Below are 57671 nucleotides of genomic sequence, written 5' to 3'. Positions count from 1 at the left end.
TTAGATCCCACGGCGGTGTTGCCAGAAACACCGTTAACGTTTTTCGCTGTCGGTACTCAAGAGTCGGTAGATTATTTCGCTGCGGATTATCATAGCGACTACCACGTAACGACTGACTTTCGGCAACCTCGCCCGCAGAAAGTTGTTTTTTGAGCGGGACACCAAAGCGGTAGTTAAGATTCAGCCCGAGGTTATTTTGATTCTCGCCACTTTCACCCTGTTTATGCTGGGCCGTCACCGTGACTAAGGGCACAGGGGTGTAATTTAATCCCAGACTCAATGCGACGGGATTGTGATAACCCGTACCAGAGTTAAACAAATCAACACGATCACCAAAATACTGTTCTACGCTGACACTGGTATTGAGGTGTTGATAGAACGGCATGCGCATCCGGGCTGTCAGGTCGTACCCGCGCGCCATCCGTTGTTCCTGCGTGGCTGTCTGTTCATGCCATGCAGCAAACGGCTGGTAAAAGTTTGCCGATAGTCGCAAATATTCGCCCCACGCTTCGGCACCAAAGCCCGCTCGCTGAAGATTTTCGTCCAGCAAGTTGTCATAAAAAGTATTATAACCCACCAGCCAGCTGCCGCGCGCCCAGCGTTGCCCAACGCCCACATTGCTCACCAGCCCATCATCCTGCTGAGTAAGACCCAGCTGGCTCCAGGTGAGATAACGCTCATTATCCTGTAAAGGCACAAACCAGCTTCCGCGACTGCCTGTGAGATGTCCTTCGTTATCCACTTTGACGTCAACACTGGCATTTCCCCACGGTGATAGCCAGGACTCTACGTGCTGATTAACCTGTTGACTAAGCGCGTCGCGGACTTTTCCCAATGCGAAAGCTTTTGCCTGCTCGCCAGTATCCAGCCCGTTATCATTCATACTGGTTTCGCCGAAATCTTTCACAATTTCAGCAAAGTGTTTTTCCCCATCATGATTTTCGGGAGCCATGCCTAAATCCGGCAGACCATCATTGTTATTATCAAAGGGATTTGCCGCTTTTTGCTCGAAGGTAGATTGTGCGTTAGCTGTACCGCCTGCCGCCAGCAAGAGTAAATAAAACGGAATAATGCGAGGAACGAAACGGCTCAAAACGTCGGTAACTTCCGGTAAAAAATGAAAAACCATAGCCTTAAAGAATAACGATTACTGGCAACTTTTGTCGTATTTTCTCGCGCTTTCAGGAAAATCCTTAAAAATGTGACCGATTGGTCAGACGCTGCAGAAGCAGTAAGATAGAAGATAAGTGTCTAATTCCCTGAATACAGGAGTAAATAATGCAAAAAATCGTGATCGTTGCCAATGGCGCACCTTACGGGAGCGAATCCTTGTTTAACAGCTTGCGGCTGGCCATTGCGTTACGAGAGCAGGAGAACAATCTGGATCTGCGTCTGTTCCTGATGTCTGATGCGGTCACAGCCGGGTTGCGCGGGCAAAAACCAGGGGAAGGCTACAACATTCAGCAAATGCTGGAGATCCTTACCGCTCAGAATGTACCGGTGAAATTGTGCAAAACCTGTACCGACGGGCGCGGGATTAGTACACTTCCTCTGATTGATGGGGTGGAAATCGGTACTCTTGTGGAACTGGCGCAATGGACGCTGTCAGCCGATAAAGTGCTCACATTTTAATGTTTGAGGGGGCGTCTGACGCCCCACTATGAGGGAAGTTTACTCAGGCGAATCCCGGCCGTAACACACCATCCGGATAATTCTCCGCCAGCAGTTTTTTTACCGAAACCAGCAAATCATTCAGCCCATCGTCCTGCATTCCCAGTTTGATAAGCTCCTGTTCCAGTGAAAACAGGTATTGTGCGTTGGTTCCCAGTGGACCGCTCGCCGCCGCAATCAACGGCGCGATGACCTGAGCGCGAGTGTCAGATTCATATTCTGGATGTCGCGGGTCCATAATAAACACAATGGCGTTTACTGTGCGTCCATCATCAAGATCAAGCTGACACCAGGTTGGCAGATAACAGCCGGTAATCATCTCGCGCTTCCACAACAGGGTTAGTTCCTGCTCCAGCGTCTCTTCTGGCAGTCGATAGGCGACGCCTGTGGTGCGTCCGCCCTCTTTCAGTGCAAGCATCCGTCCCGGCTGGTGCGCAGTCCCGCGCCCGGCGGTCAGGCGCAGGCAAAACGCGCGATGCCATCCAACCAGTGTACCGGTGCACGACTCGGTAAACTCCAGTGCCGGATTCCACATCAACGATCCATAACCGAAGATCCACACCGGTCCCTCATCAGGTCGACAAGCCAGCGTCGCCGCCAGCGAAGCCGCCCGTTGCTCTGCTGACCATAAGAGTGATTCTTCAATGGCACCAAATGCCGTTTTACAATCGGCATTCATCAAGAAATCACGCGTTATCACCTTACACCTCCGCCACTGCATACTTCCCTGCGACAACTTTTTGGTGTCTTCCGGACATTTTACTGCTCATTTTGAAACCATTAACGGGACAATATGCAATCCACGGACCACTTGCAAGACAACACCGCACGAATAGCTTTAACTAAGCTACCGGTTTTACGATTTTTTATGCCATTTATCATCATCCCCTTTGGCATATTCATGCTTCACAGCAGCCCAGGCCACTTTATGCGCGGTTTCTTCGCGACTGGCGTCATCACGCCGATCTTCTTTATCTTTATATTGATCCCATGCGCTGTTGAACGCTTCTTTATAGATATCCTGAGCATGAGACGGTAGCACGTGCTTTACGCTTTCCGGCAGATCGCTTTTCGTTTTATACGGCATCGTTGACTCCTTTTACAAAGTTGAACATTAAGTGTGGTCAACAATATCCACTCTTGCCAAAACATAAGAATTTTCATGTCAGACTCTTCTTAAGAAACGCTAAAACAAACATTGTCTAAACGCATTGCTTATTTTTATGGCCCGATGAGTAAAAAATCGACAGCGGGGTAAAATTTCGTAAAATGTTACCGATATCCAGACACTTTCTGTTATTTTTCCTACCTATTTTTTACATTTTCGATAAATTCATCTGCAAAGGGATAACCATAATGTCAAATGCTCAAGAGGCGGTAAAAACCCGCCACAAGGAGACTTCGCTTATTTTCCCGGTTCTGGCGCTGGTAGTGCTGTTCCTGTGGGGAAGCAGCCAGACACTACCAGTGGTCATTGCCATCAATCTTCTTGCTCTTATTGGTATTTTAAGTAGCGCCTTTAGTGTTGTCCGTCATGCGGACGTATTAGCCCATCGCCTGGGAGAACCTTACGGTTCGCTTATTCTTAGCCTTTCAGTGGTTATTCTTGAAGTCAGTTTGATTTCAGCTTTAATGGCAACCGGCGACGCCGCGCCAACGCTAATGCGTGATACGCTCTATTCAATCATTATGATTGTTACCGGTGGGCTGGTTGGCTTTTCATTATTGTTGGGCGGACGCAAGTTTGCCACTCAATATATGAATCTGTTTGGTATCAAGCAGTATTTAATTGCGCTGTTCCCCCTGGCGATAATCGTACTGGTATTTCCAATGGCTCTGCCTGTGGCGAATTTTTCAACCGGTCAGGCGTTACTGGTAGCATTAATTTCTGCGGCAATGTATGGCGTATTTTTGCTGATCCAGACCAAAACGCATCAAAGTTTATTTGTCTACGAGCACGAAGATGACAGTGATGACGACGACCCGCACCACGGTAAACCGTCTGCCCATAGCAGCCTGTGGCATGCTATCTGGTTGATTGTCCATCTGATTGCCGTTATTGCAGTCACCAAAATGAACGCCAGCCCGCTGGAGACATTGCTCGACAGCATGAATGCCCCTGTCGCCTTTACTGGCTTCCTGGTGGCTCTGTTGATTCTGTCGCCGGAAGGTTTAGGTGCGTTAAAAGCAGTGTTGAACAACCAGGTCCAGCGCGCGATGAATCTGTTCTTTGGTTCAGTGTTAGCAACCATTTCGCTTACCGTACCTGTCGTCACGCTAATTGCCTTTATGACGGGTAACGAATTGCAGTTTGCACTTGGTGCGCCAGAAATGGTGGTGATGGTGGCCTCTTTAGTGCTGTGCCATATCTCCTTCTCCACCGGACGTACTAACGTGCTCAATGGCGCAGCGCATCTGGCACTGTTTGCCGCCTATTTGATGACGATATTTGCCTGACAGTTATATCTCCTCCGATGACAGAAATCGGGGGAGATAATATAAATTCCTGCTTATTGTATTTCTTCATACTACCTGAACAGGTCGTTAATCAGAATTGCGAGCCTGTACCACAACCTGCACGAAACCACTGCAACAGCTGGTGAAAAGCCGGAATGTACTCTTTATTGCAAACATTTCAGGGATGAAGTGAAGATGAATTGAGACGTAATATCCACACCAAGCCGGCGTTATCCGGTGAGGCGCAATGTTGCGGGTGCTTTATCCCTGGTGGCATTGGTTGCTGGAAAGAGAAAACCCCCGCACGTTGAGAGGTAAAACCTGACAACAGAACGGGGGCTAATCTTGAACCATCAACAATTCAAGAATAGCCGCAAAATGTTGTCATTACAACAAGGCGGCTATATGACGCTCGCGCAGTTTGCCATGATTTTCTGGCACGACCTGGCGGCACCGATCCTGGCGGGGATTATTACCGCAGTGATTGTCAGCTGGTGGCGTAACCGGAAGTAAGGTGAAAACGGGCGTCAGGCTGCCGTGATGGCAATATGCGCCCGAAACCGGCCGCAGGGGTAACAGCCTGCGGCCCTTTTTGTCTTTATCTCTTCTGCAAGTAAATATTGGCAACCCGAGCTGGAAGCATCATCCAGAGCACTCATGAAACGACTGTAACAGCTGTTGAAAAACCGGAATGCACTCTTCATTGCAAACATTTCAGGGATGAAGTGAAGATGAATTGAGACGTAGTATCCACACCAAGCCGGAGCTATCCGGTGAGGCACAATGTTGCGGGGGCTCTATCCCTGGTGGCATTGGTTGCTGGAAAGAGAAAACCCCCGCACGTTGAGAGGTACAACCTGACAACAGAACGGGGGCTAATCTTGAAACCAGACACTTCAAGAATAGCCGCAAAATGTTGTCATTACAACAAGGCGGCTATATGAAGCTCGCGCAGTTTGCCATGACTTTCTGGCACGACCTGGCAGCACCGATCCTGGCGGGAATTATTACCGCAGCGATTGTCAGCTGGTGGCGTAACCGGAAGTAAGGTGAAAACGGGCGTCAGGCTGCCGTGATGGCAATATGCGCCCGAAACCGGCCGCAGGGGTAACAGCCTGCGGCCTTTTTTGTATCCGGCCCCATGAAAAAAGCCTTAACGCAGAACGCTAAGGCTTTAGTTTTCAGGCAAAAAAGATTACTTACTGGTATCCAGTTCTTCGAAACCTTTCACCAGGTCATCAATCGCTTTCATCTGCTTGAGGAACGGTTCCAGTTTAGCCAGCGGCAGCGCGGATGGACCATCACATTTCGCATGTTCCGGATCCGGATGCGCTTCAATAAACAGCCCCGCCAGACCTACCGCCATACCGGCACGTGCCAGCTCAGCCACCTGAGCACGACGACCGCCGGAAGCTGCGCCAAACGGATCGCGGCATTGCAGTGCGTGGGTCACGTCGAAAATCACCGGTGAATTACCAGACACTTTCTTCATGATGCTGAAGCCCAGCATATCAACAACCAGGTTGTCATAGCCGAAGTTAGCACCGCGATCGCAAAGAATCACTTTATCGTTGCCGCCTTCTTTGAATTTATCAACGATATTACCCATTTGGCCTGGGCTGACGAACTGTGGTTTCTTGACGTTAATTACCGCACCGGTTTTCGCCATTGCCTCCACCAGGTCAGTCTGGCGAGCAAGAAACGCCGGCAACTGAATCACATCCACAACATCAGCAACGGGCTGTGCCTGGCTTGGCTCGTGAACGTCAGTGATAATTTTTACGCCAAATGTCTGTTTCAGTTCCTGGAAGATTTTCATCCCTTCTTCCAGACCTGGTCCACGATAAGAGTGGATGGAGGAGCGGTTGGCTTTGTCAAAAGAGGCTTTGAACACGTAAGGGATACCCAGTTTCTGGGTCACGGTTACGTAGTGCTCGCAAATGCGCATCGCCAGATCGCGAGATTCCAGCACGTTCATACCGCCAAACAGCACGAACGGCAGATCATTTGCTACGTTGATGTCGCCAATGCTAACCACTTTTTGTTTCATAGGATCGCCTTAATCTTGAGTAAAATGTCGATTAATTAATGCAGCACAATATGTTTATGCGCGATGTTATTTATTTGCGCACGGATCATTTCGCTGATCGGGTCTTCCGGACACTGTTCAACGAAATAACTTAAATCGTTCAACGCAACGTGTTCGCAATCCAGTTGCGCATAAATCAACCCGCGATCGCGAATTTCATAGGGATCTTCCGGGTTAAATTGTAATAAAGCTTCGCTGGTGCGTAATGCCAGCTCCATCTGATTTTCTTCCATCAACGAGGCTTTGAGTGTGTCCAGCAATTTGCGGATTACCTCAATGTTATCAGCTTCATCAAGATCTTCATAAAACAGCTCCGCCGACGGGCTGATATTTCCCTTTAACCAAACGTCCAGCATATGTTCGCTTAACGATTCACCGTTAAAAGGATTAATCAGCCAAATTTCGCCATCCGGACATTCAATGCGCAGTATCAGCTGCGTAGGGAAAATCACCGGCAGCAGCGGCAAATCAAGACGATTAGCGACCCACAATAAAACGGCGCCTAATGATACCGCACTGCCCTGCCGATTCTTTAATACCTGGTCCAGCCATAATGCATCGGAAAGACGATAAACGCCGCGTGAGGCTTTAAATCCCCAGTCGCCGTAAAACAGCGCGATCAGTTTTTCCAGCTGCTCTTCTAAAGGCAGAAGCTGGCTGATTTCTTCCTTCGCCAGAGTAACGAGACGCTCCAGTTCGTCGTAAACATCTTGCGAGGGAAAATCGCGACGGATTGCTTCGCAAGCCAGGATCATGCCTTCGCACAATGGCGCTTTATTAAATTCGAAATCAGCTAACGATCTCATGACTTACCCCAGTAACGGTACTTTTGTGGTGGCGAGTTTAATGATGATGTACAGCACCACCAACGCCAGCGGGAAGGCAATAATGCGCGCCTGCTGACTGTGCATACGACGATAATCGAGTGCAATAAAACCCAAAACGATATAAATGATAACTCCAAACAGCTTTTCAGTCAGCCACTGTGCCTGCCCGGAAAATGGCAGGATGTGCGCTTTAGCCATCAACGCAATGCCGCTTAACAATAACACCGTATCGACAACCGGCGGCACAATGCGCGTCCAACGAGCAAATGCCTGTGGATGCTTCTGATAACGTAGCCAGAAACGTAAGGTTAATAGCCCTACAGAAAGCGCAATGCTAATGAGATGAACGCTAAGCAGTGTAGAAAAACTTGTCATTGATAATAGCGGCCGAGCGTTACGCGCTCGTTATCACCATAGTCCCGACAGGTTTCGACGTCATGATATCCCGCGTGGATAAATGCCTGTCGCACCGCTTCGCCCTGCTGCCAGCCATGTTCCAGAAGCAGAAAGCCGCCGGATACCAGCGCGTTACGCGACTGTTCGATGATATGCACGATGTCTGCCATTCCACTGTCTGCCGCAACCAGCGCAGTGAGCGGCTCAAAGCGGACATCGCCTTGTTGAAGATGCGGGTCCTGCTCGTCGATATACGGTGGGTTACTGACAATCATCGCAAACTGCTGCCCGGCTAGCGCGCTAAACCAGTCGCTTTGCAGAATATGGATATTTTTGATCGCCAGATGCTGGGCATTACGTTGTGCCAGAGAGACAGCATCTGGCATACGATCTACAGCGGTAATTTCACAGTCCGGGCGCTCGCTAGCCAGCGCCAGCGCAATCGCCCCGGTACCCGTCCCGAGATCGAGAATACGGCAAGGCTGTTCAGGCAACCGCGCCAGTGCCTGCTCCACCAGACACTCCGTATCCGGGCGCGGAATTAAAGTCGCTGGCGAAACAAATAACGGCAGCGACCAGAATTCTCGCACCCCGGTTAAATGAGCAATAGGTTCACCATCGCGACGACGCGTCAGTAGCGCATCAAGTTGCTGACATTGTTCGTCAGTCAGCTGCGTTTCACCAAAGGCGAGAATAAAAGTACGCCCTTTGCCGGTAACATGCTCCAGCAGGATTTCAGCATCACGCCGCGGGCTTTCGCTCGCCTGAAGTTGGCTTATTGCTTCACGTAACCAGTGTTGATATTCCATTATTCCTGCTCGGACAACGCCGCCAGTTGGTCGGCCTGATGTTCCTGGATAATCGGTTCAATCAGCATATCCAGCTTACCTTCCATCACTTCATCCAGACGGTAGAGCGTCAGGTTGATGCGGTGATCGGTAACGCGCCCCTGCGGGAAGTTGTAAGTACGGTTACGGTCGCTGCGATCGCCACTCCCCAGCAGGTTACGGCGAGTAGACGCTTCGGCCTGTTGGCGTTTTGCCATTTCTGCTGCGTGGATGCGAGCACCGAGTACTGAAAGTGCTTTAGCTTTGTTTTTATGCTGCGAACGTTCGTCCTGACATTCAACAACAATCCCGGTCGGCAAGTGAGTAATACGAATTGCCGAATCGGTGGTGTTAACGTGCTGACCACCCGCCCCTGACGAGCGGAAAGTATCAATGCGCAAATCTGCTGGGTTGATGTCCGGCAGTTCTGCGTCAGGCAGTTCTGGCATTACCGCAACGGTACAAGCAGAAGTATGAATTCGACCCTGCGATTCCGTAGCAGGCACACGCTGCACGCGATGACCGCCAGATTCGAATTTCAAACGACCATATACACCATCACCGCTAATTTTGGCGATGATCTCTTTATAGCCACCATGTTCACCCTCGCTGGCGCTCATGATTTCTACACGCCAGCGGCGGGCTTCGGCGTAACGGCTGTACATACGGAACAGATCGCCAGCGAAGAGCGCCGCTTCGTCGCCGCCGGTTCCGGCACGGACTTCGAGGAAGGCGTTACGTTCGTCATCAGGATCTTTTGGTAGTAACAGAACCTGTAATTGCTGTTCCAGTTGCTCGCTTTTTTCTTTAGCTTCGCGCAGTTCATCCTGCGCCATCTCACGCATTTCAGGATCGTCGAGCATCATCTGTGCGGTTTCGATATCTTCCTGAACCTGTTGCCAGTCGGTAAAACAGCGCGAAACATCACTTAACTGCGCATATTCGCGTGATAATGCGCGAAAACGTTCCTGGTCGGCGATAGTTTGCGCGTCACCCAGCAACGCCTGAACTTCTTCATGGCGTTCATGCAGGGCTTCCAGTTTGGCAACGATAGAAGGCTTCATAGGCGTAAATGCACCCTGTAAAAAAGAAAATGATGTACTGCTACTCCAGCCCGAGGCTGTCGCGCAGAATATTCAGGCGTTCGTTATCCCCGTCACGGGCAGCCTGTTGAAGTGATTTCGTTGGCGCATGGATCAGGCGGTTAGTCAGTTTCCATGCCAGATCCTGCATAATGGCTTGCGCGTCGCCGCCCTGCTCAAGGGCTGCTAACGCTTTGGCGGTTAACTCATCGCGAACTTGCTCTGCCTGGCTGCGATACTCGCGAATGGTTTCGCTGGCACTTTGTGCACGCAGCCAGGCCATAAATTCGCTGGTTTCCTGAGCGACGATAGTCTCCGCCTCAACTGCGGCAGCTTTACGTTGCGCCAGGTTGTGCGAAATAATGCTTTGTAGATCGTCAACACTATAAAGGTAAGCATTCGCCAGTTTGCCAACTTCCGGCTCAACATCGCGCGGAACGGCAATATCTACCAACAGCATCGGTTGGTTGCGACGGCTTTTTAATGCGCGCTCCACCATGCCTTTACCGATAATCGGCAACGGACTGGCGGTAGAACTAATGATGATATCGGCTTCGCGCAGACGTTCGTCAATATCGCTCAAGGCAATCACTTCTGCGCCGACTTCATCTGCCAGAATTTGGGCGCGTTCGCGAGTACGGTTGGCGATAATCATCTTCTGTACTTTGTGTTCACGTAGATGACGCGCCACCAGCTCGATAGTCTCCCCCGCGCCAACCAGCAATACTGTTACCGTAGAGAGCGATTCAAAGATCTGCCGCGCCAGCGTGCAAGCCGCAAAAGCGACAGACACAGCGCTGGCACCGATATCGGTTTCAGTGCGAACGCGTTTCGCTACAGAGAAAGATTTCTGGAACATGCGTTCCAGTTCGCTGGCCTTCATATGACCTTTTTGCGAATCAGCAAAGGCTTTTTTTACCTGACCGAGGATCTGCGGCTCCCCCAGAACCAGTGAATCCAGGCCGCTGGCAACACGCATTAAATGGCTAACCGCGTCGTTATCCTGATGCCAGTAGAGGCTTTTACGCAGGTCTTCTTCATTAAGATTGTGATAATCGCAAAGCCAGCGGATTAACGCCTCTTGCAGGTTATCCTGCTCTTCAACGCTAAGATAAAGTTCCGTGCGATTGCACGTCGACAGCACCACGCCGCCCTGCACCATCGGCTGCGCAAGCAGGCTGTCAAGCGCCTGATCGAGCTTATCCGGCGAAAACGATACACGTTCTCGCAGCGATACAGGTGCCGTTTTATGGTTGATACCGAGTGCTAAAAGGGTCATGTCTGCGGGAAATAATACCAACGTTGATAGGGTTAGTCTGCTTGCATCATACAGGATGCGTAAGATCAATAAAAGAGAGCGCCCCCTTTTGGAGTAATTGCCGAAAGCCGTTAGATTCTGGCAATTAAGACAACTTGAACATAGACGATAGCGGGCGGTAACGCTAGCATTAAGGGTTATAACTGCAACGTATCTCAAGGACTTGTCATCACTATGCCCCTGCCCGATTTTCGTCTTATCCGCCTGCTACCGCTGGCTGCTCTTGTGCTCACTGCCTGTTCCGTTACCACGCCCAAAGGTCCTGGCAAAAGCCCGGATTCGCCACAATGGCGTCAGCATCAGCAAGACGTGCGCAATCTTAATCAGTATCAAACTCGCGGCGCGTTCGCTTATATTTCTGACCAACAAAAAGTGTACGCCCGTTTCTTCTGGCAGCAAACTGGCCAGGAGCGCTACCGTCTGCTGCTGACTAACCCATTGGGCAGCACGGAACTGGAGCTGAATGCTCAACCGGGTAACGTGCAGTTAGTCGACAATAAAGGTCAGCGTTATACCGCCGATGACGCTGAAGAGATGATTGGCAAATTGACCGGAATGCCGATTCCGCTCAACAGTTTGCGTCAGTGGATTTTAGGTTTACCGGGTGATGCAACCGACTACAAACTGGACGATCAATATCGCCTCAGCGAAATCACCTACAGCCAAAACGGCAAAAACTGGAAAGTTGTTTACGGTGGTTATGACACCAAAACGCAACCTGCGATGCCAGCCAATATGGAACTCACCGATGGTGGTCAGCGCATCAAGTTAAAAATGGATAACTGGATAGTGAAATAATGCGGACACAGTGGCCCTCTCCGGCAAAACTTAATCTGTTTTTATACATTACCGGTCAGCGTGCGGACGGTTACCACACGCTGCAAACGCTGTTTCAGTTCCTGGATTACGGCGACACCATCAGCATTGAGCTTCGTGACGATGGGGATATTCGTCTGTTAACACCCGTTGAAGGCGTGGAACATGAAGATAACCTGATCGTTCGCGCAGCACGGTTGCTGATGAAAACAGCAGCCGCCAGCGGGCGTCTTCCTACGGGAAGCGGTGCAGAAATCAGTATTGACAAGCGTTTGCCGATGGGCGGCGGTCTGGGTGGTGGTTCATCCAATGCCGCGACGGTGCTGGTGGCATTAAACCATCTCTGGCAATGCGGGCTAAGCATTGATGAACTGGCGGAAATGGGGCTGACGCTGGGCGCAGATGTTCCTGTCTTTGTTCGGGGGCATGCCGCGTTTGCCGAAGGCGTTGGTGAAATACTAACGCCGGTGGATCCGCCAGAGAAGTGGTACTTGGTGGCGCACCCTGGTGTAAGTATTCCGACTCCGGTGATTTTTAAAGATCCTGAACTCCCGCGCAATACGCCAAAAAGGTCAATAGAAACGTTGCTAAAATGTGAATTCAGCAATGATTGCGAGGTTATCGCAAGAAAACGTTTTCGCGAGGTTGATGCGGTGCTTTCCTGGCTGTTAGAATACGCCCCGTCGCGCCTGACTGGGACAGGGGCCTGTGTCTTTGCTGAATTTGATACAGAGTCTGAAGCCCGCCAGGTGCTAGAGCAAGCCCCGGAATGGCTCAATGGCTTTGTGGCGAAAGGCGTTAATCTTTCCCCATTGCACAGAGCCATGCTTTAAGCCGGGCAAGCTGAGTTTCGGTGACAACGTCACCTTGTTCCAGACGTTGCATCGCGCTCTTTAATACACCGCCTGGAAAGAATCATGCCTGGCCCGCACAGTTTTCGGCAGATTCTTTCCACCAATGGACGCATGCCTGAGGTTCTTCTCGTGCCTGATATGAAGCTTTTTGCTGGTAACGCCACCCCGGAACTAGCACAACGTATTGCCAACCGCCTGTACACTTCACTCGGCGACGCCGCTGTAGGTCGCTTTAGCGACGGCGAAGTCAGTGTACAAATCAACGAAAATGTACGCGGTGGTGATATTTTCATCATCCAGTCCACTTGTGCCCCTACTAACGACAACCTGATGGAATTAGTCGTTATGGTTGATGCCCTGCGTCGTGCTTCCGCAGGTCGTATCACCGCTGTTATCCCCTACTTTGGCTATGCGCGCCAGGACCGTCGCGTCCGTTCCGCTCGTGTACCAATCACTGCGAAAGTGGTTGCAGACTTCCTCTCCAGCGTCGGTGTTGACCGTGTGCTGACAGTGGATCTGCACGCTGAACAGATTCAGGGTTTCTTCGACGTTCCGGTTGATAACGTATTTGGTAGCCCGATCCTGCTGGAAGACATGCTGCAGCTGAATCTGGATAACCCAATTGTGGTTTCTCCGGACATCGGCGGCGTTGTGCGTGCCCGCGCTATCGCTAAGCTGCTGAACGATACCGATATGGCAATCATCGACAAACGTCGTCCGCGTGCGAACGTTTCCCAGGTGATGCATATCATCGGTGACGTTGCAGGTCGTGACTGCGTACTGGTCGATGATATGATCGACACTGGCGGTACGCTGTGTAAAGCTGCTGAAGCGCTGAAAGAACGTGGTGCTAAACGTGTATTTGCGTACGCGACTCACCCGATCTTCTCTGGCAACGCGGCGAACAACCTGCGTAACTCTGTAATTGATGAAGTCGTTGTCTGCGATACCATTCCGCTGAGCGATGAAATCAAATCACTGCCGAACGTGCGTACTCTGACCCTGTCAGGTATGCTGGCCGAAGCGATTCGTCGTATCAGCAACGAAGAATCGATCTCTGCCATGTTCGAACACTAATCGAACCCGGCTCAAAGACCCGCTGCGGCGGGTTTTTTTGTCTGTAATATCCATTTGTATGACCTATGCCTCCTTCACCTGCCATTTAGTTGACAGATGATGCGCTCACGGATGAAACATTATTGTGAACAAAATATTTTCCTCACATGTGATGCCTTTCCGCGCTCTGATCGACGCTTGCTGGAAAGAAAAATATACTGCCGCACGGTTTACCCGTGACCTGATTGCCGGGATAACCGTCGGGATTATTGCTATCCCGCTGGCGATGGCGTTGGCTATTGGTAGTGGTGTGGCACCCCAGTACGGTTTATATACCGCAGCTGTTGCGGGGATTGTCATTGCTCTGACGGGGGGGTCACGCTTTAGCGTTTCCGGTCCGACTGCGGCATTTGTGGTAATTCTCTATCCCGTTTCGCAACAGTTTGGACTGGCAGGACTGCTGGTCGCGACACTCATGTCAGGTGTCTTTTTGATCCTGATGGGGCTGGCACGCTTTGGTCGCCTGATTGAGTATATTCCGGTTTCCGTCACCTTAGGTTTCACCTCGGGTATCGGGATCACCATCGGTACCATGCAGATTAAAGATTTTCTCGGTCTGCAAATGGCCCATGTCCCGGAGCATTATCTACAAAAAGTCGGCGCATTATTTATGGCGCTGCCGACCATTAATGTGGGTGATGCTGCCATTGGCATTGTGACGCTTGGCATTCTGGTTTTCTGGCCGCGTCTGGGCATTCGTTTACCCGGTCACCTTCCGGCCTTGCTGGCTGGTTGCGCGGTGATGGGAATTGTTAACCTGCTCGGCGGACATGTTGCTACCATCGGTTCGCAATTCCACTACGTCCTAGCCGATGGTACTCAGGGTAACGGTATTCCGCAACTGCTGCCACAGCTGGTACTGCCGTGGGACCTGCCTAATTCAGAATTCACGCTAACCTGGGATTCTATTCGCACACTGCTGCCTGCGGCATTCTCAATGGCAATGCTCGGCGCAATCGAATCTCTGCTCTGTGCCGTGGTGCTGGATGGCATGACCGGGACTAAGCACAAAGCGAACAGTGAACTGGTTGGACAGGGGCTGGGGAATATTATCGCTCCGTTCTTTGGTGGTATTACCGCTACAGCTGCCATCGCGCGTTCTGCCGCTAACGTCCGTGCCGGGGCTACTTCCCCTATCTCGGCGGTGATCCACTCTATTCTGGTTATTCTTGCCCTGCTGGTACTGGCACCGCTGCTCTCCTGGCTGCCGCTTTCCGCCATGGCTGCCCTGTTGTTGATGGTGGCGTGGAACATGAGTGAAGCGCACAAAGTGGTCGACTTGCTGCGTCATGCGCCGAAAGATGACATCATCGTCATGCTGCTGTGCATGTCGCTGACCGTGCTATTTGATATGGTTATTGCCATCAGCGTGGGGATCGTGCTGGCATCGCTACTGTTTATGCGTCGTATCGCACGTATGACTCGCCTGGCACCGGTAGTCGTAGACGTTCCAGACGATGTTCTGGTTCTGCGCGTTATTGGCCCGCTGTTCTTTGCTGCCGCTGAAGGCTTGTTCACGGACCTCGAGTCACGTCTTGAAGGCAAACGGATTGTGATTCTGAAGTGGGATGCCGTTCCGGTACTTGATGCTGGTGGTCTTGATGCGTTCCAGCGTTTTGTGAAGCGTCTACCCGAAGGATGTGAACTGCGCGTGTGCAACGTGGAATTCCAGCCACTGCGCACTATGGCTCGCGCAGGCATTCAACCGATCCCGGGCCGCCTTGCTTTCTTCCCGAATCGTCGCGCGGCGATGGCGGATTTATAAGTACGCGATTGACCAGTCAGCGCAAACTGACTGGTCAGCAAACGGCATTATTTGTTAGCTATGACGGCGATTATCGCTACGGCGGCAACGTTTGTCATAGTGGCGAACCCACCAGTAACGGTCGCACACCTGTTCATGCCCGCCAACACGGGCACCCGCCAGCCAGAGAATGGCACCGACGAAAATACTTAGCACTGCACCATGTGCGAAATACTGGGGCATATTAAACTGTGGTAACTGGTTGAGGATTGAATACCCCACGCCGACCACCATTACCACCAGACCCAACCCCATGAGCACGTTACCGAGTAACGAAGCGTTTTTGCGTTTCATATGTCACCTCCGGAACTTTCTGGGTTGTAACAGGGAATACCCCTCTTCCTTATGTGTAAAGTATAGACAACACCCTGTGGGTTATGTGCGGGCGTGATCACAATTACAACCCTTATTTCAACAAAACTTTACAAATAAACGCCTGAACACCTTGACTTTCTAATAGTCCACTTAGGCAATTATTGCGTTATCTGCATTTGATACGCAGTTTTTTGTCAAGCGGGGCCGCAACCAGTAAACTACGCGCCAGTTATGTACACACTCAGGACAAAAAAACGTGACGATTAAATTGATTGTCGGCCTGGCGAACCCCGGCGCTGAATACGCCGCAACGCGACATAATGCTGGTGCCTGGTTCGTTGACTTACTGGCAGAGCGTTTGCGCGCTCCGCTGCGCGAAGAGGCTAAATTCTTTGGTTATACTTCGCGAGTCACCCTTGGAGGCGAAGATGTCCGCCTGTTAGTCCCGACTACATTTATGAATCTCAGCGGCAAAGCCGTTGCGGCGATGGCCAGTTTTTTCCGCATTAATCCGGACGAAATTCTGGTTGCCCACGACGAACTGGATCTGCCACCTGGCGTCGCCAAATTTAAGTTGGGCGGTGGCCATGGTGGTCACAATGGACTGAAAGACATCATCAGTAAATTGGGTAATAACCCTAACTTTCACCGTTTACGCATCGGAATCGGTCATCCGGGCGATAAAAATAAAGTTGTCGGTTTTGTGTTAGGCAAACCGCCTGTTAGTGAACAGAAGTTAATTGATGAAGCCATCGACGAAGCGGCACGTTGTACTGAAATGTGGTTTACAGAGGGCTTGACCAAAGCAACGAACCGATTGCACGCCTTTAAAGCGCAATAAGTCGTTGTCTGCGGCATTTTTGCCGAGTGCCGTGTATAATAGGCAAAGTTATTTCCATTTCTGCAATCTGTTAGCAATAACAGGTTGATTATTAAGATATTAAGGTGATTTAAATCATGGGATTCAAATGCGGTATCGTCGGTTTGCCCAACGTCGGGAAATCTACCCTGTTCAACGCGCTGACCAAAGCCGGTATTGAAGCGGCCAACTTTCCATTCTGTACCATTGAGCCGAACACAGGCGTCGTACCAATGCCTGACCCTCGCCTGGATCAACTGGCTGAAATCGTAAAACCGCAGCGTACGCTTCCCACGACCATGGAATTTGTCGATATCGCCGGTCTGGTAAAAGGCGCATCGAAAGGCGAAGGTCTGGGTAACCAGTTCCTGACCAACATCCGTGAAACCGAAGCGATCGGTCACGTTGTTCGCTGCTTTGAAAACGACAACATCATTCACGTTTCCGGCAAAGTTAACCCGGCGGATGATATTGAAGTTATCAACACAGAACTGGCGCTGGCAGACCTCGACACCTGCGAACGTGCGATTCATCGCGTACAGAAGAAAGCCAAAGGCGGCGATAAAGACGCGAAAGCCGAGCTGGCGGTACTGGAAAAATGCCTGCCACAGCTGGAAAACGCAGGTATGCTGCGCGCGCTGGATTTAAGCGCTGAAGAGAAAGCGGCTATTCGTTACCTGAGCTTCCTGACGCTGAAACCAACAATGTACATCGCCAACGTCAACGAAGACGGTTTTGAAAACAACCCGTATCTTGACCAGGTGCGTGAAATCGCGGCGAAAGAAGGTTCTGTTGTGGTTCCGGTTTGTGCTGCTGTTGAAGCAGACATTGCCGAACTGGACGACGAAGAACGTGACGAGTTTATGCAGGAGCTTGGGCTGGAAGAGCCGGGTCTGAACCGCGTGATCCGTGCCGGTTATAAGCTGCTGAACCTGCAAACTTACTTCACCGCTGGGGTGAAAGAAGTGCGTGCATGGACCATTCCGGTTGGTGCAACCGCGCCGCAGGCCGCTGGCAAAATCCATACTGATTTTGAAAAAGGCTTTATCCGCGCACAAACTATTTCGTTCGAAGATTTCATCACTTACAAAGGTGAACAAGGCGCGAAAGAAGCAGGCAAAATGCGTGCAGAAGGTAAAGATTACATCGTTAAAGATGGCGATGTAATGAACTTCCTGTTCAATGTCTAATTAATTTGTTGTCTCATGAGGTTTCGCTAAATCTCATGAAGAGCGCAAAAGTATATAAAATCCACGCAATTGCGTGGATTTTTCATTTCACCGAGTCCTAACCATTCTTATAACATCCTACACTTTTGTGCTTATTGCCTATAGTGAACCACGAGAATAATTAAAGACATAAGTGTTCAGATGAGGGATATCTCATTAGCAATGAGATCACGTAAGTTTCTGTTCCACTGCACATCAGACACCTTTTACAGCTGATCAATATTGATCACGCTCCAATATGCTGGCGAGAAAAGGACTTGCCTGAAGGGCAATATCCAGCAGATAAAGCCCCCGAATAACGTGATTACGTGCGATCCTGGTAAGATGAAAATGATAACCAGTATCACGATAATAACGATATGCCAGAAAATCCATTGATCAAAAATGAATATCGATGTTTTTTGCTTTTTCTTATTAGTAATGCAAAAATGGCTCATATTGTTTTTGTTATGCAGTTACATCAAGCGAAAATCCCATAACTAATTAGGATTATTACCAAAAATATTCACCAAATTATTTAACCGCTGTTTGTTGTAATGTTTTTGTCATATTCATAGTAACGAATTGGAATAAGTAACGACAGCTTAGGGAATAACTCGATCTAAACTCACCTTTGTAAAGGGGATGTTAAATATATATTAATTCCTGTGTTCCTGATTTTGCCCGGTAATAGAGAATTATTCTCAGAGCAGCTCATCATGATTGCACCATACAAATATCATGATGATAAGAGGATATTATTCATTGACTTAAACAAAATGACAAAATCCATAGACCCATAGCTTGGGTACTATATAGGAGTGGTATGGGCATCAAACAACACAATGGGAATACCAAAGCCGATCGTCTCGCTGAATTAAAAATCCGTTCGCCCTCCATTCAACTGATAAAATATGGCGCTATTGGTTTGAATGCAATTATCTTTTCCCCCCTGCTGATAGCTGCTGATTTAGGAAGTCAAAATGGCACCAATATTACTATTAATGATGGTGACAGAATTACAGGAGATACCGCCGATCCATCAGGAAACCTCTATGGTGTAATGACCCCAGCAGGAAACACGCCTGGCAATATCAACCTGGGTGATGATGTCACCGTCAATGTCAACGACGCCTCTGGATATGCAAAGGGAATCATTATTCAGGGCAAGAACAGCTCTCTGACAGCTAACCGACTTACAGTAGATGTTGTTGGTCAAACCTCTGCCATCGGCATTAATTTAATTGGTGACTATACACATGCTGACTTAGGCACAGGCAGCACCATTAAGAGTAACGATGACGGCATCATTATTGGGCATAGCTCAACACTAACAGCCTCTCAAATCACCATTGAAAACTCGAACGGTATAGGCCTAACCATCAATGACTATGGCACCAGTGTCGATCTTGGTAGCGGTAGTAAAATCAAGACCGATGGAAGTACAGGTGTTTATATCGGTGGTCTCAACGGCAATAACGCCAACGGTGCTGCGCGTTTTACGGCGACAGACCTGACAATCGATGTTCAGGGCTACAGCGCCATGGGAATAAACGTACAGAAAAACTCTGTTGTCGATCTCGGAACAAACAGTACCATTAAAACCAATGGCGATAATGCACACGGCCTCTGGAGCTTTGGCCAGGTGAGCGCGAATGCACTCACTGTTGATGTAACTGGAGCCGCTGCCAATGGCGTCGAAGTTCGTGGTGGTACAACCACTATCGGTGCTGATAGCCATATTTCTTCCGCGCAGGGCGGTGGCCTCGTAACCAGTGGTTCAGACGCGACAATCAATTTTTCTGGCACGGCAGCGCAACGAAACAGCATCTTTTCCAGCGGTTCTTATGGTGCCTCAGCCCAGACGGCAACGGCTGTTATCAACATGCAAAATACCAATATTACGGTTGATCGTAATGGCAGTCTGGCGCTGGGTTTGTGGGCGCTCAGCGGCGGTAGAATAACCGGAGACAGTTTGGCTATCACCGGCGCGGCAGGAGCCAGGGGGATTTATGCCATGACCAACAGCCAGATCGATCTCACGAGCGATCTGGTCATTGATATGAGTACACCCGACCAGATGGCCATCGCAACGCAACATGACGATGGTTATGCCGCCAGCCGCATCAACGCCTCGGGTCGTATGCTTATCAACGGTAGCGTTCTTTCTAAAGGTGGGCTAATCAATCTGGATATGCACCCTGGGTCGGTTTGGACAGGTTCTTCCCTCAGCGATAATGTCAATGGCGGGAAACTGGACGTTGCAATGAATAACAGCGTCTGGAAAGTAACAAGTAATTCTAATCTCGACACGCTGGCGCTGAGCCATTCAACTGTCGATTTTGCCAGCCACGCGTCAACTGCCGGCACATTTACCACATTAAACGTAGAGAACCTGAGCGGTAACAGTACCTTTATTATGCGTGCTGATGTTGTTGGCGAGGGTAATGGCGTTAATAATAAAGGGGATTTATTGAATATCAGCGGGAGTAGTGCTGGTAATCACGTATTGGCTATCCGTAACCAGGGCAGCGAGGCCACAACGGGAAATGAAGTTCTGACAGTGGTAAAAACCACTGACGGCGCGGCCTCGTTCAGCGCGTCTTCTCAGGTTGAGTTGGGGGGATATCTGTATGATGTGCGTAAAAATGGCACTAACTGGGAGCTTTATGCTTCCGGGACAATTCCGGAGCCGACTCCTAATCCAGAGCCCACACCAGCTCCCGCTCAGCCCCCCATAGTCAACCCCGATCCTACGCCTGCCCCCGCTCCCACGCCTAAACCCACCACGACCGCAGATGCTGGCGGCAATTATCTCAATGTCGGTTACTTATTGAACTATGTTGAAAACCGTACGCTGATGCAACGGATGGGTGACCTGCGAAATCAGGGTAAAGACGGTAATATCTGGTTGCGCAGTTATGGGGGAAGCCTGGACTCCTTTGCCAGTGGCAAACTGAGCGGCTTTGACATGGGTTACAGCGGTATCCAGTTTGGTGGGGATAAACGTCTCTCTGATGAAATGCCGTTGTATGTCGGTCTGTATATTGGCTCAACACATGCATCGCCGGACTATAGCGGAGGCGACGGTACCGCACGTTCAGACTACATGGGAATGTACGCCAGTTACATGGCACACAACGGTTTTTACAGCGATCTCGTTGTAAAAGCATCGCACCAGAAAAATAGTTTCCACGTACTGGACAGTCAGAACAACGGCGTTAACGCCAACGGCACTGCGAATGGATTGAGCATCTCCCTGGAAGCCGGGCAGAGATTCAACCTGACCCCTACTGGTTATGGGTTCTATATAGAGCCGCAAACCCAGCTCACATACAGCCACCAGAATGGGATGGCTATGAAGGCGAGTAATGGTCTCAATATACATCTGAATCACTACGAATCGCTGCTGGGACGTGCCAGCATGATACTGGGATATGACATCACCGCAGGCAACAGCCAGCTGAATGTCTATGTGAAGACTGGCGCTATCCGCGAGTTTTCAGGGGATACCGAATATCTGTTGAACAACTCCCGGGAGAAGGACAGTTTCAAAGGTAATGGCTGGAATAACGGCGTGGGAGTCAGTGCACAGTATAACAAACAGCACACATTCTATCTCGAAGCGGATTACACGCAGGGTAACCTCTTTGATCAGAAGCAAGTCAACGGAGGATATCGCTTCAGCTTTTAAGTGCGGGATAGACAAGCCCTTAAACGATGCTGAAAATTTTTAGCGTGCGCCGGAATGAAATACAGATCACTCTGATGTATCAGAAATCGTCTCTGTCTTTCATACCCGGCGCTTAAACTGCCCTGCATCAATGCCATGTTGCTTCATTTTCCGCCACAGCGTAGTGCGGCCGATTCCAAGTAAAGCCGACATTTCCTGAATGCGACCGCCTGTGACCTGGGCTGCGTTAATAATTGCCTCTTTTTCAACTTCCGCAAATGACAGACTGGTGGAAAGGCGAGTGGCGCTGACATCATCTGTCGCCTGCTCGGTAAACAGATGTTCAGGTAAATCACTGACGCGAATGCGCCCGTTATCACTACTCAGAGCAAGATTCTCGATGACGCTGTAAAGTTCAAAATCGTTGCCTGGCCATGCACAAGAAACCAGGCGAGCGAGGGCATCGTCATCAATTTTCAGACGCGTAGAGAAGCGTTTTTCAAGACTGCGTAATTTGTTATTCACCAGCGCCGGAATGCTGCCACGCCGCATACGCAGAGGCGGGATGGTAATTTCAAATGCATGCAGCGCGTAATACAGCTGGCGACTAAAGCGATTTTGTTCCACCAGCATTGCCAGGTCCGCGGTCGTTGTGGCAATCACTTTGACATCAATTGGTATTAAACGCCGCGCATCCAGTCGCGTGATAACACCCTGCTTGATAACCTGAAGCAAAGCAGACTGTAACTCCACCGCCAGATATTCAATCTTTTCAAGAAACAGCGTGCCGCCGTGCGCCAGTTCCAGTCGACTCAGACGACCATTTTCATTGTCCGTGCGATCGCCGCCAATAAATTCTTCCGCCAGCGCCGCATCACCATATAACTCACAATTGACGGCGATATAAGGCCCCGCTGCACGCTCACTTTCATTATGAATTGCCTGACTTAGCAGTGCCTTGCCCACGCCCTCTTCTCCACAAAGCAGGACAGGAAAGCTACTGCGCGCCGCCTGGCGACCAAAATGAATCAAGCGGCGGGTTTGCGGATCGTCCTGTGGCATATGAGCGAAAGTATGGCTGACTTTTCCTAATTGACTGGTCATTAACTGCCGCATCTGTTCCACAGGATGGAGCAACAAAATAAAGCTGGTTCCCTGCGTTTCTATTATCGGTTTAAGGGTTATCACCGCATCAATAAACTGGTGCTGACTTTCAAAGGTTGCTTCTACGTGTTTGAGCGGATGTGCCTGTTTTATTGCTTGTTGCAATACAGCGGGTAACGTTAAGAGTTCAGTGATCGCCCTTCCCTGACTTGCCGTCGCGTCAAGGCGCAAGACCCGCGCCGCCTGGGCATTGATAAATTGCAAATTACCCTGCTCGTCCCAGCTAATCACGCCATCGTCCATACTTTCCAGCAAGGCGTTAAGCTGATTTAAATGTCGGTTTGTTTCAGCCAGTAAATTGTCGGTCAGCAGTAAGTTTCCTACCTCGCGTGCAATTGCCAGCGTCAACGGCAAATCAGCTGCGGTGGTTTGCTTAACCGGACACGCCAAAGCTATCGTTCCCGTTAATCGGCCCTTGCTGTCAAACAGTGGCGTTGCACAAAATGCCCAATCCCAGAGCGCCTGTTTGAAATGTTGATCGGCCATCGTTTTCACTGCCTGACCAGAAATAGCCGCTAACGATAGCGCACAGGTACCAATAATTCCTTCTGCGCAATACGTGCCGTCATTGAATCCCAGGACACTAAGCTGGTGCAGCGTTTGTGGATCACCAAAACGACTAAGGATGCAAGCGGTTTCATCAAGGATGAACAGTCCACACGCCCGCGATTCCATATATTCCCAGGCATCTTCCAGCGCAGCCTGCCCGAGCGTCAGCATCGCTTTCTTACGCCGATAGATAGAAGCAAATGTCACGCCCTGGGCCTGGTGCGGTACGCTCCATGTCTCCCGTTTCATCAGTTTATTGCATCGCTCCCAGGAGGCTGCAATTAAGGGAGATATGCCCCGTTCATCGTTGTTAAAAGCGCCACTCATATCCCGCATCCTTTGTGACAAAAGGTGTTCCGGCTCGCAATTTTTAGTATTAAAACGCGTAAAAGTTTCAATATGGAACATTCATTAAAACATATGTTTCACCATGAAACATAATTTGGGCTAATTTTCTTTTCCCTTACCTGATGCACAATGGATTTATCGGCAGTCAGTGGTCGCCGTGTCGTTGAACATCATCCATGCCCTACCGTAATTGCTGGAGCAAGATAATGAAAAAATTGATCAATGATGTGCAAGACGTTCTGGACGAACAACTGGCGGGTCTGGCGAAAGCGCATTCATCGCTGACACTGCATCAGGATCCGGTGTATGTCACCCGAGCTGATGCCCCCGTTGCAGGAAAAGTCGCCCTGCTGTCGGGCGGCGGCAGCGGACACGAACCGATGCACTGCGGTTATATCGGTCAAGGGATGCTTTCGGGAGCCTGTCCGGGCGAAATATTCACCTCACCGACGCCCGATAAAATTTTTGAATGCGCCATGCAAATTGATGGCGGCGAAGGTGTACTGCTGATTATCAAAAATTACACCGGCGATATTCTTAACTTCGAAACAGCAACAGAATTACTGCACGATAGCGGCGTAAAAGTGACCACCGTGGTCATTGATGACGACGTTGCAGTAAAAGACAGTCTTTATACCGCTGGGCGGCGCGGCGTTGCCAACACCGTATTAATCGAAAAACTCGTAGGCGCAGCGGCAGAACGTGGCGACTCGCTGGAGGCTTGTGCACAACTGGGGCGTAAGTTGAACAATCAGGGCCATTCTATTGGTATCGCCCTCAATGCCTGTACCGTTCCTGCCGCGGGAAAACCTTCTTTTACGCTGGCAGATAATGAGATGGAGTTTGGCGTCGGCATTCATGGTGAGCCGGGTATTGACCGCCGCCCCTTCTCCTCCCTTGACCAAACAGTTGATCAAATGTTCGACACCCTGCTGGAAAATGGCACATACCACCGCACGCTCCGCTTCTGGGATTATCGACAAGGTAGCTGGCAGGAAGAGACGCAAACTAAACAACCGCTTCAGCCTGGCGATCGAGTAATTGCACTCGTCAACAATCTTGGTGCAACTCCGCTTTCTGAACTGTATGGCGTCTATAACCGCCTGGCCACGCGTTGCCAGCAAGCGGGCTTGACTATCGAGCGCAATTTAATCGGCGCGTATTGTACCTCACTGGACATGACCGGTTTTTCCATCACCTTACTGAAAGTTGATGACGAAACGCTGGCGTTATGGGACGCCCCGGTCCACACCCCGGCGCTTAACTGGGGTAAATAAGGAGATAACCATGTCACTGAGCAGAACTCAAATTGTTAACTGGCTCACTCGCTGTGGAGAAATTTTCAGCAAAGAGAGCGAGTATCTTACCGGACTGGATCGCGAAATTGGCGACGCTGACCACGGGCTAAATATGAACCGTGGCTTTAGCAAGGTGGTAGAAAAACTCCCTGCTATCGCAGATAAAGATATCGGTTTCATTCTCAAGAATACCGGCATGACGCTGCTTTCCAGCGTCGGTGGTGCCAGTGGTCCGCTGTTCGGTACTTTCTTTATCCGCGCCGCACAGGCGACACAGGCACGGCAAAGCCTGACGCTGGAAGAACTGTATCAGATGTTCCGCGATGGTGTAGACGGCGTAATCAGTCGCGGGAAAGCCGAACCTGGCGATAAAACTATGTGTGATGTCTGGGTGCCGGTGGTGGAATCGTTACGTCAGTCCAGCGAGCAAAATCTCTCTGTTCCGGTGGCGCTCGAAGCCGCCAGTAGCGTCGCTGAATCCGCTGCACAAAGTACGATTACGATGCAAGCCCGCAAAGGCCGCGCCAGTTATCTCGGTGAACGCAGTATTGGTCACCAGGATCCCGGCGCGACCTCCGTGATGTTTATGATGCAAATGCTGGCGTTAGCCGCAAAAGAGTAAGGAAATGGTGATGGTAAACCTGGTCATAGTTTCACATAGCGCCCGACTGGGAGAAGGTGTCGGTGAATTAGCCCGTCAGATGTTAATGAGTGATAGCTGTAAAATCGCCATTGCCGCGGGAATTGACGATCCCCAAAATCCCATTGGTACCGATGCCGTCAAAGTGATGGAGGCCATCGAGTCCGTTGCCGATGCCGACCATGTGCTGGTGATGATGGATATGGGTAGCGCATTATTGAGTGCTGAAACTGCACTGGAGTTGCTGGCCCCCGAGATCGCCGCAAAAGTACGTTTGTGTGCGGCACCGTTAGTCGAAGGTACACTGGCAGCAACAGTCAGCGCGGCCTCGGGAGCAGATATCGACAAAGTTATCTATGACGCCATGCATGCGCTGGAAGCCAAACGTGAACAACTGGGTTTACCGTCCTCCGACACCGAAATCGCTGACACATGTCCTCCGTACGATGAAGAAGCCCATTCTCTGGCCGTGGTTATTAAAAACCGTAACGGCCTGCATGTACGTCCGGCCTCCCGGCTGGTTTATACCTTATCGACATTTAATGCCGATATGTTGCTGGAGAAAAACGGCAAATGCGTCACACCGGAGAGTATTAACCAGATCGCGCTACTACAAGTCCGCTATAACGATACGCTGCGCCTGATTGCGAAAGGGCCAGAAGCTGAAGAGGCGCTGGTTGCTTTCCGTCAGCTGGCTGAAGATAACTTTGGTGAAACGGAGGAAGTTGCTCCACCTACTCTGCGTCCCGTTCCGCCTGTTTCGGGTAAAGCCTTTTATTATCAACCGGTTTTATGTACGGTACAGGCAAAATCAACCCTGACCGTGGATGAAGAACAAGAACGATTACGCCAGGCCATTGACTTCACGTTATTAGATCTGATGACGTTAACAGCGAAAGCAGAAGCGAGCGGGCTTGATGATATTGCCGCAATCTTTTCTGGTCACCATACACTGTTAGATGATCCAGAACTGCTGGCGGCGGCAAACGAATTTCTTCAGCATGAGTATTGCACAGCAGAATATGCCTGGCAGCACGTTCTTAAAGAACTAAGTCAGCAATACCAACAACTGGATGATGAATATTTACAGGCTCGCTATATCGATGTGGACGATCTTCTACATCGCACCCTAATCCACCTGACGCAAACGAAAGAAGAACTCCCGCAATTTAACTCGCCAACCATTTTACTGGCGGAGAACATTTATCCGTCCACGGTTCTGCAACTGGATCCGGCGGTTGTAAAAGGGATCTGCCTTAGCGCCGGAAGTCTGGTATCCCACAGTGCCCTAATCGCCCACGAACTGGGGATTGGCTGGATTTGCCAGCAGGGTGAGAAACTGTATGCGATACAACCTGAAGAAACGTTAACGCTGGACGTTAAAACGCAACGTTTCAGCCATCAGGGATAAACCACCGTTCGGATGGCATCGTTCTGATGCCATCCGGCAATTTACTCTGCTCTGATATTTTTTAACTACCTGTTATATTTTTTACCAAATCATGATGATTTTTTCTGCGCTAATCGCAAACCAAACGTCGCTGGCTGGCTAATAAACAGACGTTATTTAATTACTCTATTTCACCCTTATTTATCCCTTTAATCTCCTTTTCCAAAATGCCTGACAGTTCGCAGAATGAGATTTCGATCATGCAGTTAGTGCGATCCTGAACTAAGGTTTTCTGATACTTGAATACCGTTTTGTTCGGTTTCGCCCAAGGAGAATGATTGATGAAAGCCACCGCCCCTCCTCGCCCGCAAAAAATAGCGTTAATTCCCGCCTGCGTTTTGTTGTGTTTCGCTGCGCTAGCGGTGCAGGCAGAAGAAACGCCAGTAACGCCACAGCCGCCTGATATTTTGTTAGGGCCGCTGTTTAACGATGTGCAAAACGCCAAACTTTTTCCGGACCAAAAGACCTTTGCTGATGCCGTGCCGAACAGCGATCCGCTAATGATCCTTGCAGATTATCGAATGCAGCAAAACCAGAGCGGCTTTGATCTGCGCCATTTCGTTAACGTCAATTTCACTCTGCCGAAAGAGGGAGAGAAATATGTTCCGCCAGAAGGGCAGTCGATGCGCGAACATATTGACGGACTTTGGCCTGTATTAACGCGTTCTACCGAAAACACCGAAAAATGGGATTCTCTGTTACCGCTGCCGGAACCTTATGTCGTGCCGGGCGGACGTTTTCGCGAGGTATATTACTGGGACAGCTACTTCACCATGTTAGGACTTGCCGAAAGCGGTCACTGGGATAAAGTTGCGGATATGGTGGCCAATTTTGCTCATGAAATAGACACTTACGGTCATATTCCCAACGGCAACCGCAGTTACTATTTAAGCCGCTCGCAACCGCCCTTCTTTGCCCTGATGGTAGAGTTACTGGCGCAACATGACGGTGATGTCGCATTGAAGCAATACCTGCCGCAAATGCAAAAAGAATATGCTTACTGGATGGACGGTGTTGAAAACCTGCAAGCCGGACAACAGGAAAAACGCGTTGTCAAACTTCAGGATGGTACCCTTCTCAACCGCTACTGGGACGATCGCGATACGCCACGACCAGAGTCATGGGTGGAAGATATTGCCACCGCCAAAAGCAACCCGAACCGGCCTGCCACTGAAATTTACCGCGACCTGCGCTCTGCCGCTGCGTCTGGCTGGGATTTCAGCTCGCGCTGGATGGACAATCCGCAGCAGTTAAATACCTTACGCACCACCAGCATCGTACCGGTCGATCTGAATAGCCTGATGTTCAAAATGGAAAAAATCCTTGCCCGCGCCAGTAAAGTCGCCGGGGATAACGCGATGGCAAACCAGTACGAAACGCTGGCGAATGTCCGTCAAAAAGGGATCGAAAAATACCTGTGGAACGATCAACAATGCTGGTATGCCGATTACGACCTGAAAAGTCATAAAGTGCGCAATCAGTTAACCGCTGCCGCCCTGTTCCCGCTGTACGTCAATGCGGCAGCGAAAGATCGCGCCAACAAAATGGCAACGGCAACGAAAACACATCTGCTGCAACCAGGCGGCCTGAACACCACGTCGGTGAAAAGTGGGCAACAATGGGATGCGCCAAATGGCTGGGCACCGTTGCAGTGGGTCGCGACAGAGGGATTACAAAACTACGGGCAAAAAGAGGTGGCGATGGACATTAGCTGGCACTTCCTTACCAATGTTCAGCACACCTATGACCGGGCGAAAAAGCTGGTGGAAAAATATGATGTCAGCACCACCGGAACAGGGGGCGGCGGTGGCGAATATCCATTACAGGATGGCTTTGGCTGGACCAATGGTGTGACGCTAAAAATGCTGGATTTGATCTGCCCGAAAGAGCAACCATGTGACAATGTTCCGGCGACGCGTCCACTCAGTGAATCAACAACACAGCCGGTAAAACAAAAAGAGGCGGAACCTACGCCTTAACTTTACTGTATATCGAGCAATGCCATTACGTGCATAAAATTGGCATTGCTCTTTCTTCATCACGAAATACCACTCTTTCTACAGTCTATGCCTTTATTTTTTTTATTAGGGAAGATTTTAATTTTATTTTATCAACTTGTTAATCATTACACCTCTATTTATATTTTCCCCCACTCCCCATTCTCCCTGACAATTTTCTTGTGGAACAAAGTGTTATTTAAGAAACAAGCAAATCATTCTGTCTCTTTAGACAAATTTTGACATCAAACATGATCTTTTTCGTTATATGTGTAAGTATATATCGGTTTTAATTATCAGGATATTACTTATGTCACTAACCAGACGGAGGTTTACACAGATTCTTGCGTCGACATTGTTCCTGCATCATCTGCCGTCCTTTGCACAATCAGTCAAATTCTGGGCCTCACTGACGCTTCCCGAAGCCCAAAACATTACACGCATCGTCAGCGCAGGCGCGCCCGCCGATTTACTATTGCTGGCTGTCGCGCCAGAAAAAATGGTCGGTTTTTCCTCTTTTGATTTTGCCCGTCAGGCATTAATTCCATTGCCAGAGCACATTCGCCAGTTCCCCTGGCTGGGACGACTCGCCGGGCGCGCCAGCACACTCTCGCTGGAAGGGCTTATGGCATTACATCCCGATTTGGTCGTTGATTGCGGCAATACGGATGAAACCTGGATCTCCCAGGCACGGCAGGTTAGCGAACAGACACAAATACCCTGGTTATTGCTTAACGGGAAACTGGAACAATCAGCAGAACAGTTAACAACGCTTGGCAAAACGTTAGGCGAAGAGCACCGCGCCGCAGAACAAGCCAATCTCGCCAGCCGCTTCGTTGGTGAAGCTCAGGCATTCGCCACCTCACCCGCCGCTAACCTCAGCTTTTATGCTGCGCGCGGTCCTCGAGGGCTGGAAACGGGCTTACAGGGTTCGTTGCATACCGAGGCGGCGGAATTATTAGGTTTGCACAACGTCGCGCAAATAGCCGATCGCCACGGTCTGACACAGGTTTCCATGGAAAATCTCCTGCGCTGGCAGCCGGATATTATTCTGGTTCAGGAGGCCGTTACTGCAGATTTTATTCGTCGTGATCCTCTCTGGCAGGGCGTGAAAGCGGTTGCGGAACAACGCATCTTATTTTTAAGTGGCCTGCCCTTTGGCTGGCTGGATGCCCCGCCGGGAATCAACCGTCTTCTGGGATTACGCAGACTTCACGCCTGGCTGGATCCCGCCATCAATCGCCAGTTTAAAAGTGACATGCAGCATTACGCCCAACTGTTCTGGCATTGCCCATTAAGTGACGCCGACTATCAAAAATTGGTGGCGAGCTAATGAGAACCGTAAACGGATGTATTTTGCTGCTGGCAGCTATCAGTATCACTTTTGCCGCCGTTAGTGGGGCTTATCATCTCGATATACAGCAACTGCTGGCGCTCATTCTTCGTCAAGAAAATGTTCCTGTGCAGGAACAAATTGTCTTCTGGCAAATCCGCGTGCCGCGTATTCTTGCTGCGCTGTTTCTGGGCGCGGCGCTGGCAGGGGCCGGAACCACCTATCAGGGAATGTTCCGTAATCCCTTAGTGTCACCGGATATTTTAGGCGTCTCCGCCGGTGCCGGACTTGGTGCCTGCGCGGCAATCCTGTGGGGATTATCCATTGTTTACATCCAGCTGTACGCATTTTGCGGCGGGCTGATGGTGGTCGCGGGCGTCTGGTTGATTACGCGTCGGGTGACCCGCCACGATCCGATCTTAACCCTGGTGCTGGTAGGCATTGCGTTAGGAACGTTGTGCGGAGCGGGGATATCGCTAATAAAAACGCTGGCCGATCCTTACACCCAGTTACCGTCAATTACCTTCTGGTTGCTGGGGGGGCTGTCCACCGTGACCTTACGCGATCTCTGCTATGCTGCACCGATCATTCTCATAGGCTCCTTGCCCCTGTTTTTTCTCCGCTGGCGCATGAATTTACTCACGCTTTCCGACGACGAAGCCCGTTCGCTGGGACTGAACGTGACACGTCTGCGCTTTGGATTGATTGTCTGCGCCACACTCATCACCGCCAGCACGGTAGCAATAGCGGGCATAATTGGTTGGGTCGGCCTGGTCGTTCCGCACATTGCCCGCTTGTTGACCGGTCATAACCATCAGCAGCTGTTGCCCATGGCAATGTGTACTGGCGCGATTCTGCTCCTGCTTACCGATACGCTGGCACGCAGCATTGGAACAACAGAAATCCCACTTGGCATTCTGACCGCTTTTGTTGGTGCACCGTTTTTCCTGTTTTTGTTGTTACGCGGAGGTCGCCAGTGACTTTGCTTGCCGTCCGTCATGCGTCTCTGGGTTACTCCCGCCATCCGGTGCTACGCGACGTGTCCTTCACCCTGTCGCAAGGAACAATTTGTTGTCTGTTAGGAGCCAATGGTTACGGCAAAACCACACTCATGCGCTCCATTCTTGGCGTTATACCGTTATTAAAAGGCGAGATCTTACTGGATAGCCTCCCTGTGCAGACACTCAGCCATCGCCAGCGCGCGCAGGCCATTGCCTGGGTGCCGCAGGCGCACGACGGCATTTTTGCTTTTAGTGTGCTGGATATGGTGTTGATGGGCCTGGCCCCCACCATAGGCGCTTTTTCCGTTCCCGGTAAGCAAGAACGCCTGAAAGCAACGGAGCAACTGGAAAAGCTGGGCATTTTGCATCTGGCGACACGACGCTGGAATACACTTAGCGGCGGTGAACGTCAGCTGGCTTTAATCGCCCGTGCACTCGTCCAGCAACCGCGCTTGTTATTACTGGATGAGCCTGCCTCCAGCCTCGATTTCGGTCATCAGATCCAACTACTGGACACGCTGGCGCAGCTCAAAAATAACGGCATGACAATGCTAATGTCGACTCATCATCCGCTCCATGCCAACGCCATTGCCGACAGCATTATCCAGGTAGAGCCAGATGGACGAGTAACACAAGGCTTACCGACCGAACAGTTAACAACGAACAAACTGGCTGCCCTGTATCGGGTTTCTGCCGACCAGATTCATCATCACCTCTCTGCAATTAGCCACTAAGGAACAATCATGCTCATTGATGATATTGATTTTGCGGACCTTTACCTGCAGCAACTCAAGCTGGCCCACCGCACAGAAAAAACGCCGGATCACTGGGATCAACGGGCGGAAAAAATGGCGGAAAATTGCGCCTCGCCTACGGACAGCTACCTGCAACAACTGACCGCTAAAATTGATCTGCAAGGCGCGCAGACCTTATTCGATATGGGCTGCGGACCGGGTACCGTATCGCTGGCGCTGGCTGACAAACTCACGACGATTTATGGCGTTGATTACAGTCAGGGGATGCTGAAGGTTGCCGCCCGTCGCGCCGCCGCGCTAAAGGCAGACAATGTCCACTGGATCCAGCGCGCCTGGGAAGAGGACTGGAGTGACCTGCCACGCTGCGATATTGCCGTGGCTTCCCGCTCCACTCTGGTGGCTGATATGCGCCAGGCAATGAGCAAACTGAATAATCAGGCACGGCTTCGCGTCTATACGACTCATCTGGTCAGCACCTCGTTCGTCTCTCCAGCCATTCAGCGGGCGGCTGGTCGGGAAGTGATCGAATTACCCAACTATATCTTTGCGCTCAATGTCCTGTATCAGATGGGAATTTATGCTCACGTTGATTTTATCCGTGGACAAAATTGCCAACAGGATAACAGCACCTGGGAACGTTTTGAGCAGAACGTCAGCTGGAGTCTGGGCGCGCTTAACGACGATGAGCGTGAGCGGTTATATCGCTGGTATCAACAACAAGATGCTCGTGCCCTCGCCCCTGCCAGCCGCGACTGGGCGCTCATCTGGTGGGATAGCGTACCGCAAGAGGCACTGCGATGATTTTCCTTTCTCAGGCACAAATCGATGCGTTACTGCTGGAAGATATCCAGGGCGGTGACCTGACCACGCGAGCATTAAATATTGGACACCAGCATGGCTATATAGAGTTTTTTCTCCGTCAGGGCGGCTGCGTCAGCGGCATTTCTGTCGCGTGTAAGATGTTAACTACGCTGGGATTAACTATTGATGACGCGGTCAGCGACGGTTCACAAGCGAACGCGGGTCAGCGGCTAATCCGTGCGCAAGGTAATGCCGCAGCACTTCATCAGGGATGGAAGGCAGTCCAGAATGTGCTGGAGTGGAGTTGCGGTGTTTCTGATTATCTCGCTCAAATGCTGGCGTTACTTCGTGAACGTTACCCTGATGGCAATATCGCCTGCACCCGAAAAGCAATTCCGGGTACCCGCTTACTGGCCTCGCAGGCAATTCTGGCTGCCGGAGGACTGATTCATCGTGCCGGATGTGCGGAAACCATATTATTGTTTGCCAACCACCGCCATTTTCTTCATGACAATCAGGACTGGTCAGGCGCAATCAATCAGTTACGTCGCCACGCACCCGAGAAGAAAATAGTTGTTGAAGCCGACACGCCGAAAGAGGCAATCGCCGCGTTACGCGCGCAACCAGACGTACTTCAGCTCGACAAATTTAATCCGCAACAGGCAACTGAAATTGCGCAAATAGCACCGTCGCTGGCTCCCCACTGCACGCTGGCTCTGACCGGCGGAATTAATCTGACAACACTCAAAAATTACCTCGACTGCGGCATTCGCCTTTTTATTACCTCCGCGCCTTACTACGCGGCACCTGCTGACATTAAAGTCAGTCTGCAACCCGCAGCCTCTATTTAATTCTTTGTTAAACGGAATTTATTCTATGAGACTCAAAAAACGTTATCTCTGCACAGCATTATCACTTGCCTTTACCCAGCAGGCCGTAGCGGCTCAGGAGAGCGACACGCTGACCGTATGGTCCAGTCCGGTATCATCAACGACGACCACCGTTCTCGATCAACCCACCATGAAGGCCCTGGATAAACAGAATGTCGCTCAGGCATTAAGTGTCGTCCCCGGCGTGGTACTGCAAAAGTCAGGTAGCCGCAACGAAGAACAGGTCAAAGTTCGTGGCTTTGATAGTCGTCAGGTGCCGGTCTATTTCGACGGTGTGCCCATTTATGTTCCCTATGACGGCAACCTCGATCTGGCGCGGATTCTGACCAACAATTTGGGGGCAGTTGAAGTTTCCAAAGGGTATTCGTCGCTGCTTCAGGGGCCTAATCAGATGGGCGGAGCCATTAATATCACCACCCAGAAGCCAACAAAACCTCTGGAAGCAAGTCTGGGATATCGCCAGGGATGGAGCCGTAGCCAGGACAATGCCTACGATATGCATGCTTCTGGCACAATATCGATGCCGATACCATTCAAAATCAGAACAGCGGCACGGTGGATTACAGCGGTCTGGATGCCGGTATTAAGGGGAAAATCAGCAATATACTGGATGTAGGATTGAGCTACGCCCTGATCCACGCTGATACCAAACGTAAAGACATCGGCAAGATAACCGATCTGCCAACGCAGACAATGACCGCATGGATGACTCTCAAACCGTGGGAGCCGTTAAGCGTAACGCTGTCGGAAGAGGCGCGTTCCTCCAGCTACAGCAACAGTGACGGTTCACAAAAAGCCGCCGGTTTTGCGGTGACCCACATTCGAGCCGATTACACCTTAGGTCATGGCTTCAGCGTTAATGCGTCGGTCAATAACCTGTTTGATACCAAATATGCCTACAGTGAAGGGTTTATTGAAGAAGGTCGCAATTTCTGGGCAGGTGTCGAATATACGTTCTGATGTGAAAGCGGATAGCAACATCTGTATCGCTATCCGCCTTATGAAAATCTTATTCTCTTCGCAGGAGGCGGAAAACACCCAGCACCAGGATAGCGCCCACTACCGCCACCAGGAAGCTGTGCAGATTAAAACCACTGATGGAGCCGCCAATGCCAAACATGGTCGCCAGCCAGTCGCCAGCCAGCCGCCAACCACCGCACCGATTATCCCGAGAATACAGGTCAGGAAAAATCCACCACCATCACGCCCCGGCATGATTAGCTTGGCGATAATGCCGGCTATCAGGCCAAAAATAATCCAGGCAATAATTCCCATGTTCAGGCCCTCGTTTCGATGAATCGGACGCAAGAAATGCTTACGTCAACGCTCTAAGTATAGGCAAGGGCGGGATCGATGCTGGGCGTTTGTCGGCTGATTTAAGAACAACATGTAAAAAATATTCACGCATTTGTATTAAGTTTTGTTAACTGTGACCGATAAACCAAAGACAGTTTGTCAGTCAGGAGTTTTTCCGCGTGAGTCATTACCATGAGCAGTTCCTGAAACAAAATCCGTTAGCCGTCCTGGGCGTGTTACGCGATTTGCACAAAGCCGCAATTCCTTTGCGTATCAGCTGGAATGGCGGGCAGCTGATCAGCAAAATACTGGCAATAACCCCGGATAAACTGGTGCTGGATTTCGGCAGTCAAGCCGAAGATAACAACGCTGTGTTAAAGGCGCAGCACATTACCATTACCGCCGAAACCCAGGGCGCGAAAGTCGAATTTACTGTTGAACAACTACAGCAGAGTGAATACTTGCAGCTTCCGGCATTTATTACCGTACCGCCTCCCACCTTGTGGTTTGTACAACGACGCCGATATTTCCGCATCTCCGCCCCACTCCATCCGCCTTATTTTTGCCAGACCAAACTGGCGGATAACAGTACGTTACGTTTCCGCCTGTATGATTTGTCGTTAGGCGGCATGGGCGCATTACTGGAAACGGCAAAGCCTGCCGGATTGCACGAAGGCATGCGCTTCGCTCAGATTGAAGTCAACATGGGGCAATGGGGTGTTTTTCACTTTGACGCCCAGTTAATCTCAATCAGCGAGCGCAAAGTGATTGATGGCAAGAATGAAACCATCACCACTCCCCGTCTGAGCTTCCGTTTTCTTAACGTCAGCCCGACGGTGGAGCGGCAATTACAGCGGATTATTTTCTCTCTCGAGCGGGAAGCCCGGGAGAAAGCGGCCAAAGTGCGCGACTGATTTACATCGCGTCCAGTGCCTGCTCAAGTTTGTAGATATAGCGCGGTGCCTGCGGCGCAGGATGATTTCGTGCTACATGGTCGAGGAACTCGTCAGCATCCAGATCGTTGATTTTGCTGATCGCCTTTTTCCGATCTGACGAGAAAGTCCGTAACAACGCACCTGCCCCGTTAGCATATGACACCACCAGCGCATATTGCAGTACCTTCGGATCTTCAATGCCTGCCAGCGGGCCGGTTTCCAGAATATTCAGGTAAGCCGCGCCCATTGAAATATTACGTTCTGGATTTTTCAGCTCGCTGGTCGTCGGCTCACCGCTCCAGCCCATACGGCGATAAACATCACGTCCGGAGGTTGAAGCTTTTAACTGCATCAAACCAATGGCATTCGATTTACTCACCGCGTTCGGATTACCACCCGATTCGATAGCGATAATCGCCGTGATCAATTGTGGATCGACGCCCCAGGCTGCACCGGCTTTCTGGCTTATTGGCATCCACTGCATCGCACGTTGCACCGGAACTTTCGCGTTCCACGGCGGGTTCGTGTAGTCATGCTTTGATGAACAACCCGCTAATAACACAATCAAAAAGGCAAACCATCTTAATTTCACTTCTTCTATCCTTATAGCCTGGAATCGCCGTTGAGGTGACAACGGCACACCTAAGCGGCATGATATACATTTCGTTTCTGTTGTCAGCAAGGAATTGCCATGTCTCTGTTTCACTTAATAGCCCCATCGGGTTACTGCATAAAACAACACGATGCGCTGCGTGGTATCCAGCGCCTTACCGACGCGGGGCATCAGGTCAATAATATCGAGGTTATTGCCCGTCGTTGTGAGCGCTTTGCGGGTACGGAAACGGAGCGTCTGGAAGATATCAATTCCCTTGCCAAACTCACTACCCCCAACACCATCGTGCTGGCAGTACGTGGCGGTTACGGTGCCAGTCGTTTACTGGCAGATATTGACTGGCAGGCACTGGCGGCTCGCCAACAACATGACCCGTTGCTCATTTGCGGTCATAGCGATTTTACGGCCATTCAGTGCGGTCTACTGGCACAAGGCAATGTCATCACCTTTAGCGGCCCGATGCTGGTGGCAAACTTTGGCGCGGATGAGCTGAACGCCTTTACCGAACACCACTTCTGGCTGGCGTTACGCAATGAAACCTTCACCATTGAATGGCAAGGGGAAGGCCCGACATGTCAGACTGAAGGCATGTTGTGGGGAGGCAATCTTGCGATGCTCATTTCACTGATCGGCACACCGTGGATGCCACAAATTGAGAATGGTATTCTGGTGCTGGAAGATATTAACGAGCACCCTTTCCGCGTCGAACGTATGCTGTTGCAGCTCTATCATGCTGGAATTTTGCCACGTCAGAAGGCGATTATTCTCGGTAGCTTTAGCGGCAGCACGCCCAATGATTATGACGCAGGTTACAACCTGGAGTCAGTGTACGCGTTTTTGCGTTCCCGCCTGTCGATTCCACTCATTACCGGCCTCGATTTTGGTCATGAACAACGTACGGTTACGCTGCCGTTGGGCGCACATGCCATTCTTAATAACACCCAGGAAGGCACTCAGTTGACGATTAACGGTCATCCTGTTCTTAAAATGTAAAAAAATCACGCTTCAGGGCTAAGTAAAACGCTGTCTCTGCCGCTAATATGGTAGGGTTTATATAAGAGACAGCGTAATCAGGAGTAACCGACCGTTGGATGCCACAACAATAATTAGCCTTTTCATCTTAGGATCCATCCTTGTCACCAGCAGTATTTTACTTAGTTCATTTTCTTCCCGTCTTGGCATTCCTATTCTGGTTATTTTTCTGGCGATCGGCATGCTGGCGGGAGTCGATGGCATCGGCGGTATCCCGTTTGATAATTACCCCTTCGCCTACATGGTAAGTAACCTGGCGCTGGCGATTATTTTGCTCGACGGCGGGATGCGCACTCAGGCCAGCTCCTTTCGCGTAGCGCTAGGACCGGCGCTGTCACTGGCGACGCTGGGCGTGCTTATCACCTCTGGTTTAACCGGCATGATGGCGGCGTGGCTGTTTAATCTTGATTTGATTGAAGGCTTATTAATCGGCGCTATCGTCGGCTCCACCGATGCTGCGGCGGTATTTTCTCTGCTGGGTGGTAAGGGGCTTAACGAACGCGTGGGCTCGACGCTGGAAATTGAATCCGGCAGTAATGATCCAATGGCGGTCTTTCTGACGATTACCCTGATTGCGATGATCCAGCATCATGAAAGCAGTATCAGCTGGATGTTCGTGGTCGATATTCTGCAACAATTTGGCCTCGGGATTGTCATCGGTCTTGGCGGTGGTTATTTACTGCTGCAAATGATTAATCGCATCGCCCTGCCCGCCGGTTTATATCCACTGCTGGCATTAAGCGGTGGTATTTTGATTTTTGCTTTAACCACGGCGCTGGAAGGCAGCGGTATTCTGGCTGTTTATCTGTGCGGTTTTCTGCTGGGTAATCGGCCAATTCGCAACCGCTACGGCATTCTGCAAAATTTCGACGGCCTTGCCTGGCTGGCACAAATCGCCATGTTCCTGGTGCTGGGGCTGTTGGTTAACCCAAGCGATCTACTGCCTATTGCCATTCCGGCGCTCATTTTGTCCGCATGGATGATATTCTTCGCTCGTCCTCTTTCGGTATTTGCCGGATTGCTACCGTTCCGCGGTTTTAATCTACGTGAGCGCGTGTTTATCAGCTGGGTGGGATTACGCGGCGCGGTGCCAATCATCCTGGCCGTATTCCCGATGATGGCAGGGCTGGAGAATGCGCGACTGTTCTTTAATGTCGCCTTCTTTGTGGTTCTGGTTTCACTGCTATTGCAGGGAACATCACTCTCGTGGGCGGCGAAAAAGGCCAAAGTGGTGGTTCCGCCCGTCGGACGTCCGGTGTCGCGCGTTGGCCTGGATATTCACCCGGAAAATCCGTGGGAGCAGTTTGTTTATCAGTTGAGTGCCGATAAATGGTGTGTAGGTGCGGCACTGCGCGATCTGCATATGCCAAAAGAGACGCGTATTGCGGCACTGTTTCGTGATAACCAGTTGCTTCATCCCACCGGCAGCACCCGACTACGCGAAGGTGATGTGTTGTGTGTAATTGGTCGGGAACGCGATCTCCCGGCACTCGGTAAACTGTTTAGCCAGTCGCCGCCAGTCGCGTTGGATCAACGCTTCTTTGGTGACTTCATTCTCGAAGCCAGTGCCAAATATGCTGATGTGGCGCTGATATATGGCCTGGAAGATGGGCGAGAATATCGCGATAAGCAGCAAACGCTGGGTGAAATTGTCCAGCAGTTGTTAGGCGCGGCACCGGTTGTCGGTGACCAGGTAGAGTTTGCCGGGATGATCTGGACGGTGGCCGAGAAAGAAGATAATGAAGTGTTGAAGATTGGTGTACGGGTAGCAGAAGAGGACACTGAATCTTAAATAAAATGCTGCATCTATCACCGGATACAATGCTTTGCTGAACGCAGCCTGAGCCTGTACATAACCTTGTCATTTCCTGACTTTAATATGCTCATTCCAACATCGGAAGAAAGTTAAATTATGGATGACAAACCATTGCAGGCTCTGGCTAATAAATTCAAAACACCGGCTCAAGAAAGTCAGCGTAAGGGCTTCTTCTGACTGCAACAGGTGAAGAATAACCAGCCCCGCATTACCGGTATACCCGTCAACCATCAGGGGCCCCTGCCTGACATCGCCCGAACATATTCCCCCACGCAACCTGCCGCGCTGACGTAGCCCACAGAATACGCGTTTCAGGCTGCCCTGTATCTGCAGTGGCGTTTCATCCGCCTGTAGCACCGGATGCATGAGCGATTTCTTATAGTTATTACTTTGCTTAATAACGATTATTTCCGGGTCGTTCGCTTTCGTATTTTCACTAATACGTCAGAGCTGCCTGGGCCGTAATAAAACTGATTCAGGTCTGTTACGCATGTACCAGACCCGACACGGCATTTCTGACCAGGGAAAAAGTCAACGATGAGTCGTTATATCAGCGCAAATGACGTCCTGTGGCACCTTTGCGGTGACCACATTCACGTCTCCGGCGCTGCCAGAGGATATTTATTTCAAGGATACGTAGCATTATGGCCAGCATTAAAGACATACGCCTATTCGCCCCATCTTCCTATAACACAGGCGTACACCCGTCAGGGCGGCGCTTACTGACGGTGGAATTCAAGAATCATCTTTTGCGGAACATGCAGTATCTCGGCCCGCAAAAATTTCGCTGGGGTGATGCCCCCCAGAGGATCATTGACCTCAGTAACGCGGACAAAGTGAAAATACAGATGGAAAACAATATTACCATCACGTTGGAGGCCCCTCCGGATCCGCAATATAACGAGTTCAGGTTGGTCGCCGAATGGTGCACATGGGCTATACAGCAAGATGGTCTGCAAGAAAACCTGCAAGAAACTCTGAAAGAAACCCAGCAAGAAATCCTGCAAAAAAAAGTGCCAGAAATATCACAAGAAGACGTGAAAGAAATCCTGAAAAATATCCTGGAAGAAAACCTGCCAGCAATCCGAACTGAAAACCGGGCAGAGGCATTGCGCAGAATGAAGGAATGTCTCATAAATAGACAAATTATGCTCAATCTTAGCGATCTTGGATTGACCTCACTCCCTGAAAATTTGCCTCCACTTCTGATGAAATTTTACTGCAATAATAACGTGTTGTCCGCATTACCGAAGATGTTGCCGAAGGAACTGAGGGTGCTTGAGTGTATGGATAACGTTTTGATCTTGTTACCAAAGGTGCAGCCCCCGAAACTGATGATACTGAAGTGCTGTGAAAACTATATTATCTGGCTACCTGAGCTGTCGACTAACCTGAGAGTAATTAACTGTTCTGAAAACTTCTTGCAATTTTTACCGCCGTCGATGCCCCAGTACCTGTATAAACTATCCTGTGCCGGCAACAATATTAACTCAATACCTGATGAGATGCTGGAGAACTTGACTCGCCTGAAAGTATTTGACTGTTCTAGTAACGATTTGATCTCTGCACCACGGCTGCCGCCCAAGCTAATAATATACTACTGTGGTCACAACCAGTTTAAAACGATATCGGTGCCGCAGCCCCATAGCCTGAAGTTGTTTGACTGTAACAGTAACCCTTGGGACAAAGACAATTTACCGACGCTGCTCAAAGCCGTCGAGGGCCTGAAAAACCAGGAGGGCCTGGTGGACCTTTTAGACTTTTTGCGCAAGGAAGGCCAGTTTGACCTGGAGGGACTCGAGGAGCTGGAGGACCTGGAGGACCTGATGGCTCTGGAGCACCTGGAGGATCCGGTACTCCTGGAGCGCGTGAAGGTACAGGAGGACCTGGAGCTCCTGGATCAGCAGTTGGGCCTGTTGAGTCTGGAAAGACAACAGGACTCGCAGCCTGTTAATCAACATTCTGAACATGAACCCGAATCTGCATTAAGGGTAAAGCGTGATTTATCTGAAGTCGAGTTCGAGTCAACAATGAAGCGTAAGCGTTTTATGTAGTACGCCTGTGCGGTGAGCTCAGGTTCCGGGGAAATAGTGTCCATCATTTTAATGGGCACTATCATGGAAAATGGCTCTGTCACATTAACAGCGAAAGTTGCTGACCAGCCGGATGGATGATTTTTTTGCAACCAGAAGACACTGCCTCCGATCCGGCTTACAACAAGTTACACCGTCACAACCGGGACCCGTAACGCCAGCGCGCACATCAACTCATAACCCACGGTTCCGGCAGCGGCGGCGACATCATCAATTTTGATCTCCTTGCCCCACAGCTCAACCGGTGTACCAATACCCGCCTGCGGGCAAGGCGTTAAATCGACCGCCAGCATATCCATCGAGACTGTCCCCACCGTCATGGTACGCACGCCGTCGACTAAAACAGGTGTACCGGTAGGCGCGTGGCGCGGATAACCGTCGGCGTATCCTGCGGCAACAATGCCGATTCGTTGCTCATCGCGCGCAGTATAGCGACCGCCATAGCCCACACGCTCACCCGCTTTTAGCGTCTGGACACCAATAATCTCACTGCTTAGCGTCATTACCGGACGTAATCCGGTATTGGCGATATCGCGCCACTGACCCGACGGCGAAGCACCATACAAAATAATGCCAGGCCGAACCCAGTCAAAATGCGCTTCCGGATGCCACAGAGTCGCCGCCGAATTGGACAATGAACGCCGACATTCCAGCCCTTCCGCCGCCTGCTCAATACGCGCCATTGCGCCGGCAATCCCCTCAGGATGCTCCGCCTCGGCAAAATGCGACATCAGAGTCATTTCGCCAACATTCGCCATCGCCCGCAGCTGCTGCCAGACGGTAAGCACACGATCGGGCTGGAAGCCCAACCGATTCATCCCACTGTTCACTTTAAGATAAATATCCAACGGCGCTTTTAGCCGCGCATTTTGCAGTGCTTTGAGCTGCCAGTTGCTGTGGACGCAGGTGGTCAGGCGGTACTGGTCATAAATCTCCAGATCCTGTGCATGGAAAAAACCCTCCAGCATCAGGATCGGTCCTTTCCAGCCGCGCTCACGTAACGTTATTGCCTCTTCCAGATTAAGTAATGCAAAGCCATCGGTGGCCCCTAGCGCGCTCCAGATACGCTCAATACCGTGCCCGTAAGCATTCGCTTTTACCACCGACCAGACACGCGCGTGCGGCGCGGCCTGCCGGACAATGGAAAGATTCTGTTTTAATGCCTGCAGATCGAGGCTGGCCTGTATCGGACGGGTCATCTCGTTTCCTTAGCTGTGCGCGCCATGTAAATGGCCCGGGCGTGATGGCGTAAATCCACGGCTGTAGCGTGCTACGCTTAAATCCTCATACGGGATCGCTGGCGTACGACCAGAGAGCAGATCGCTTAACAACTGACCGGAACCGCAAGCCATCGTCCAGCCGAGCGTACCGTGACCGGTATTCAGCCACAGATTTTTAAAGCGTGTGCGCCCCACAACCGGCGTACCGTCTGGCGTCATCGGGCGCAGACCAGTCCAGAATGTGGCCTGCTCGACATGACCGCCGCGTGGATAGAGATCGCGAACCACCATCTCCAGCGTTTCACGACGCGGTTGCAACAGCTCGGTGTTAAAGCCAACAATTTCCGCCATTCCACCAACGCGAATGCGGTTATCGAAACGAGTAATGGCGATTTTATAGGTTTCATCAAGAATGGTGGACACCGGCGCGCCATCTTCTTGCGCAATCGGAATGGTCAGCGAGTAGCCTTTCAGCGGATAGACCGGAATATCAACTATGCCTTTGAGCATCGCCGTCGAGTAAGAACCAAACGCCATCACATACGCATCGGCCTTAATCACTTCATCGCCACACTTCACGCCGTAGATTTGCTCGCCGTCGCAAAGCAGTTGGTCAACGGGCGTATTAAAGCGGAATTTAACCCCCGCCTGCTCCGCCATCCGCGCCAGATTCTGGGTAAACAGCTGGCAGTCTCCGGTTTCGTCATTGGGCAGTTGCAGACCACCCGTCAGTTTGTGCGCTACTTCTGCCAGCGCGGGCTCCACTTCCGCCAGGCGGCTGGATTCCAGCAGTTGATACGGTACGCCAGCATCTTCCAGCACGGCGATATCGCGGGTCGCATTTTCATACTGCTGTTCGGTACGGAACAGTTGCAGCGTCCCACCCTGACGCCCTTCATACTGAATATTGGTTTCGGCGCGCAATGCTTTCAGGCAATCACGGCTGTATTCCGCCAGACGCACCATCCGCCCTTTGTTTTCCATGTAGTGGCTGGTGTCACAGTTACGTAACATTTGCCACATCCATTTCAACTGGAACTGCGTACCGTCAAGACGAACCGCCAGCGGTGCATGGCGCTGGAACATCCATTTAATCGCTTTTAAAGGTACACCTGGCGCTGCCCACGGCGCAGCATAGCCGGGGGAAATTTGCCCGGCATTCGCAGCACTGGTTTCCAGGGCGGCTCCTGACTCCCGATCAATGACGGTGACCTCATGTCCTGCCTGATTTAAGTACCAGGCGCTGGCAACGCCTACCACACCACTTCCCAGTATGACAACTCGCATAGCCACTCCGATAACGGTAGATACAGTAAAAGAATAATAATCTAATTACATCTTGATAACTCAGTTGAAAATATTATTCAACATACGGCTTTTTTATGGTGAGCTGGCTCACATCTCCCTGACTCTGCAGCAATATGGCATCTTTAGTATCTCCTGCTGAACACCCTTTTTAACCAGCATAAAATTCCGCTCAGAAGCGAATTACTGGCACTCTGATAATAAGAAATCGCAAAGAAAAAAATTCTTCGGCGACGCGGTTTTTAACAGGTGTTCTATGCTTGAAATGAGGTGTTCCACACAGAGAGCACCGACAACAATGAGGTGCGCGTATGGCGACGATCGATTCTATGAATAAGGACACCACACGTTTGAGCGATGGACCCGACTGGACGTTTGACCTGCTGGATGTTTATCTGGCAGAGATAGACCGGGTAGCGAAACTCTATCGGCTGGATACCTACCCGCACCAGATTGAAGTGATCACCTCAGAACAGATGATGGATGCCTACTCCAGCGTCGGCATGCCAATTAACTATCCACACTGGTCATTCGGTAAAAAGTTTATCGAGACTGAACGGCTGTATAAGCACGGTCAGCAAGGACTGGCCTATGAAATCGTCATTAACTCTAACCCGTGTATCGCTTACCTGATGGAAGAGAACACTATCACCATGCAGGCACTTGTGATGGCCCACGCCTGCTATGGGCATAACTCTTTCTTCAAAAACAATTACTTATTCCGTAGCTGGACCGACGCCAGTTCGATTGTCGATTATCTGATTTTTGCCCGTAAATATATTACCGAGTGCGAAGAACGTTATGGCGTAGATGAAGTAGAGCGGCTTCTTGACTCCTGTCATGCGCTGATGAACTACGGTGTGGATCGGTACAAACGCCCGCAAAAAATCTCGCTGCAAGAAGAAAAAGCCCGGCAGAAAAGTCGCGAAGAGTATCTGCAAAGTCAGGTCAATATGCTCTGGCGTACCCTGCCGAAGCGCGAGGAAGAGAAAACGGTTGCTGAAGCGCGCCGCTATCCGTCCGAGCCACAAGAAAACCTGCTCTATTTTATGGAGAAAAATGCACCCCTGCTGGAATCATGGCAGCGTGAAATTCTGCGTATTGTGCGTAAGGTGAGCCAGTATTTTTATCCGCAAAAACAGACTCAGGTAATGAACGAAGGCTGGGCGACCTTCTGGCACTACACCATCCTTAATCATCTGTATGATGAAGGGAAAGTGACGGAACGTTTTATGCTGGAGTTTTTGCACAGCCACACCAATGTGGTTTTCCAGCCGCCCTATAACAGCCCGTGGTACAGCGGAATAAACCCGTATGCGCTTGGTTTCGCCATGTTCCAGGATATTAAACGGATTTGTCAGTCGCCGACGGAAGAAGACAAATACTGGTTCCCGGATATCGCCGGTTCTGACTGGCTGGAAACATTGCATTTTGCGATGCGTGATTTCAAAGATGAGAGTTTTATCAGCCAGTTCCTGTCACCGAAAGTGATGCGTGATTTCCGCTTCTTCACCGTGCTGGATGACGATCGCCATAATTATCTGGAGATTTCCGCTATTCATAATGAAGAAGGTTATCGGGAGATCCGTAACCGGTTATCGTCGCAATATAATTTAAGTAATCTGGAGCCGAATATTCAGATCTGGAACGTGGATTTGCGCGGCGACCGTTCGCTGACGCTGCGTTACATTCCACATAATCGCGCACCGCTGGATCGGGGGCGCAAAGAAGTGCTGAAGCATGTGCATCGCCTGTGGGGATTTGATGTGATGCTGGAACAGCAAAACGAAGACGGCAGCGTCGAGTTGCTGGAACGTTGCCCGCCGAGAATGGGAAATCTGTAAAAACAACAAAAAACCCCTCGTTTGAGGGGTTTGCTTTTTAAACGGAAGGGATTATCGCCCCTGAATAGCTAAATCACCCGGCAGATTTTTCTGCATCCGGTGCCAAATCTCGCCGCTCTCATGCCCATAGCGACGCACTGTTTCGTATACCTGATCGTGTGCGCCTTCACTGCACAACGCCGACAGTTTGTGGTAGAAGCCCAGCGCCAGACTGCGCGCTTCCGGATTGGCGAAATAGTGACGACCAATGCGCGTATACAGCCCTTTCATCCCGTTAAGGATCAGACCGTAAATCGGGTTGCCGGAAGCAAACGCCAGACCGCGGAATATGTTGTAATCCAGCTCGGCAAAGGCATCGGCGTGATCGGCCACTTCATTAGCGGTAGCCAGCACTTCCTGCGCTTTATCGGGATGCTGACGAAACGCGGTGCGAATAAAAATCGTTGAAATATTGGTACGCACCGACAGCAAATTATCAATAAGCTGCGGCACACTTTCGTGATCCAGTCGCGCCAGTGTTTCAAGGATATTTAAACCGGAAGTTTCCCAGAAATTATTCACCTTCGTCGGCTTGCCATGTTGAATGGTCAACCAGCCATCTCGTGCCAGACGCTGTAACACTTCACGTAACGTAGTACGCGTTACGCCAATTAATTCTGAAAGTTCACGTTCTGCGGGCAAAATAGTCCCGGGAGGGAAGCGGTTATTCCAGATACTTTCAATAATGTACTCTTCCGCGAAACCCGCCGGGCTTTGCGCCTTAATGACCATAGTGAGATTTCCATAACACAGCAAAACAAAGTTGGACTCATCATACCAGAGGGCTAACTACGCTGATAGCAGACAAAAAGAAGAAAAAAGGGATCAAGGCTTCATTTTCCGCATCTCTTTACCCTTGACTATCAAGACTTGCCTCACTCCTGCCTGACCGTTAAGCTTTGCGTTTAAACATAAAAACATCATTGATTATTTGTAAGGTAAGGGAAACCATCATGGAGATCTCCTGGGGCCGCGCGCTATGGCGCAATTTTTTGGGCCAGTCCCCCGACTGGTACAAACTCGCCCTCATCATTTTCTTAATCGTAAATCCGTTAATTTTCCTCATCAGCCCTTTCGTCGCTGGCTGGTTGCTGGTAGCGGAATTTATTTTCACTCTGGCGATGGCCCTGAAATGCTACCCGCTACTCCCCGGTGGCCTGTTGGCTATCGAAGCGGTATTCATCGGCATGACCAGCGCGGAACACGTCCGTGAAGAGGTGGCGGCAAATCTTGAAGTCTTGCTGTTACTGATGTTTATGGTGGCGGGTATCTATTTTATGAAACAGCTGTTGCTGTTCATATTTACCCGTTTGCTGTTAAGCATTCGCTCCAAAATGCTGCTGTCGCTCTCTTTTTGCGTGGCAGCGGCGTTCCTCTCCGCGTTCCTCGATGCCTTAACCGTCGTGGCGGTGGTGATCAGCGTTGCCGTCGGTTTTTATGGTATTTATCACCGCGTAGCCTCTTCCCGTACTGAAGATACCGACCTGCAAGACGATAGTCATATCGACAAGCATTACAAAGTGGTTCTGGAACAGTTCCGTGGCTTTCTGCGTAGCCTGATGATGCATGCCGGTGTTGGCACCGCATTAGGCGGCGTGATGACCATGGTGGGCGAACCACAGAACCTGATCATCGCTAAAGCGGCTGGCTGGCATTTTGGCGATTTCTTCCTGCGCATGTCGCCGGTGACCGTTCCAGTTCTGATTTGTGGCCTGTTGACCTGCCTGCTGGTGGAGAAGCTACGTTGGTTTGGCTACGGCGAAACGCTGCCGGAGAAAGTCCGCGAAGTGCTGCAACAGTTTGACGATCAAAGTCGCCACCAGCGTACCCGTCAGGATAAAATTCGTCTGATTGTCCAGGCGATTATCGGCGTCTGGCTGGTCACCGCGCTGGCGTTGCATTTGGCGGAGGTTGGCCTGATTGGTTTGTCGGTCATTATTCTGGCGACATCATTGACTGGTGTCACTGATGAACATGCTATCGGTAAAGCCTTCACCGAATCTCTGCCATTCACCGCACTGTTGACGGTGTTTTTCTCGGTAGTCGCGGTGATTATCGACCAACAACTGTTTTCGCCGATTATTCAGTTTGTGTTGCAGGCATCGGAACATGCTCAGCTGTCGCTGTTCTATATTTTCAACGGTCTGCTGTCATCCATTTCGGATAACGTCTTCGTGGGGACGATTTATATCAACGAAGCGAAAGCGGCAATGGAAAGTGGCGCTATCACGTTGAAGCAGTACGAGCTGCTGGCGGTCGCCATTAATACCGGTACCAATCTGCCCTCCGTCGCTACGCCGAACGGTCAGGCTGCGTTCCTGTTCCTGCTGACCTCTGCACTCGCGCCATTGATTCGCCTCTCTTATGGGCGCATGGTGTGGATGGCCCTGCCTTACACCCTCGTCCTGACACTCGTCGGCTTGCTCTGCGTCGAGTTTACGCTTGCCCCTGTAACCGAATGGTTTATGCAAATGGGCTGGATAGCAACGCTTTGATAACAACTTACCGGGCATATAAATGCCCGGTTTGCCTTTTCGCCCGATAATTGTCCAATTGCGTCCTATTTTTGCTGCCTCCTGGTGGCGCAGCGAATGAATTGGTTTAAACTGCGCACTCTATGCATATTGCAGGGAAATGATTATGTTGCGATTTTTGAATCAATGTTCACAAGGTCGGGGCGCGTGGCTGTTGATGGCGTTTACCGCTCTGGCACTGGAACTGACGGCGCTGTGGTTCCAGCATGTGATGTTACTGAAACCTTGCGTGCTCTGTATTTATGAACGCTGCGCATTATTCGGCATTCTGGGTGCTGCGCTGATTGGCGCGATCGCCCCGAAAACTCCGCTGCGTTATGTAGCGATGATTATCTGGTTGTATAGTGCGTTCCGCGGTGTGCAGTTAACTTACGAGCACACCATGCTTCAGCTCTATCCTTCGCCGTTTGCGACCTGTGATTTTATGGTTCGTTTCCCTGACTGGCTGCCGCTGGATAAATGGGTACCGCAAGTGTTTGTCGCCTCTGGCGATTGTGCCGAGCGTCAGTGGGAATTTTTAGGTCTGGAAATGCCGCAGTGGCTGCTCGGTATTTTTATCGCTTACCTCATTGTCGCGGTGCTGGTGGTGATTTCCCAGCCGTTTAAAGCGAAAAAACGTGACCTGTTCGGTCGCTAATCCATTTGGCGCTCCTGCGGGAGCGCTTTTTGCTGCCGCTATGTTCATTTGACCCGCAGTAAATCCGTACTTCGTGTTGTATAACGTGGTGAAAGCATGGCACGCTTCATCTGCCATTGTTGCTGGATCCCCTGCCCGGCAAAATAGAGTGTTCCTCTGCCCTCTTTGGCATTCAGCGTATCCATCACCGTCATCAATTGCTCACTCCCGGGACGCGGTGCATTGTCATCGAATAAATTGAGCTGCGCGACTCCCTGACTGAAGAAATCCCCCAGCATCACGCCCGCTTTTTGGTAGCGATGGCCCGCTTGCCAGATGGCATCCAGAGATCGCGTAGCGGCGTTAATGATATCCCTGCTGTCCTGAGTGGGCGTCAGCAGTTTTACCGACGCACTATTGCCGTAATAAGGTTCATTGAGCGCGAATGGCGACGTTTTTATAAATGTGGAGATAAACCGACAATATTGATGCTCGCTGCGAAGTTTTTCCGCCGCCCGGGCAGCGTAACTACAAATGGCCTGCCGCATCGACGTATAATCCGTGATGCGTTCACCAAACGAGCGGGAACAGATAATTTCCTGCTTCGTCGGTGCAAACTCTTCCAGCCGCAAACAGGGTTCGCCGCGCAGTTCACGCACCGTTCTTTCGAGCACTACATTAAAATGTTTACGGATAAACCGGATATCTGTATCCGCCAAATCGAGAACGGTTTTGATCCCCATCGCGTCCAGTTTTTTGCTGATCCGCCGTCCAATCCCCCAGACTTCATCCACGGGGAGAGCAGACATTAATTTACGCTGGCGTTCCAGATTTGATAAATCCACCACCCCACCCGTCTGCCGCTGCCATTTTTTTGCCGCATGATTGGCAAGCTTAGCCAGCGTTTTGGTCTGGGCGATCCCCACACCAACAGTAAGATGGGTACGTTGTAGCAACTTTGCGCGAATTTCTCTGCCAAAATCAGTCAGATCGCGACAATTAAGCACACCGGTCAGATCGCAGAATGCCTCATCAATACTGTAAATCTCGACGCGGGGCGATAGCTCTTCCAGCGTCGACATCACCCGATTGCTCATATCGGCGTAAAGCTCATAGTTACTGCTAAAGCAAACCACGCCACAGCGGCGAAACAGATCTTTTTGTTTGAACCAGGGATCGCCCATTTTAACGCCCAGCGCCTTTGCCTCAGCGTTTCGGGCGATAACGCAACCGTCATTATTCGATAGCACAACCACCGGTTTACCCCATAAATCAGGGCGAAACACCGTCTCACAACTGGCATAAAACGCGTTTACATCACAGAGGGCAAACATCAGCGCATCGCCTTAACGACGTGGATCACCACACCAAAGACATCCAGCGTATCTTCATTACTGATGGTAATGGGCGAGTACGCACTATTCATGGGAATAAGCTGCACTGTCGGGCGTAGTTGCAATTTTTTCACCGTAAACTCGCCGTCAACAGCAGCGATGACAATATCACCATGGCTGGCGGTAATCGCACTATCGACAATCAGTAAATCGCCGTCGCTAATCCCGCCGTCAATCATAGAATCACCACTTGCTTTGACGAAGTAAGTCGCGCTGGGGTGCTGGATCAACAGTTGATTCAGATCGATGCGCTGTTCAACGTAATCTGCGGCCGGTGAAGGAAAGCCACACTGAACAAGATCGCTAAATAGCGGAAAAGTCACAATTTCGCGGAGATCCGCAGGCTTGATAAACAACATAATAATCTGCCTGAAGTTATACTGTTTTTATATACAGTAGTCTGTTCTTGCCAGCAGATCAATACTGATTCAGGCTATCAATATTTGTCGCAGCATAGGCTGCTGATTTTTCGTTCTCTTATCCTGTGCTCGCGCGGCCTTCTGGCGCCAGCATTCATCCAGCAGAAAGGAAAAATATCGCCCGGTTTAAAAATAGAATGGAAGCATTCGCCATAATGACATTAAACATTGTTTGATATTTATCATATTAATATAAATAAAGACATTGACGCATCTCGCCCGGCTAACTATGAATTAGATGAAGTAAAATTCATTAATCGTTGTAAAACAGGAGTTTCATTACAATTTATATATTTAAAGAGGCGAATGATTATGACTGAAATCGTTGCAGATAAAACGGTAGAGGTAGTTAAAAACGCAATCGAAACCGCAGATGGAGCATTAGACCTTTATAATAAATATCTCGATCAGGTCATCCCCTGGCAGACCTTCGATGAAACCATAAAAGAGCTAAGTCGCTTTAAACAGGAGTATTCACAGGCAGCCTCCGTTTTAGTTGGCGATATTAAAACCTTACTTATGGATAGCCAGGATAAGTATTTTGAAGCAACCCAAACGGTGTATGAATGGTGTGGTGTTGCGACGCAATTGCTCGCAGCATATATTTTGCTATTTGATGAGTACAATGAGAAGAAAGCATCCGCCCAGAAAGACATTCTCATTAAGGTGCTGGATGACGGCATCACGAAGCTGAATGAAGCGCAAAAATCTCTGCTGGTAAGCTCACAAAGTTTCAACAACGCTTCCGGAAAACTGCTGGCGTTAGATAGCCAGTTAACCAATGATTTTTCAGAAAAAAGCAGCTATTTCCAGTCACAGGTAGATAAAATCAGGAAGGAAGCGTATGCCGGTGCCGCAGCCGGTGTCGTCGCCGGTCCATTTGGATTAATCATTTCCTATTCTATTGCTGCGGGCGTAGTTGAAGGGAAACTGATTCCAGAATTGAAGAACAAGTTAAAATCTGTGCAGAGTTTCTTTACCACCCTGTCTAACACGGTTAAACAAGCGAATAAAGATATCGATGCTGCCAAATTGAAATTAACCACCGAAATAGCCGCCATCGGGGAGATAAAAACGAAAACTGAAACAACCAGATTCTACGTTGATTATGATGATTTAATGCTTTCTTTACTAAAAGAAGCGGCCAAAAAAATGATTAATACCTGTAATGAGTATCAGAAAAGACACGGTAAGAAGACGCTCTTTGAGGTTCCTGACGTTTGATAAGCGATTATTCTCTCCATGTACTCACGGTATAAGGTTTATTACATTTAAATTTACAGACGTTTTTTAAAGATTGAGAGTTACCTGTTGATAATAAGGTATCGGGTAGCTCTCATTATGACAGAGCGATTTCAAAAACAGGGCTACGAAATGGCGAGCATCCAGACGTATATTAAGAAAGCCCCCATCAACATCTATTAAATTTATCACTGCGCCCAGTCAGGTTTATTTAAGATATGATCCTGCCAATCAATCACTTCTGATTCTTTCACTGCGATATGACGCACAGAGATACGTTCGCCATGCATTGCCGCTTTCGAACCAGTAAGCAGCGGATGCCACGCAGGTAAATCTTTACCTTCCGCCAGCAAGCGATAAGCGCAGGTCATTGGCAACCATTCGAATGTTGGCAGATTTTCACGGGTTAGTTTAATGCAGTCGGGTTCAAACTCGAAACGACGCTCGTAGTTCCGACATTGACAGGTTTTAATATTGAGCTGGCGACAGGCGACGTTAGTGAAGTAGATTTCGTCGGTGTCTTCGTCCATTAATTTATGCAGACAACACTGACCGCAACCATCACACAACGACTCCCATTCCGCATCGCTCATTTCGTCCAGGGTTTTACTTTGCCAGAAAGGTACATCGCTCATCAGGTGTTCCGCCATTACGTTAAAACGCACCTTATAACCAGTCTGGCACAGTGATGCAAGTTTTGCCGCCGCTTTCAGGCGGCAAAAAGTATTACAAAACGCGAGTTGTCAAAGAATGCCCATCGAAAGTAACCGTCAGCACATCACCGCTTTGCAAGGGGCCGACGCCATCAGGCGTGCCTGTCAGCACAACGTCGCCGGCCTTGAGGGTAAAAAACTTGCTCATATAAGCGATCAGCGGAACGATTTTATGGATCATGTCCGCAGTCGTACCTTGCTGGCGTTGTTCGCCGTTGACGCTCAGGCCCAGCACTGTATTTTGCGGATCGCCGGTGAATTCCGCCGCTGGAATAAACCCGGAAAGCGGACAAGAGTTATCAAACGCTTTGGCCTTTTCCCACGGCTGCCCGGCTTTCTTCATTTTTCCCTGAACATCACGCAATGTCAGATCGAGCGCCACGCCGTAACCGGCAATTGCTTTGCGGACATGCTCTTCCGTAGCCTGACGTAGCGTCGCGCCAATCAACACCGCCAGTTCGACTTCATGATGAACTGAACCGAAATCGGAAGGGATCGCCAATGGCTGCCGCAGATCGCACAGTGCCGTCTCTGGTTTAATAAACAGCACTGGCTCTTCGGGCACCGCACTGCCCATCTCTTTAATATGTTTGGCATAGTTACTGCCAACACAGACTACTTTACTCACCGGATAATCCAGCAGCGCACCTTGCCAGTTGTGATGTTGATACATAACGTTCCCCTCACTTATCGTGGATATGAAAACCCGTGCCGACAAAGATAATGCCACCGCCGGATATCGGTTATTTGTTAGTGTCGTCTGTTTTCTGCCCCATTACGGAAAGATGTTGCTTCAGCAAATCTTCGGGGGGTGGCGGTAACTGCAGATAGTAACCTTGCTCGGTTAATGCCAGTTTAACCTTCTCAATATCGGCATTGACCAATTTCTTCCGCCCATCCAGCGGCAGAATCATCGCTAACTGAGGCTGACCAAAACCTTTCATCAGTTCCTCAGGAACACGCGAAAAATCGTCTTTTTTTTCGACATATAAATAGGTCTGGTCACGCTTGCTGCTTCGATAAATCACACAAAACATACATTTACTCTTTAAAATGCCAGGTTTTGGCATAAGCTAACATCAATGAAACCCGCGCCACAAGCCAGCCAGCTGTAGATTTCTGCGGTTTGTTCAATCCATGCGCCCTTTATAAGTAATCCCCGGCAAGAATACCGCACCAGGATTTTACCGAATACAGGAAAGCCACTGGAATTCCCCCGCAAGGAATTGTTATATTATAACAGTTCATCGTACTCATTCTGAACAGGAGACTACCTATGAAAATCAAGGGCATCAGTAAGGGTGTATTGCTACTTGCACTGCTAACCTCTACGAGCTTTGCTGCAGGTAAGAATGTCAATGTTGAGTTCAGAAAAGGTCATAGCAGCGCTCAGTACTCCGGCGAAATAAAGGGATATGATTACGATACATATACCTTCTATGCCAAAAAAGGCCAGAAAGTGCATGTGAGTATCTCTAATGAAGGCGCTGATACTTACCTCTTCGGACCAGGGATCGATGATTCTGTTGATTTATCCAGATATTCCCCAGAACTCGATAGTCACGGACAATACTCACTCCCTGCTTCTGGCAAATATGAGCTGCGAGTGCTGCAAACCCGAAACGACGCCCGTAAAAACAAAACTAAAAAATATAACGTCGATATTCAAATTAAGTAAATGTCAACCGACGGGGACTCTCCCCGTCATAAACGTTAACGCCCCACTCCTCTCTGTCGCTCAAGAGGTTAATGACGAATAGCAGACAATGCCGAATAGAACATAATGTAAACAAGGCATCACTCACGACACATAAATAACATCTTTGTGGTGGTTTGATTGATTTTTCCACTCCGCTTACCATCCACACCAAAATAACGATCATCACGACATAATTTTTCTTTAACATCGCAAAATACACCGTTAGAGAATGTAAATTCGCTGGGATCGTAACCTTGTACTGATTGTAAGTTTTCAGCGGCTTTTTCGCCGAGATATTTCCTTGTTAACTCTGGGGAAATGCCATCTGAGTTAACACAAATATACGGGTCGCAAACAACGCCGCACGCCGGAGATTGAAGTCCGCCAGCGTCATTTCCAGACGCCATTGATGAGAACATCATCCCCACACCTGACAATCCGATATAAAAAATACGCATCATATTCATAGCACATCCTGATAATCCAACCGTACAACACTTATGCTCATTTCATCATCAATCCGTAATCAAAACCGCTGACCTGGACGAGTTACGATGACCTGACAGAAGTATCAGACGTCTTCTGCGGTTTCTATGATAGAGCAATTCTGTGGCGGATATTAAGATAACGGGTATCTGTTCTTTAATGATGCTGCAAAAAATGGAAAGTTAAGAAAGCCTGGCGTGGTGAAAAAATACACTCGTCTCAATACTGGATATTTAAACAGGTCTGAAGATGCTGTCACGATTAGGGTGCGGAAAAAGGAAGCGTAAATAAGAACAATCAAAAGTACGACGGCAATAGGTTGATTGACAAGGATATTTTTTAAGCTATGAATCAGCGCCATTTATCACAGAATAGACTTTTACTCTGAATAAATGGGAGGGTGACTTGCCTCAATATAATCCAGACTATAACATGCCTTATAGTCTTCGGAACATCATCGCGCGCTGGCGATGATTAATAGCTAATTGAGTAAGGCCAGGATGTCAAACACGCCAATCGAGCTTAAAGGCAGTAGCTTCACTTTATCTGTGGTTCATCTGCATGAGGCAGAACCTAAGGTTATCCATCAGGCGCTGGAAGACAAAATCGCTCAGGCCCCCGCATTTTTAAAACATGCCCCTGTTGTACTCAACGTCAGTGCACTTGAAGACCCGGTAAACTGGTCAGCGATGCATAAGGCTGTTTCGGCAACCGGTTTGCGGGTTATTGGCGTAAGTGGCTGCAAAGATGCGCAACTTAAAGCCGAAATTGAAAAGATGGGGCTGCCTATCCTGACGGAAGGAAAGGAAAAAGCGCCGCGTCCAGCTCCCGCACCGCAGGCTCCAGCGCAAAATACAACGCCGGTCACAAAAACGCGTTTAATAGATACCCCGGTGCGTTCCGGTCAGCGTATTTATGCTCCACAATGTGATCTGATTGTTACAAGCCACGTTAGCGCTGGGGCCGAATTGATTGCCGATGGTAACATTCATGTTTATGGCATGATGCGCGGTCGTGCGCTGGCAGGGGCAAGTGGTGACCGGGAAACGCAAATATTTTGTACGAACCTGATGGCGGAACTGGTGTCCATCGCAGGTGAATACTGGCTGAGTGATCAAATCCCAGCAGAATTTTATGGCAAAGCAGCGCGACTACAGTTAGTCGAAAACGCTTTGACCGTTCAACCGTTAAATTGATCCCTTTTTAACAAGGAATTTCTATGGCACGCATTATTGTTGTTACTTCGGGCAAAGGGGGTGTTGGTAAGACAACCTCCAGCGCGGCCATCGCCACTGGTTTGGCCCAGAAGGGAAAGAAAACTGTCGTGATAGATTTTGATATCGGCCTGCGTAATCTCGACCTGATTATGGGTTGTGAACGCCGGGTCGTTTACGATTTCGTCAACGTCATTCAGGGCGATGCAACGCTAAATCAGGCGTTAATTAAAGATAAGCGTACTGAAAATCTCTATATTCTTCCGGCATCGCAAACACGCGATAAAGATGCCCTTACCCGTGAAGGGGTCGCCAAAGTTCTTGATGATCTGAAAGCGATGGACTTTGAATTTATCGTTTGTGACTCCCCGGCAGGGATTGAAACCGGTGCGTTAATGGCACTCTATTTTGCAGACGAAGCCATTATTACCACCAACCCGGAAGTCTCCTCAGTACGCGACTCTGACCGTATTTTAGGCATTCTGGCGTCGAAATCACGCCGCGCAGAAAATGGCGAAGAGCCTATTAAAGAGCATCTGCTGTTAACGCGCTATAACCCAGGCCGCGTGAGCAGAGGTGACATGTTGAGCATGGAAGATGTGCTGGAGATCCTGCGCATCAAACTCGTCGGCGTGATTCCTGAGGATCAATCAGTATTGCGCGCCTCTAACCAGGGTGAACCGGTCATTCTCGACATTAACGCCGATGCGGGTAAAGCCTACGCAGATACCGTAGAACGTCTGTTGGGAGAAGAACGTCCTTTCCGCTTCATTGAAGAAGAGAAGAAAGGCTTCCTCAAACGCTTGTTCGGAGGATAAGTTATGGCATTACTCGATTTCTTTCTCTCGCGGAAGAAAAACACGGCCAACATTGCAAAAGAACGGCTGCAGATTATTGTTGCTGAACGCCGTCGCAGCGATGCAGAACCGCATTATCTGCCGCAGTTGCGTAAAGATATTCTTGAGGTCATTTGTAAATACGTACAAATTGATCCTGAGATGGTAACCGTACAGCTTGAGCAAAAAGATGGCGATATTTCTATTCTTGAGCTGAACGTGACTTTACCGGAAGCTGAAGAGCTGAAATAAACCCGCTGTAAAAGCGTATTTATCTTTAAGGCAGAGCCATCTCTGCCTTGAATTTTTCATTCCTCTCATCCACGTTTGATAAGAGCGGCGAGTATTCTTGCTGATGCTACTCATTGCTTCCCCCCCTTTACACCTTAATGCCGTTCCCCCCACACAGAACAAATTGTTTATACCTGGCTGAGTAAATAACCTTATTGTTAGTATTGGTATACTGGGAGATGATAACCCCGCAATTTCATTATTCATTGTTCTCCCATAGGATGAGGTTTCCCGCCGTAACTGGCGGGCTTTTTTTGCCGCAGAATTTTCCCTTTTAACATCCTGTAAACGGAAACTGCGCCGAAGCGCAGTTTAAGCGTTGATGGTCAGAACGACCAGTTCACACCAGCCACCGCGTTCCACGGGGATTCCACACCGGCACCATTGCTATACCCCACCCCGAGATGCCCGCTTAACGTACTGCTGAATGAGGCTTTAATACCTGCCTGGTATATTCCACGTCTGCCCGACAAATCATTGACAAAATTACCGTCAT

General features: G+C 50.0%; 54 protein-coding genes and 3 pseudogenes (1 of these 57 running past the window's edge). 33 read left to right on the top strand and 24 right to left on the bottom strand.

The genetic code is table 11. The features are described 5' to 3' along the window. On the bottom strand, nt 1-1093 hold the 5' portion of the coding sequence (gene ychO, locus BEB54_RS06495) for an inverse autotransporter invasin YchO (RefSeq protein WP_105277415.1). It extends 302 nt beyond the left edge of the window; 1093 of the gene's 1395 nt are visible here — the first part of the coding sequence; its start codon is at nt 1091-1093; its stop codon lies off the left edge, out of view. Nucleotides 1094-1278: 185 nt separating this feature from the next. Here ychO and ychN point away from each other — a divergent pair, with 185 nt between their 5' ends. Continuing rightward, the gene (gene ychN / locus BEB54_RS06490) at nt 1279-1632 is read left to right on the top strand and encodes a DsrE/F sulfur relay family protein YchN (RefSeq protein WP_001169659.1); all 354 of its coding nucleotides are present in this window, start codon (nt 1279-1281) and stop codon (nt 1630-1632) included. A 43-nt stretch (nt 1633-1675) separates the two neighbouring features. On the opposite strand, the gene chaC is transcribed toward ychN, so the two are convergent. Beyond that, a complete protein-coding gene (gene chaC / locus BEB54_RS06485; RefSeq protein ID WP_001295621.1) occupies nt 1676-2371 on the bottom strand; it encodes a glutathione-specific gamma-glutamylcyclotransferase in 696 nt (231 codons plus the stop codon). 156 nt (nt 2372-2527) lie between these two features. Beyond that, on the bottom strand, nt 2528-2758 hold the full coding sequence (gene chaB, locus BEB54_RS06480; protein WP_001146444.1) for a putative cation transport regulator ChaB: 231 nt from the start codon (nt 2756-2758) through the stop codon (nt 2528-2530). A gap of 269 nt (nt 2759-3027) precedes the next feature. On the opposite strand from chaB, the gene chaA reads away from it, so the two are divergent. The 3 genes from chaA to BEB54_RS06460 all read left to right on the top strand — a co-directional run bounded on the left by chaA (nt 3028) and on the right by BEB54_RS06460 (nt 5176). Beyond that, entirely contained in the window at nt 3028-4128 is a 1101-nt protein-coding gene (gene chaA, locus BEB54_RS06475; RefSeq protein WP_001306585.1) for a sodium-potassium/proton antiporter ChaA, read from the top strand. A 405-nt stretch (nt 4129-4533) separates the two neighbouring features. Continuing rightward, nucleotides 4534-4641, top strand: a complete 108-nt coding sequence (locus tag BEB54_RS06465; RefSeq protein ID WP_000170956.1) for a type I toxin-antitoxin system toxin Ldr family protein — start codon at nt 4534-4536, stop codon at nt 4639-4641. 427 nt (nt 4642-5068) lie between these two features. Beyond that, nucleotides 5069-5176 (top strand): type I toxin-antitoxin system toxin Ldr family protein, encoded by a 108-nt coding sequence (locus BEB54_RS06460; protein WP_100733948.1) that lies wholly within the window; start codon nt 5069-5071, stop codon nt 5174-5176. Nucleotides 5177-5323: 147 nt separating this feature from the next. Here the strand turns inward: BEB54_RS06460 and kdsA are convergent, their stop codons facing one another. The 6 genes from kdsA to hemA are packed head-to-tail and all read right to left on the bottom strand — an operon-like array spanning nt 5324 to nt 10628. After that, nucleotides 5324-6178, bottom strand: a complete 855-nt coding sequence (kdsA, locus tag BEB54_RS06455) for a 3-deoxy-8-phosphooctulonate synthase (RefSeq protein ID WP_000811058.1) — start codon at nt 6176-6178, stop codon at nt 5324-5326. A 35-nt stretch (nt 6179-6213) separates the two neighbouring features. Beyond that, a complete protein-coding gene (gene sirB1, locus BEB54_RS06450) occupies nt 6214-7023 on the bottom strand; it encodes an invasion regulator SirB1 (RefSeq protein WP_001257058.1) in 810 nt (269 codons plus the stop codon). A 3-nt stretch (nt 7024-7026) separates the two neighbouring features. Continuing rightward, nucleotides 7027-7419 carry an invasion regulator SirB2 gene (gene sirB2 / locus BEB54_RS06445; RefSeq protein WP_000200378.1) on the bottom strand — a complete coding sequence of 131 codons (393 nt, stop codon included), beginning with the start codon at nt 7417-7419 and terminating at the stop codon, nt 7027-7029. After that, complete coding sequence (gene prmC / locus BEB54_RS06440; protein ID WP_000456456.1) at nt 7416-8249, bottom strand: peptide chain release factor N(5)-glutamine methyltransferase; 834 nt, start codon at nt 8247-8249, stop codon at nt 7416-7418. The genes sirB2 and prmC overlap by 4 nt, the downstream gene beginning before the upstream one ends. Beyond that, on the bottom strand, nt 8249-9331 hold the full coding sequence (prfA, locus tag BEB54_RS06435) for a peptide chain release factor 1 (protein WP_000804726.1): 1083 nt from the start codon (nt 9329-9331) through the stop codon (nt 8249-8251). Before prfA ends, prmC begins: the two co-directional genes overlap by 1 nt. A 40-nt stretch (nt 9332-9371) precedes the next feature. Then, nucleotides 9372-10628, bottom strand: coding sequence for a glutamyl-tRNA reductase (hemA, locus tag BEB54_RS06430; RefSeq protein WP_001299679.1), 1257 nt, complete (start codon nt 10626-10628; stop codon nt 9372-9374). A gap of 213 nt (nt 10629-10841) precedes the next feature. On the opposite strand from hemA, the gene lolB reads away from it, so the two are divergent. The 4 genes from lolB to dauA all read left to right on the top strand — a co-directional run bounded on the left by lolB (nt 10842) and on the right by dauA (nt 15218). Further along, nucleotides 10842-11465: a lipoprotein insertase outer membrane protein LolB gene (gene lolB, locus BEB54_RS06425; protein ID WP_105277384.1), complete on the top strand. Its 624-nt coding sequence runs from the start codon at nt 10842-10844 to the stop codon at nt 11463-11465. Continuing rightward, a complete protein-coding gene (gene ispE / locus BEB54_RS06420; protein WP_032302911.1) occupies nt 11465-12316 on the top strand; it encodes a 4-(cytidine 5'-diphospho)-2-C-methyl-D-erythritol kinase in 852 nt (283 codons plus the stop codon). Before lolB ends, ispE begins: the two co-directional genes overlap by 1 nt. 150 nt (nt 12317-12466) lie before the next feature. Continuing rightward, a complete protein-coding gene (gene prs / locus BEB54_RS06410; protein ID WP_001298109.1) occupies nt 12467-13414 on the top strand; it encodes a ribose-phosphate diphosphokinase in 948 nt (315 codons plus the stop codon). A 124-nt stretch (nt 13415-13538) separates the two neighbouring features. Continuing rightward, on the top strand, nt 13539-15218 hold the full coding sequence (gene dauA / locus BEB54_RS06400; RefSeq protein ID WP_072039634.1) for a C4-dicarboxylic acid transporter DauA: 1680 nt from the start codon (nt 13539-13541) through the stop codon (nt 15216-15218). A 54-nt stretch (nt 15219-15272) separates the two neighbouring features. Here the strand turns inward: dauA and ychH are convergent, their stop codons facing one another. Beyond that, nucleotides 15273-15551, bottom strand: a complete 279-nt coding sequence (gene ychH / locus BEB54_RS06395) for a stress-induced protein YchH (RefSeq protein ID WP_000823885.1) — start codon at nt 15549-15551, stop codon at nt 15273-15275. A 277-nt stretch (nt 15552-15828) separates the two neighbouring features. Between ychH and pth the strand changes: the two genes are divergently transcribed. The 3 genes from pth (at nt 15829) to BEB54_RS06370 (ending at nt 21333) form a co-directional block, all read left to right on the top strand. Continuing rightward, complete coding sequence (gene pth / locus BEB54_RS06390) at nt 15829-16413, top strand: aminoacyl-tRNA hydrolase (protein WP_000152937.1); 585 nt, start codon at nt 15829-15831, stop codon at nt 16411-16413. A 116-nt stretch (nt 16414-16529) separates the two neighbouring features. Continuing rightward, nucleotides 16530-17621 carry a redox-regulated ATPase YchF gene (ychF, locus tag BEB54_RS06385; protein WP_000505866.1) on the top strand — a complete coding sequence of 364 codons (1092 nt, stop codon included), beginning with the start codon at nt 16530-16532 and terminating at the stop codon, nt 17619-17621. A gap of 844 nt (nt 17622-18465) precedes the next feature. Then, complete coding sequence (locus BEB54_RS06370; protein WP_105282152.1) at nt 18466-21333, top strand: autotransporter outer membrane beta-barrel domain-containing protein; 2868 nt, start codon at nt 18466-18468, stop codon at nt 21331-21333. 99 nt (nt 21334-21432) lie between these two features. Here BEB54_RS06370 and dhaR read toward each other — a convergent pair whose 3' ends face one another. Beyond that, on the bottom strand, nt 21433-23352 hold the full coding sequence (gene dhaR / locus BEB54_RS06365; RefSeq protein ID WP_088542314.1) for a dihydroxyacetone kinase operon transcriptional regulator DhaR: 1920 nt from the start codon (nt 23350-23352) through the stop codon (nt 21433-21435). A gap of 227 nt (nt 23353-23579) precedes the next feature. Here dhaR and dhaK point away from each other — a divergent pair, with 227 nt between their 5' ends. From dhaK to BEB54_RS06310, 10 genes and pseudogenes are all read left to right on the top strand, one after another. Next, complete coding sequence (gene dhaK, locus BEB54_RS06360) at nt 23580-24650, top strand: dihydroxyacetone kinase subunit DhaK (protein WP_105277381.1); 1071 nt, start codon at nt 23580-23582, stop codon at nt 24648-24650. Nucleotides 24651-24660: 10 nt separating this feature from the next. Further along, the gene (gene dhaL, locus BEB54_RS06355) at nt 24661-25293 is read left to right on the top strand and encodes a dihydroxyacetone kinase subunit DhaL (RefSeq protein ID WP_001353268.1); all 633 of its coding nucleotides are present in this window, start codon (nt 24661-24663) and stop codon (nt 25291-25293) included. Between the two features lie 10 nt (nt 25294-25303). Then, a complete protein-coding gene (gene dhaM / locus BEB54_RS06350; protein WP_105271256.1) occupies nt 25304-26722 on the top strand; it encodes a dihydroxyacetone kinase phosphoryl donor subunit DhaM in 1419 nt (472 codons plus the stop codon). 320 nt (nt 26723-27042) lie between these two features. After that, nucleotides 27043-28740, top strand: coding sequence for an alpha,alpha-trehalase (treA, locus tag BEB54_RS06345; RefSeq protein ID WP_105282151.1), 1698 nt, complete (start codon nt 27043-27045; stop codon nt 28738-28740). Nucleotides 28741-29068: 328 nt separating this feature from the next. Then, complete coding sequence (locus BEB54_RS06335; RefSeq protein WP_105271259.1) at nt 29069-30091, top strand: iron ABC transporter substrate-binding protein; 1023 nt, start codon at nt 29069-29071, stop codon at nt 30089-30091. Next, the gene (locus BEB54_RS06330) at nt 30091-31071 is read left to right on the top strand and encodes a FecCD family ABC transporter permease (protein ID WP_001261254.1); all 981 of its coding nucleotides are present in this window, start codon (nt 30091-30093) and stop codon (nt 31069-31071) included. The genes BEB54_RS06335 and BEB54_RS06330 overlap by 1 nt, the downstream gene beginning before the upstream one ends. Continuing rightward, a complete protein-coding gene (locus BEB54_RS06325; RefSeq protein ID WP_105277378.1) occupies nt 31068-31826 on the top strand; it encodes an ABC transporter ATP-binding protein in 759 nt (252 codons plus the stop codon). Before BEB54_RS06330 ends, BEB54_RS06325 begins: the two co-directional genes overlap by 4 nt. 9 nt (nt 31827-31835) lie before the next feature. Next, a complete protein-coding gene (locus BEB54_RS06320) occupies nt 31836-32648 on the top strand; it encodes a class I SAM-dependent methyltransferase (RefSeq protein WP_000904003.1) in 813 nt (270 codons plus the stop codon). Beyond that, nucleotides 32645-33499 (top strand): ModD protein, encoded by an 855-nt coding sequence (gene modD / locus BEB54_RS06315; protein WP_032183988.1) that lies wholly within the window; start codon nt 32645-32647, stop codon nt 33497-33499. Before BEB54_RS06320 ends, modD begins: the two co-directional genes overlap by 4 nt. A 25-nt stretch (nt 33500-33524) precedes the next feature. Further along, nucleotides 33525-34498, top strand: a pseudogene (locus BEB54_RS06310) (TonB-dependent receptor domain-containing protein). Nucleotides 34499-34547: 49 nt separating this feature from the next. On the opposite strand, the pseudogene BEB54_RS06305 reads toward BEB54_RS06310, so the two are convergent. Beyond that, nucleotides 34548-34813: pseudogene (locus BEB54_RS06305) on the bottom strand (GlsB/YeaQ/YmgE family stress response membrane protein). Between the two features lie 200 nt (nt 34814-35013). On the opposite strand from BEB54_RS06305, the gene ycgR reads away from it, so the two are divergent. After that, the gene (gene ycgR / locus BEB54_RS06300; RefSeq protein WP_032183986.1) at nt 35014-35748 is read left to right on the top strand and encodes a flagellar brake protein YcgR; all 735 of its coding nucleotides are present in this window, start codon (nt 35014-35016) and stop codon (nt 35746-35748) included. 1 nt (nt 35749) lies between these two features. Here ycgR and emtA read toward each other — a convergent pair whose 3' ends face one another. Beyond that, on the bottom strand, nt 35750-36361 hold the full coding sequence (gene emtA / locus BEB54_RS06295; protein ID WP_001295616.1) for a membrane-bound lytic murein transglycosylase EmtA: 612 nt from the start codon (nt 36359-36361) through the stop codon (nt 35750-35752). Nucleotides 36362-36460: 99 nt separating this feature from the next. On the opposite strand from emtA, the gene ldcA reads away from it, so the two are divergent. Beyond that, on the top strand, nt 36461-37375 hold the full coding sequence (gene ldcA / locus BEB54_RS06285) for a muramoyltetrapeptide carboxypeptidase (protein ID WP_105277376.1): 915 nt from the start codon (nt 36461-36463) through the stop codon (nt 37373-37375). A gap of 94 nt (nt 37376-37469) precedes the next feature. Next, nucleotides 37470-39140: pseudogene (locus tag BEB54_RS06280) on the top strand (potassium/proton antiporter); the annotation flags it as partial. Here BEB54_RS06280 and BEB54_RS29905 read toward each other — a convergent pair. Then, nucleotides 39078-39236, bottom strand: a complete 159-nt coding sequence (locus BEB54_RS29905; protein ID WP_423509186.1) for a hypothetical protein — start codon at nt 39234-39236, stop codon at nt 39078-39080. The pseudogene BEB54_RS06280 and the gene BEB54_RS29905 overlap by 63 nt on opposite strands. Nucleotides 39237-39874: 638 nt before the next feature. Here BEB54_RS29905 and BEB54_RS06270 point away from each other — a divergent pair. Then, on the top strand, nt 39875-41284 hold the full coding sequence (locus BEB54_RS06270; protein ID WP_105271266.1) for a hypothetical protein: 1410 nt from the start codon (nt 39875-39877) through the stop codon (nt 41282-41284). Between the two features lie 167 nt (nt 41285-41451). Here BEB54_RS06270 and dadX read toward each other — a convergent pair whose 3' ends face one another. Both dadX and dadA read right to left on the bottom strand, forming a co-directional pair. Next, nucleotides 41452-42522, bottom strand: a complete 1071-nt coding sequence (gene dadX, locus BEB54_RS06265) for a catabolic alanine racemase DadX (RefSeq protein ID WP_000197857.1) — start codon at nt 42520-42522, stop codon at nt 41452-41454. 9 nt (nt 42523-42531) lie between these two features. Then, complete coding sequence (gene dadA, locus BEB54_RS06260) at nt 42532-43830, bottom strand: D-amino acid dehydrogenase (protein WP_001266926.1); 1299 nt, start codon at nt 43828-43830, stop codon at nt 42532-42534. 329 nt (nt 43831-44159) lie between these two features. Here dadA and BEB54_RS06255 point away from each other — a divergent pair, with 329 nt between their 5' ends. Further along, on the top strand, nt 44160-45692 hold the full coding sequence (locus tag BEB54_RS06255) for a SpoVR family protein (RefSeq protein ID WP_000190855.1): 1533 nt from the start codon (nt 44160-44162) through the stop codon (nt 45690-45692). 51 nt (nt 45693-45743) lie between these two features. Here the strand turns inward: BEB54_RS06255 and fadR are convergent, their stop codons facing one another. Continuing rightward, on the bottom strand, nt 45744-46463 hold the full coding sequence (fadR, locus tag BEB54_RS06250; protein WP_000234823.1) for a fatty acid metabolism transcriptional regulator FadR: 720 nt from the start codon (nt 46461-46463) through the stop codon (nt 45744-45746). Between the two features lie 221 nt (nt 46464-46684). Between fadR and nhaB the strand changes: the two genes are divergently transcribed. Together nhaB and dsbB are read left to right on the top strand one after the other, a co-directional pair. Beyond that, nucleotides 46685-48226 carry a Na(+)/H(+) antiporter NhaB gene (gene nhaB, locus BEB54_RS06245; RefSeq protein WP_000406391.1) on the top strand — a complete coding sequence of 514 codons (1542 nt, stop codon included), beginning with the start codon at nt 46685-46687 and terminating at the stop codon, nt 48224-48226. Between the two features lie 145 nt (nt 48227-48371). Next, a complete protein-coding gene (gene dsbB, locus BEB54_RS06240) occupies nt 48372-48902 on the top strand; it encodes a disulfide bond formation protein DsbB (protein ID WP_000943444.1) in 531 nt (176 codons plus the stop codon). Between the two features lie 44 nt (nt 48903-48946). Here the strand turns inward: dsbB and umuC are convergent, their stop codons facing one another. Both umuC and BEB54_RS06230 read right to left on the bottom strand, forming a co-directional pair. Beyond that, the gene (gene umuC, locus BEB54_RS06235; protein WP_105277374.1) at nt 48947-50215 is read right to left on the bottom strand and encodes a DNA polymerase V catalytic protein; all 1269 of its coding nucleotides are present in this window, start codon (nt 50213-50215) and stop codon (nt 48947-48949) included. Then, nucleotides 50215-50634, bottom strand: a complete 420-nt coding sequence (locus tag BEB54_RS06230) for a translesion error-prone DNA polymerase V autoproteolytic subunit (RefSeq protein ID WP_032302891.1) — start codon at nt 50632-50634, stop codon at nt 50215-50217. The genes umuC and BEB54_RS06230 overlap by 1 nt, the downstream gene beginning before the upstream one ends. Nucleotides 50635-51006: 372 nt before the next feature. Between BEB54_RS06230 and hlyE the strand changes: the two genes are divergently transcribed. Further along, on the top strand, nt 51007-51918 hold the full coding sequence (gene hlyE, locus BEB54_RS06225; protein ID WP_105282163.1) for a hemolysin HlyE: 912 nt from the start codon (nt 51007-51009) through the stop codon (nt 51916-51918). Between the two features lie 206 nt (nt 51919-52124). Here the strand turns inward: hlyE and BEB54_RS06220 are convergent, their stop codons facing one another. From BEB54_RS06220 to BEB54_RS06210, 3 genes are all read right to left on the bottom strand, one after another. Beyond that, nucleotides 52125-52571 (bottom strand): YcgN family cysteine cluster protein, encoded by a 447-nt coding sequence (locus tag BEB54_RS06220; RefSeq protein ID WP_001306825.1) that lies wholly within the window; start codon nt 52569-52571, stop codon nt 52125-52127. Nucleotides 52572-52662: 91 nt separating this feature from the next. Continuing rightward, the gene (locus BEB54_RS06215; RefSeq protein ID WP_105277373.1) at nt 52663-53322 is read right to left on the bottom strand and encodes a fumarylacetoacetate hydrolase family protein; all 660 of its coding nucleotides are present in this window, start codon (nt 53320-53322) and stop codon (nt 52663-52665) included. Between the two features lie 70 nt (nt 53323-53392). Continuing rightward, nucleotides 53393-53686, bottom strand: coding sequence for a YcgL domain-containing protein (locus tag BEB54_RS06210; protein WP_001297679.1), 294 nt, complete (start codon nt 53684-53686; stop codon nt 53393-53395). A gap of 239 nt (nt 53687-53925) precedes the next feature. Between BEB54_RS06210 and pliG the strand changes: the two genes are divergently transcribed. Next, the gene (pliG, locus tag BEB54_RS06205; RefSeq protein WP_105277372.1) at nt 53926-54327 is read left to right on the top strand and encodes a g-type lysoyme inhibitor PliG; all 402 of its coding nucleotides are present in this window, start codon (nt 53926-53928) and stop codon (nt 54325-54327) included. Nucleotides 54328-54446: 119 nt separating this feature from the next. Here pliG and BEB54_RS06200 read toward each other — a convergent pair whose 3' ends face one another. Continuing rightward, entirely contained in the window at nt 54447-54815 is a 369-nt protein-coding gene (locus BEB54_RS06200; protein ID WP_001056845.1) for a YcgJ family protein, read from the bottom strand. Between the two features lie 519 nt (nt 54816-55334). On the opposite strand from BEB54_RS06200, the gene minC reads away from it, so the two are divergent. From minC to minE, 3 genes are read left to right on the top strand one after another with little or no spacing between them, the layout of a single operon-like run. Beyond that, nucleotides 55335-56030, top strand: a complete 696-nt coding sequence (minC, locus tag BEB54_RS06190; RefSeq protein WP_000072536.1) for a septum site-determining protein MinC — start codon at nt 55335-55337, stop codon at nt 56028-56030. Between the two features lie 23 nt (nt 56031-56053). Continuing rightward, nucleotides 56054-56866 carry a septum site-determining protein MinD gene (gene minD, locus BEB54_RS06185; protein WP_000101055.1) on the top strand — a complete coding sequence of 271 codons (813 nt, stop codon included), beginning with the start codon at nt 56054-56056 and terminating at the stop codon, nt 56864-56866. 3 nt (nt 56867-56869) lie between these two features. Continuing rightward, nucleotides 56870-57136 carry a cell division topological specificity factor MinE gene (minE, locus tag BEB54_RS06180; RefSeq protein WP_001185665.1) on the top strand — a complete coding sequence of 89 codons (267 nt, stop codon included), beginning with the start codon at nt 56870-56872 and terminating at the stop codon, nt 57134-57136. 365 nt (nt 57137-57501) lie between these two features. On the opposite strand, the gene BEB54_RS28535 is transcribed toward minE, so the two are convergent. After that, a partial coding sequence (locus BEB54_RS28535) for an autotransporter outer membrane beta-barrel domain-containing protein (RefSeq protein WP_123059730.1) occupies nt 57502-57671 on the bottom strand: 170 nt, incomplete at its 5' end.

This window comes from Escherichia sp. MOD1-EC6021 (assembly GCF_002965245.1).
Lineage (GTDB): Bacteria > Pseudomonadota > Gammaproteobacteria > Enterobacterales > Enterobacteriaceae > Escherichia > Escherichia coli_F.
The sequence above is the reverse complement of the archived record's forward strand: the minus strand, read 5'-3'. Positions and strand labels throughout refer to the sequence as shown.

What these genes read in the sequence shown, in the direction of transcription:
- ychN (WP_001169659.1), top strand. Translation starts at nt 1,279, where the DNA reads ATGCAAAAAATCGTGATCGTTGCCAATGGCGCACCTTACGGGAGCGAA.
- chaB (WP_001146444.1), bottom strand. Translation starts at nt 2,758, where the DNA reads ATGCCGTATAAAACGAAAAGCGATCTGCCGGAAAGCGTAAAGCACGTG.
- chaA (WP_001306585.1), top strand. Translation starts at nt 3,028, where the DNA reads ATGTCAAATGCTCAAGAGGCGGTAAAAACCCGCCACAAGGAGACTTCG.
- BEB54_RS06465 (WP_000170956.1), top strand. Translation starts at nt 4,534, where the DNA reads ATGACGCTCGCGCAGTTTGCCATGATTTTCTGGCACGACCTGGCGGCA.
- BEB54_RS06460 (WP_100733948.1), top strand. Translation starts at nt 5,069, where the DNA reads ATGAAGCTCGCGCAGTTTGCCATGACTTTCTGGCACGACCTGGCAGCA.
- kdsA (WP_000811058.1), bottom strand. Translation starts at nt 6,178, where the DNA reads ATGAAACAAAAAGTGGTTAGCATTGGCGACATCAACGTAGCAAATGAT.
- sirB1 (WP_001257058.1), bottom strand. Translation starts at nt 7,023, where the DNA reads ATGAGATCGTTAGCTGATTTCGAATTTAATAAAGCGCCATTGTGCGAA.
- sirB2 (WP_000200378.1), bottom strand. Translation starts at nt 7,419, where the DNA reads ATGACAAGTTTTTCTACACTGCTTAGCGTTCATCTCATTAGCATTGCG.
- prmC (WP_000456456.1), bottom strand. Translation starts at nt 8,249, where the DNA reads ATGGAATATCAACACTGGTTACGTGAAGCAATAAGCCAACTTCAGGCG.
- prfA (WP_000804726.1), bottom strand. Translation starts at nt 9,331, where the DNA reads ATGAAGCCTTCTATCGTTGCCAAACTGGAAGCCCTGCATGAACGCCAT.
- hemA (WP_001299679.1), bottom strand. Translation starts at nt 10,628, where the DNA reads ATGACCCTTTTAGCACTCGGTATCAACCATAAAACGGCACCTGTATCG.
- lolB (WP_105277384.1), top strand. Translation starts at nt 10,842, where the DNA reads ATGCCCCTGCCCGATTTTCGTCTTATCCGCCTGCTACCGCTGGCTGCT.
- ispE (WP_032302911.1), top strand. Translation starts at nt 11,465, where the DNA reads ATGCGGACACAGTGGCCCTCTCCGGCAAAACTTAATCTGTTTTTATAC.
- ychH (WP_000823885.1), bottom strand. Translation starts at nt 15,551, where the DNA reads ATGAAACGCAAAAACGCTTCGTTACTCGGTAACGTGCTCATGGGGTTG.
- ychF (WP_000505866.1), top strand. Translation starts at nt 16,530, where the DNA reads ATGGGATTCAAATGCGGTATCGTCGGTTTGCCCAACGTCGGGAAATCT.
- BEB54_RS06370 (WP_105282152.1), top strand. Translation starts at nt 18,466, where the DNA reads ATGGGCATCAAACAACACAATGGGAATACCAAAGCCGATCGTCTCGCT.
- dhaR (WP_088542314.1), bottom strand. Translation starts at nt 23,352, where the DNA reads ATGAGTGGCGCTTTTAACAACGATGAACGGGGCATATCTCCCTTAATT.
- dhaK (WP_105277381.1), top strand. Translation starts at nt 23,580, where the DNA reads ATGAAAAAATTGATCAATGATGTGCAAGACGTTCTGGACGAACAACTG.
- dhaL (WP_001353268.1), top strand. Translation starts at nt 24,661, where the DNA reads ATGTCACTGAGCAGAACTCAAATTGTTAACTGGCTCACTCGCTGTGGA.
- dhaM (WP_105271256.1), top strand. Translation starts at nt 25,304, where the DNA reads ATGGTAAACCTGGTCATAGTTTCACATAGCGCCCGACTGGGAGAAGGT.
- treA (WP_105282151.1), top strand. Translation starts at nt 27,043, where the DNA reads ATGAAAGCCACCGCCCCTCCTCGCCCGCAAAAAATAGCGTTAATTCCC.
- BEB54_RS06335 (WP_105271259.1), top strand. Translation starts at nt 29,069, where the DNA reads ATGTCACTAACCAGACGGAGGTTTACACAGATTCTTGCGTCGACATTG.
- BEB54_RS06330 (WP_001261254.1), top strand. Translation starts at nt 30,091, where the DNA reads ATGAGAACCGTAAACGGATGTATTTTGCTGCTGGCAGCTATCAGTATC.
- BEB54_RS06320 (WP_000904003.1), top strand. Translation starts at nt 31,836, where the DNA reads ATGCTCATTGATGATATTGATTTTGCGGACCTTTACCTGCAGCAACTC.
- modD (WP_032183988.1), top strand. Translation starts at nt 32,645, where the DNA reads ATGATTTTCCTTTCTCAGGCACAAATCGATGCGTTACTGCTGGAAGAT.
- ldcA (WP_105277376.1), top strand. Translation starts at nt 36,461, where the DNA reads ATGTCTCTGTTTCACTTAATAGCCCCATCGGGTTACTGCATAAAACAA.
- BEB54_RS06270 (WP_105271266.1), top strand. Translation starts at nt 39,875, where the DNA reads ATGGCCAGCATTAAAGACATACGCCTATTCGCCCCATCTTCCTATAAC.
- dadX (WP_000197857.1), bottom strand. Translation starts at nt 42,522, where the DNA reads ATGACCCGTCCGATACAGGCCAGCCTCGATCTGCAGGCATTAAAACAG.
- dadA (WP_001266926.1), bottom strand. Translation starts at nt 43,830, where the DNA reads ATGCGAGTTGTCATACTGGGAAGTGGTGTGGTAGGCGTTGCCAGCGCC.
- BEB54_RS06255 (WP_000190855.1), top strand. Translation starts at nt 44,160, where the DNA reads ATGGCGACGATCGATTCTATGAATAAGGACACCACACGTTTGAGCGAT.
- fadR (WP_000234823.1), bottom strand. Translation starts at nt 46,463, where the DNA reads ATGGTCATTAAGGCGCAAAGCCCGGCGGGTTTCGCGGAAGAGTACATT.
- nhaB (WP_000406391.1), top strand. Translation starts at nt 46,685, where the DNA reads ATGGAGATCTCCTGGGGCCGCGCGCTATGGCGCAATTTTTTGGGCCAG.
- dsbB (WP_000943444.1), top strand. Translation starts at nt 48,372, where the DNA reads ATGTTGCGATTTTTGAATCAATGTTCACAAGGTCGGGGCGCGTGGCTG.
- umuC (WP_105277374.1), bottom strand. Translation starts at nt 50,215, where the DNA reads ATGTTTGCCCTCTGTGATGTAAACGCGTTTTATGCCAGTTGTGAGACG.
- BEB54_RS06230 (WP_032302891.1), bottom strand. Translation starts at nt 50,634, where the DNA reads ATGTTGTTTATCAAGCCTGCGGATCTCCGCGAAATTGTGACTTTTCCG.
- hlyE (WP_105282163.1), top strand. Translation starts at nt 51,007, where the DNA reads ATGACTGAAATCGTTGCAGATAAAACGGTAGAGGTAGTTAAAAACGCA.
- BEB54_RS06220 (WP_001306825.1), bottom strand. Translation starts at nt 52,571, where the DNA reads ATGAGCGATGTACCTTTCTGGCAAAGTAAAACCCTGGACGAAATGAGC.
- BEB54_RS06215 (WP_105277373.1), bottom strand. Translation starts at nt 53,322, where the DNA reads ATGTATCAACATCACAACTGGCAAGGTGCGCTGCTGGATTATCCGGTG.
- BEB54_RS06210 (WP_001297679.1), bottom strand. Translation starts at nt 53,686, where the DNA reads ATGTTTTGTGTGATTTATCGAAGCAGCAAGCGTGACCAGACCTATTTA.
- pliG (WP_105277372.1), top strand. Translation starts at nt 53,926, where the DNA reads ATGAAAATCAAGGGCATCAGTAAGGGTGTATTGCTACTTGCACTGCTA.
- BEB54_RS06200 (WP_001056845.1), bottom strand. Translation starts at nt 54,815, where the DNA reads ATGAATATGATGCGTATTTTTTATATCGGATTGTCAGGTGTGGGGATG.
- minC (WP_000072536.1), top strand. Translation starts at nt 55,335, where the DNA reads ATGTCAAACACGCCAATCGAGCTTAAAGGCAGTAGCTTCACTTTATCT.
- minD (WP_000101055.1), top strand. Translation starts at nt 56,054, where the DNA reads ATGGCACGCATTATTGTTGTTACTTCGGGCAAAGGGGGTGTTGGTAAG.
- minE (WP_001185665.1), top strand. Translation starts at nt 56,870, where the DNA reads ATGGCATTACTCGATTTCTTTCTCTCGCGGAAGAAAAACACGGCCAAC.